Source organism: Streptomyces sp. NPDC051987, assembly GCF_040680735.1.
Classification (GTDB): domain Bacteria; phylum Actinomycetota; class Actinomycetes; order Streptomycetales; family Streptomycetaceae; genus Streptomyces.
Map to the genome: position 1 here is coordinate 1 of NZ_JBFAXI010000021.1, position 55,959 is coordinate 55,959.

Sequence of the window (55,959 nt, forward strand, 5' to 3'; positions counted from 1 at the left end):
CCGGCGCCCTCCCGCTGGCCCGGCCGCCGCCCCTGCGGGTCCCGCGAGGGTGGTCCGCACGGTCAGGCGCTGGACCGCACCACCAGATGAGACGGCAGCAGCAGGGGAGTGGGGTCTGCGCCCTCGATGACACCGACCAGCATGCGGGCCATCTCCCGTCCCAGGGCACGGATCGGCTGGTGCACGGTGGTCAGCGGCGGGTGTGCGATCTGCGCCACGGGGAGATCGTCGAAGCCCACGACGGCGACGTCGTGCGGAACCGAGCGGCCGCCTGCGCGCAGCGCACGCAGGGCCCCCGCCGCCATGTTGTCGTTCGCTGCGAACACTCCGTCCACGGTGGGATGTCTCTCGAGCAGCCTGGCCATGGCCGCGGCCCCGCTGGGCTCGTTGAAGTCCCCGGTCTCGGGGGCGTGCGGCCTTCTCCCGGCGAGCAGCATCGCTTCCCGGTACCCCTGGTAGCGTGCACGGCCCACCTCCGTGTCCAGCGGCCCGCAGATGGTGGCGATGTCGGTGCGTCCGCCGGCGAGCAGATGCTCGGTGGCGCGCCGTGCGCCGGCGACGTTGTCTATGTCCACGTACCAGCGCGGGTCGGCGCCTCCGGGGCGTCCGCCGTAGACGACCGGCAGCTCCGTCTCCGCTGCCAGGTGTGCCAGGGGGTCGTCGGCCTGCAGCGCCATCATCATCACGCCGTCCACGCCTCTGGACCGCAGCAGGTCCCCGACCCGCTTGCGGCCCCGGTCGGAGGCGGCCAGGCAGAGCATGAGATGCAGGTCGGCCTCTTCGAGGACACTGGAGACTCCGGCGATGACCTGTCCGAAGAAGGGGTCCGCGAGCACTGAGGGATCGTGCTGCGAGATGACGAGAGCCGCTGCTCCCGCCTGGCGCGTGGCCAGCGCCCGGGCCTTGGGGTTCGGCACGTATCCAAGTTCCCGTACGGCCCGCTCCACCGCCTCGCGTTTGGCACGGCTGACATGCGGAGCGTTGTTGAGTGCCCTTGACGCGACGGAGCGGGAGACCTCGGCGAGCGCGGCCACCTCGTCGAGCGTCGGCCGTCCCGACCGCGAGACCTCATTCATCACGTGCCCCTTCATGTCACCGCGTACGTGGAAGCCCTTCCATTCTTGTCTGCTCCGTCCTCCGACGCTTCTCCGCCACTCCCGACTTCCAGGGCCGGTGATCCTGTGGGAGGAGTGGCCTGTCGCTGCGCGGGAGGCCAACGAACCGCCAAGCCGCCCCGCAGCCCGCCTGGTTCAGCCCTGGAGGGTGGCGAGCCAGTCGGTGAGCAGGCGGTTGACCTCGTCCGGGCGCTCCTGCTGGATCCAGTGGCCGCAGGCGTCCAGGAGGTGGGAGGCCGACAGACCGGGGAGGGTGGTGGGGTAGGCGTCGATGGCGTCGGACATCCAGGTGGTGGAGGCGTCCAGGGTGCCGCCGAAGAACAGGGACGGCTGCTCGATCGGGGCTCCGCGGTGCGGGGCGAGGTCTTCCCAGTCGCGGTCCATGGTGCGGTAGCGGTTGAGGGCGCCGGTCAGGCCGGTGCGCTCGAACTCCCCGGCGTAGATGTCGAGGTCGTCCTCGCTCAACCATGCCGGCGGGCCTGTCGAGTACCCGATCATGTTCGGGCCCCAGGGCGAGCGCCTACGGCTGCGCACCTCTCCGTCAGCCGGCCGCGGGAACCGCCGACCGAGCTGACGTGTGGCTGCTGCTGGTGGGTCGGTCACAGGCGCTTCGCTGTGCGGTCGCGCAGCAGCAGCCACTGGCTCGCGTCTTCGGCGCCGCGTGAGTGCGCGGCCGGTCCGTGCAGCAGCACGGCGTAGGCCGCCCTCTCGGCCTTGTCCGGGGCGGCATGCCGGCCGGGCGCCTGAGGGGTCGGGAACGACCTCGTCATGCCTTTCCAGGCCTTGTCCGCGTTCGGAGTGCTGAGCATCGGCCCTCCCGGGCTCAATAGGGTCATGAAGGGGTTCACCGTCCATTCGGACGGCATCCGGGAGGCGCCCGGCACCCGGTCGACGATCGGGCGGGTCCGCTCCTCATGGAAGGTGATCCAGTTCCGCGCCCGGCCGTCTTCGCCCTCCTCGGTGAGGTTCTGCCCGCGCATGACGCCTCCTCGGTAGCACTGCCCACAGAATAGAACATCTGTTCCCATGATCGTGCGAACGATCCGTGGAGACCGCGCGGACACCGTTTCGGATCGCGTTTCCGATCGCTTGCGGCACCCCGATTTGAGGGGCCGGGCGCCGGGGTGGTTGGCTTGGTGCAACCCCGAGAACTCAGGTGCTGGAGGAAAGCGATGGCGCAGGTCGAGGCCACTACGGAGCGGGTCGTCGGCGCGGATGCGGAGACGGTGTTCGACGCGATCGCCGACTACAGCGGCACGCGTGCGAAGCTGCTCCCCGAACACTTCAGCGAGTACGAGGTGCGCGAGGGCGGCGACGGCGAGGGCACCCTCGTCCACTGGAAGCTGCAGGCCACCAGCAAGCGGGTCCGCGACTGCCTCCTGGAGGTCAGCGAGCCCACCGACGGCGAGCTGGTCGAGAAGGACCGCAACTCCTCCATGGTCACCACCTGGCGGGTCACCCCGGCCGGCGAGGGGAAGTCCAAGGTCGTCGTCCACACCACCTGGCAGGGCGCCGGCGGCATCGGCGGCTTCTTCGAGAAGACCTTCGCGCCCAAGGGCCTCGGCCGGATCTACGACCTGGTGCTCGACCGGCTCGCCGCCGAGGTCGAGAAGTAACCTCCCCGGAGACCGAGCCTGTTGACCGGGCCCCGCTGACCGGACCTGTCAAACGGACCCGTTCATCGGACTCGTTGACCGGACTCGTTGACCGGGCCTGCCGGCCAGGCCTGTTGGCCTCTCACCGGTTCGAGTGGATCTCCGTTCCGGTCGGACTCGTGCCGTAACTCGTCGCGCTTGCTCGCAGTTGTCGCCCTACGGGAAACAGGGCGGCGCTGGCGCGCAGGTGCGACGAGTGGAGCGGTACGTGGGCGGAACGACGCTGGTGCAGTACGAGGAACCGGCCGTGGCGTCGTCGGACGCCCCCGCGCCGGAACCCGCCCCGGCGCCCGGACTCGGTCCGCGCCGCACCTGGTTGGTGTTCTGCGGGCTGATGCTCGCCCTGCTCCTCGCCGCGCTGGACCAGATGATCGTGGCCACCGCGCTGCCGAGGATCGTCGGCGAGCTGCACGGCCTGGACCGGATGTCCTGGGCGATCACCGCCTATCTGCTCACCGCCACCGTCGGCCTCCCCGTCTACGGGAAACTGGGCGACCTCATCGGCCGCAAGGGCGTCTTCCAGTTCGCGATCCTCGTCTTCGCCGTCGGCTCCGCACTGGCCGGACGCGCGCAGAGCATGGACCAGTTGATCGCCTTCCGCGCCGTCCAGGGCGTCGGCGCGGGCGGGCTGATGATCGGCGTGCAGGCGATCATCGCCGACATCGTGCCGCCCCGGCAGCGCGGCCGCTTCATGGGCCTGATCGGCGCCGCCTTCGGCCTCGCCTCGGTCGCCGGACCACTGCTCGGCGGCTACTTCACCGACCACCTCTCCTGGCGCTGGTGCTTCTACGTCAACGTCCCCTTCGGGTTGGTCACCCTGGCCGTCGTCACCGTCGTGCTGAAGCTGCCGAAGCCCCGGCCCCGGGGACGGTTCGACGTGCTGGGCGCCCTGCTGCTCGCCGCCGCCTCCACCTGCGTGGTGCTGCTGACCAGTTGGGGCGGGACGGAGTACGCGTGGGGCTCACGGGTCATCATCGGGCTCGGCGCGGGAGCGGTGGCCGCCACCGGGCTGTTCCTCGTCGTCGAGCACCATGCCGTCGAACCCCTCATCCCGCCGCGGCTGTTCCGGGACTCCGTCTTCAACGTCACCGGCCTGGTCGGAGTGATCACCGGGGTGGCCCTGTTCGGCGCCGCCAGCTACCTGCCGACCTTCCTGCAGATGGTCGACGGCGCCTCGGCGACCGGGTCCGGGCTGCTCATGCTGCCCATGATGGGCGGGATCGTCGGCGCCTCGATCGTCGCGGGGCAGCTCATCAGCCACACCGGGCGCTACCGGATCCACCCGGTGCTCGGCGGCGGGCTGTCCGTGGTCGGCATGTGGCTGCTCTCCCGGCTCGACGCCGGCACCCCGCGCTGGCAGTACAGCATCTGGATGGCGGTCCTCGGCGCCGGGATCGGGATGGTGATGCCGGTGCTGGTCCTCGCCGTGCAGAACTCCGTACGGCCCGCCGACCTCGGCACCGCGACCAGCGCCAACAACTACTTCCGGCAGATCGGCGGCAGCGTCGGCGCGGCCGTCTTCGGCACCCTCTTCGCCGGCCGGCTCACCGACGCCCTGCACCGGCGCCTGCCCGCCCACGCCGGCGCCCGCCTTCCCGACCCGCAGTCCCTCACCCCGCAGCTCGTCCACGCGCTGCCCCCGGTCCTGCGTGACGCCTACGTCCGCGCCTACGCCGACGCCATGCCGCGGATCTTCCTCTACCTGGTCCCGGTGCTCGTCCTCGGCCTGCTTCTCGCCTGCTTCCTCAAGGAGAAACCGCTGGTGTCCCATCCCACCGCCGAAACGGGGTCCGAAACCGTGAACGCCCCGATCCCGCAGGCCCGGTCGCCGCACACCGGCTCCGGGATCCCCGTCTGCGGCACCGTCCAGCACCCCGACGGGACCGCGGTGCCACGGGCCGCGCTCACCCTCATCGACGCCGTCGGCCGGCAGGTCGGCCGGGGCGCCAGCGGCGAGGACGGCCGGTACGCCCTGGCCACGCCGGGCTCCGGGGCGTACGTCCTGATCGCCGCCGCCGGCGGCCACCAGCCGCAGGCCGTCACCGTGACGGTCGGCGAGCGGCCCGTCGAGCTGGACGTCGTCCTCGGCGGCGCCGGGCGCCTCGCGGGCAGCGTGCTCACCGCCGACGGCACACCGGTCCGGGACGCCACCGTCACCCTCACCAACGTGCACGGCGAGGTCGTCGCGGGCGTCCGCAGCGGCCGCGAGGGCGGCTATGTGATCACCGAGCTGGTGGCCGGCGAGTACACCCTCGCGGCCAGTGCCCCCGCATTCCGCCCGGCCGCCCTCCCGGTCACCGTCCAGGCCTCCCGGGAGACCCGGCAGGACGTCGAACTCGCGGGCGGGGCCGTGCTGAAGGGCACCGTCCGGGCCGGCGGCGGCCGCCCCGTGGAGGACGCCCGGGTGACGCTGCTCGACGCCGCCGGGAACGTCGTGGACACCCTCACCACCGGCGCCGACGGGGCGTTCCGGTTCGTGGACCTGTCCTCCGGCGAGTACACCGTCATCGCCGCCGGCTATCCGCCGGTCGCCACCGTCCTGCAGGTCGCGGGCGGCGGCCGCACCGAACGCGATCTCCAGCTCGGCCACGAGGACTGACGAGGCGCCGGACCGGGAACGGGCGCGCGCCGCACCGGGGCGCGGACCTGCGCGCCGGCGTGGCAAGGTGGAACCAATTCCAGCATTGCCACACATCGCGACCGGCGGCCACCGTACGGTAGTGGCGGGCGGCACAGATCTTTTGCGGAGCCGTGGGGAGAGAGGGCCTGGGCCATGGACCATGGCAGCGAGCGGGACACACATCCCGGCCTCGATGCTGGGGACGGCACGGCGGGCCGCGTCCCGCTGGCCGTGGTCGTGGTCGACCGCGAGGGGCAGGTCTCGCACTGGAGCAGCGGCGCCCGGCGGCTGTTCGGCGCCGCCAAGGAGGACGCGATCGGCCGCTCCGTCCTCGACCTGCTGCCCGTCTCCGGCGCACTCCCCGACGAGGACGAGATCACCCCGTACGGCGCCTACGCGGCGTACGACGGCCTCGGCCCCGACCTGGGGTCCTCGCTCGGCGGGCGGCTGAGCTACCCGGCCGCCGGCCGTGCCCGGCTCACCGTGCCGGACCGCGACCGCGCCGACGTGCTCTGGTGGGCCTACCCGCTGGTCGGGCCGGGGAACGAGCGGCTGCTGGTGCTCGCCGCCGACACCGAGCGGCTGCGCCGGGCCGAGCAGGACGAGGGCGTCGCCTTCGAGCGCATCGCGCCCGGCTTCGCCCTGCACACGGACTTCCCCGGCGCGGAGGAACTCGCCCGCCGGCTGCCCGAGATCCTGCCCAGCATGAGCGTGGACGAGAGCGCCCGGATCGTCGCCCAGGTCCTCGAACTCGGCTACCCCATCCTGGAGTTCAGCCAGAACGACCGGGTGCCCGTTACCCCCGACTGGGGTGTCGCCCGGCGCACCGAGCGGCTGGCCCGCCGGGAGCGCGCCGCCCAGGCGGCCGCCCAGGGCCTGCCGGTGCCCGCCGAACTCGCCGAGGACGAGGGCGAGGACCTGGAGTACGCGGCAGTCCGCGACCGCCTGGAGTTCCTCAACGAGGTCAGCGGGAAGATCGGCACCTCGCTCGACCTGTCCCGCACCATCATCGAGGTCAGCAGGGCCGTCGTGCCCCGCTTCACCGATGTCGCCGGCACCTACCTGCGCGAACAGGTCGTCGCCGGCGAGGGGTTCCCGGACGGTGTCCCGGACACCACCACCATGTGGCACCGGGTCGCCGTCGAGCACACCGACGAACCCGGCCGCTGGGACGACGTCGTGCCGGTCGGCGAGGCCATGCCGTTCCCGGCGCACACCCCGTTCTTCCAGTGCATGACCAGCGGTGAGCCGGTCCTGGTGCCCCGGATCAGCGAGGAGATGGGCCACGCCATCGCCTCCCAGTTCGAGAAGCGGGACATCCGGCCGCTGATCACCGGCCGTTCGATGCTGGTCGTCCCGCTCAAGGCACGCAATGTCGTGCTCGGCTTCATGATCCTGCTGCGTCACCCCGAGCGCGAGATGTTCAACGACATGGACCGGGTCACCGGCGCCGAACTCGCCGCTCGCGCGGGCCTCGTGCTCGACAACGCGCGCATGTACACCTACCAGGAGAGCGTCGCCGAGACCCTCCAGGACAGCATGCTGCCGCACATCCCGCCGCGCATGGCGGGCTGCGACATCGCCACCCGGTACCTGCCGGGCACCCTGCTCGGCCGCGTCGGCGGCGACTGGTTCGACTCGGTGAAACTCCCCGGGGCCCGCACCGCCCTGGTCGTCGGCGACGTGATGGGGCATGGCCTCAACTCGGCCGCGATGATGGGCCAGTTGCGGACCGCCGTGCAGACCATGGCGGCCATGGACCTGCCGCCCGCCCAACTCCTGCGCAATCTCGACGACCTGGCGCAGCGCCTCGGCGACAGCTATCTCGCCACCTGCCTCTACGCCGTCTACGACCCGATCGAGGGCGAACTGCACCTCGCCAACGCCGGCCACATCCCGCCGGTGCTGGTACGGGCGGTCGACGGGCGCAGCGAACTCCTCGACCTGCCCACCGGGGCGCCCATAGGGGTCGGCGGGGTCGCCTTCCAGTCGCTGCGGGTGCGCGTCGATCCCGGCGACCGGCTGGTCATGTGCACCGACGGGCTGGTCGAGATGCGCGGCGAGGACATCGGTGTCGGCCTCGCCACCCTCTGCGAGTCCGCCGCCCACCCGGCCGCCTCCATGGACGACGCCTGCGACACCATCATCCGCGCCCTCAACACCCGCGGCGGCCGCAAGGACGACGTCGCCCTGCTGATGGCCCGCCTCAACGGCATCGCGCCGGAGGACGTCGCCGAATGGCGGCTCGCCCTGGACCCGGCCGAGGTCCGCCGCGCCCGCGCCGTGGTCCGCGAGCAGCTGCACGACTGGGGCCTGGCCCGGCTCGCCGACCCGGCCGAACTGATGGTCAGCGAACTCGTCACCAACGCCCTGCGGCACTCCCACAGCCGACCGGTGCAGCTCCGGCTGATCCGTGGCGAGACGCTGCTCTGCGAGGTCGATGACGACGACCACACGCTGCCGACCCTGCTCAGCGCCGAACCCGGCGACGAGACGGGCCGCGGGCTGCGGGTGGTCTCCACCCTCGCCCGGGAGTGGGGCACCAGCCGTACGGCCGCCGGGAAGACCGTCTGGTTCGAGCTCACCGCACGGCGCCGCTGACCCGGGCCCCGCGGACCCGGAGGGCGCACGTCTGCCGAACAGGGCGTGAAGGAACGCGCCAGGCGCTTGTGGCCGAAACCCGCGCAGGATAAACCGTACTGGCCCGTCATTTACGGCGGGTCAAACGCGGCTGCTTCCTGGGGAGTTGGGCATGAGCGTGACGAGTCGGTACCGGAGTGCCTGGGAGGGCTTCTGGCGTGAGGCACCCGACGAGCCGGGGGAGGTGTTCTGGGACGCCGACCCGGCGGTGACCGCCGCCGTCCACGTCCCCCTCTTCGCCCCCCACCTCACCGACCCCGGCCTGCCCCTGGTCGACCTCGGCTGCGGCAACGGCACCCAGACCCGCTACCTCGCCGGACGCTTCCCACGGGTCCTCGGCACCGACATAGCCGAGGCCGCCCTGGACCACGCCCGGCACGCCGACCCCGCCGGACAGGCCGAGTACCGGCTCCTCGACGCGGCCGACAAGAGCGCGGCCGAGGCGCTGCACGCCGAGCTGGGCGACGCCAACGTGTACATGCGGGGCGTCCTGCACCAGTGCGAGCCCGACGACCGCCAGCCGCTGATCGACGCGATCGCCACGCTCGTCGGCAGCCGCGGCCGGGTCTTCCTCGTCGAGCTCTCCGAGGCCGCCCGTCCCGTCCTCGGCGGCCTCGCCCAGAGCCCGTCCGGACCGCCGCCCAAGCTCGCCCCGGTCTTCCGGCACGGCATCGCCCCCGGCGAGGTCGCCGACGCCGCGGTCCCGGAGTACCTGCGCAGCGCGGGCCTCGGTGTGCTCGCGAGCGGCGCGCTCCCCCTGACGACGACCGAGTCCACCCCGGACGGCGAACGGATCGTGCTGCCGTCGACGTGGGTCCTGGCGGGCCGCGAGGTCTGAGGGACCAGGGCGCCCGGCGGCCGACCCGCCGGGCGCGCTCCGTGGCACCTGCCGCCTCTGGTGCGGCGCCACGCGGGAGACCCGGGATCAACGAGGTGCGCAGTTGCCAAATTTCGCAATTGATTAGATGCTCTTTTTACCGCGCTCGCAACTGCCGTGGGCGCGGGCCTTCGCTTCTGCGCGGAGGAGGGTCCCACGGGAAGCCGGGTGATCGTGTCCCTTGTCAGACGGGCGTGCGCCCGATTCGTGCCGCTGCTGCCCGGTCGCGCCGACCTCGTCGCGATCAGGCGGAACCCGCGCCAGGACCTGCTGGCCGGCCTCACCGTGGCGATCGTCGCGCTGCCGCTCGCGCTCGGCTTCGGCGTCTCCTCGGGGCTCGGCGCCGAGGCGGGCCTGGCGACCGCCGTCGTCGCGGGCGCGCTCGCCGCGGTCTTCGGCGGGTCCGACCTCCAGGTCTCCGGTCCGACCGGCGCGATGACGGTCGTCCTGGTGCCGATCGTGGGCCGGTACGGGCCCGGCGGGGTGCTCACCGTCGGACTGATGGCGGGCGTCATGCTCGTCGGCCTGGCGGTGCTGCGGGCCGGGAAGTACATGCGGTACGTGCCCGCGCCGGTCGTCGAGGGCTTCACCCTCGGCATCGCCTGCGTCATCGGCCTGCAGCAGATCCCGAACGCGCTCGGCGTGCCCAAGCCGGAGGGCGACCGGGTGCTGGTGGTGACCTGGCGGGCGGTCGAGGAGTTCACCGCCCGCCCGAACTGGATCTCGGCCGGTCTCGCGGTCGCGGTGGCCGTGTTCATGATGATCGGCGCCCGGTGGTGGCCGGCCGTGCCGTTCTCGATCTTCGCTGTGATCGCGGCGACGGTCGTGGCCCAGCTGGCCGGCCTGGACGCGGCGCGGCCGATCGGCACCCTGCCGGCCGGGCTGCCCGTGCCGTCGCTGTCCTTCGTCGACCTCGGCTCGCTGGGAACCCTGCTCGCCCCTGCCGTGGCGGTCGCGGCGCTCGCCGCGCTGGAGTCCCTGCTGTCGGCCTCGGTCGCCGACGGCATGACCGTGGGCCGGCGACACGACCCGGACCGGGAGCTGTTCGGCCAAGGGATCGCGAACATCGCCGCTCCCTTGTTCGGCGGGGTGCCGGCGACCGGTGCGATCGCGCGCACCGCCGTCAACGTCCGTACCGGGGCCGGTTCCCGACTCGCCGCCCTCACCCATGCCGCCGTGCTCGCCGTCATCGTCTTCGCGGCGGCGCCCCTCGTCTCGAAGATCCCGCTGGCCGCTCTGGCCGGCGTCCTGCTGGCCACCGCAATCCGCATGGTCGAGGTCGGTTCGCTGAAGGCCATGGTGCGGGCCACCCGCTCCGACGCCCTCATCCTCGTCCTGACCGCCGCGGCGACCCTGGCCCTCGACCTCGTGTACGCGGTGATCATCGGCCTCGCCGTCGCGGGCGCCCTCGCCCTGCGCGCCGTCGCCCAGCAGGCCCGTTTCGACCAGGTGCCGCTCGACATGGGCGACCACAGCGCGGAGGAGCACGCGCTGCTGGCCGAGCACATCGTCGCCTACCGCATCGACGGCCCGCTGTTCTTCGCCGCCGCCCACCGCTTCCTGCTGGAGCTGACCGAGGTGGCCGACGTACGGGTCGTGATTCTCCGGCTGTCGCGGGTGTCGACCATGGACGCGACCGGCGCCCTCGTCCTCAAGGACGCGGTGGAGCGGCTGCGCCGCCGCGGCATCACCGTCCTCGCCTCCGGGATACGCCCCGGTCAGCGTCAGGTCCTGGAGTCCGTCGGCGCGCTCGGCCTGCTGTGCGACGAGGGCCGGGAGTACGCCACCACCCCCGAGGCCATCCGGGCCGCCCGCGACCACCTGGAGACGGCCGGAGTCCTGTCGGCCCTTCCCGCCGCCCCGAAGCCTCGGGACCCCGGCGAGCAGGCCCGCCGGTGAACATGCCGGTGCGGATTCGGCCTGGCGGGAGCCGCGCGCGAGGATGGGCCGCATGTTCTTGACGAGTGGGTGGATGCGTTGCGCCGAGGCCCGGCCGGAGGGGCCGTGCCGTGGTACCGCGGACGGGAGAGCCAGGTGAGTACGCCGCTGTACCAGCTGAAGGCCGAGTTCTTCAAGACCCTCGGGCATCCGGCCCGCATCCGCGTCCTGGAACTGCTGAGCGAGCGCGAGCACGCGGTGGCGGAGATGCTGCCCGAGGTGGGCATCGAGGCGGCGCATCTCTCGCAGCAGCTGGCGGTGCTGCGGCGGGCGAACCTGGTGCGGACCCGCAAGGAGGGGTCGAGCGTGTACTACTCGCTGGCCAGCCCGGAGCTGGCGGAACTGCTGCGGGTGGCGCGCTCGATCCTGTCGGGCGTGCTGGCGGAACAGGCGGAGCTCCTCGCCGACCTGCGGGCCGCCCGCTCTCAGGCGAAGCCGCCGACATAGCGACGGCTGCCGCGGCCTGCCGCCCTCCGGCCTCGTGGGAAGTTCGCCCGCCGACGCGTAACGTAAAGCCCCATGAAGATCCTCATCAGCGCCGACATGGAGGGCGCCACCGGTGTGACCTGGCCCGGTGACGTGCTGCCGGGCACCCCGCAGTGGGAGCGGTGCCGGCCGATGTTCACCTCCGACGTCAACGCCGCCGTCCTCGGCTTCTACGACGGCGGCGCCGACGAGGTCCTCATCAACGAGGCCCACTGGAGCATGCGCAACCTGCTCCTGGAGCGGCTCGACGAACGCGCCGAGATGCTCACCGGCCGCCACAAGTCGCTCTCCATGGTCGAGGGCGTCCAGCACGGCGACGTCGACGGCGTCGCCTTCGTCGGCTACCACACGGGCGCCGGCATGGAGGGCGTCCTGGCCCACACCTACCTCGCCAACTCCATCACCGGCGTCTGGCTGAACGACGTCCGCGCCAGCGAGGGCCTGCTCAACGCGCACGTCGTCGCGGAGTACGGCGTCCCCGTCGTCCTCGTCACCGGCGACGACCTGGCCTGCGAGGACGCCCTCGGCTACGCGCCCGAGGCGCTCAAGGTCGCCGTCAAGGACCACGTGTCCCGGTACGCGGCCGTCTGCCGGACGCCCGCCAGGACCGCCGGCGACATCCGCGCCGCCGCCAAGGAAGCGGCCCGGCTCGCGGTGCGGCACGAGCCCGTGACCGGCGGCCCGTTCACCATCGCCCTGGAGTTCGACGCCGAGCACCTCGCCCAGGCCGCCACCGTCGTCCCCGGGGTGGAGCGGGTGGGCGAGCGGAAGGTGGCGTACACGGAGGGCACCATGTACGACGGCATCCGTACCTTCAAGGCGGTCACCACGATCGTCTCGGCCGCAGTGGAGGAGCAGTATGGCTGACCAGCGGGCACTGGACGAGGTCGTCCGGTTCACCTCCGAGCTGATCCGGATCGACACCAGCAACTTCGGCGGCGGCGACTGCCGGGAGCGGCCCGCCGCCGAGTACGCGGCCGAGCAGCTCGCGGGAGCGGGGCTGGAGCCGGTCCTCCTGGAGCGGACCGCGGGGCGCACCAACGTCGTCGCCCGGATCGAGGGCACCGACCCCTCCGCCGCCGCGCTGCTCGTGCACGGCCACCTCGACGTCGTGCCCGCCCAGGCCGCCGACTGGAGCGTCGACCCGTTCTCCGGGGAGGTCCGCGACGGGGTCGTGTGGGGGCGGGGCGCCGTGGACATGAAGAACATGGACGCGATGATCCTGGCGGCGGTGCGGGGCTGGGCCCGGGAAGGGGTGCGGCCGCGCCGGGACATCGTCGTCGCCTTCACCGCCGACGAGGAGGCCAGCGCCGAGGACGGCTCCGGGTTCCTCGCCGACCACCACCCCGAGCTGTTCGAGGGCTGCACGGAGGGGGTCAGCGAGTCGGGCGCGTTCACCTTCCACGACGGCAGCGGGCGGCACCTCTACCCGATCGCCGCCGGGGAACGCGGCACGGCCTGGCTCAAGCTCACCGCGCGCGGCCGGGCCGGACACGGCTCCAAGGTCAACAAGGAGAACGCGGTGACCCGCCTCGCGGCCGCCGTCACCCGCATCGGCGAGCACCAGTGGCCGCTCCGCCTCACCCCCACGGTCAGCGCCGCCCTCACCGAGCTCGCCGCCCTCCACGGCATCGAGCCGGACCTCACCGACGTCGACGTGCTCCTCGACAAGCTCGGCCCGGCCGCCCGGCTGGTCGAGGCCACCGTCCGCAACAGCGCCAACCCGACCATGCTGGACGCCGGCTACAAAATCAACGTCGTGCCCGGCGAGGCCGTCGCCTTCGTCGACGGACGCTACCTGTACGGCACCGAGGACGAGTTCCGCGCCACCCTCGACCGGCTCACCGGCCCCGACGTCGACTGGGAGTTCCACCACCGCGAGGTCGCCCTCCAGGCACCGCTGGGCTCCCCGACGTACGCCCGGATGCGCGCCGCGGTCGAGGAGTTCGCCCCCGAGGGACACGTGGTGCCGTACTGCATGTCCGGCGGCACCGACGCCAAGCAGTTCTCCCGGCTCGGCATCACCGGCTACGGCTTCGCCCCGCTCAAGCTCCCCGAGGACCTGGACTACCAGGCCCTGTTCCACGGCGTGGACGAACGCGTCCCGGTGGAGGCCCTGCACTTCGGCGTCCAGGTCCTGGACCGCTTCCTGCGCACCGCATAGGAGGAGAGCACGTGGAGACCAAGGCGTACGGCTCGTGGCCGTCACCCGTCGACGCGGCCCTGGCCGCGGCGCACGACGGCTTCGCCGACTGGGTGGGCTTCGTCGGCGACGAGCCCTGGTGGACCGAACCCCGGCCCGCGGAGGGCGGCCGCAGGACCCTGGTGCGCGGCTCCACCGGCGAGTCCGTGCTGCCCGCGCCGTGGAACGTGCGCAGCCGGGTCATCGAGTACGGCGGACTGCCGTGGGCCGGCGCCGTCCCCGCGGACGGCGGCGGGCCGCTGCTGGTCTTCGTCCACTTCGACGACCAGCGGCTGTACCGGTACCGGCCCGGTGAGGCACCCCGGCCGCTGACCCCGCCCGGACCCCGCTGGGCCGACCCGCGGCTGCTGCTCGACCGCGGCGAGGTCTGGTGCGTCCTGGAGGAGTTCACCGGGGACGCGCCCACCGACGTACGGCGGGTGCTCGCCGCCGTACCGCTGGACGGGTCGGCCGCCGAGGACCGGGCCGCCGTTCGCGAACTCACCGACGCCCGGCACCGGTTCGTCACCGGACCCCGTCTCTCGCCCGACGGTCGGCAGGCCGCCTGGCTCGCCTGGGACCATCCGCGGATGCCGTGGGACGGCACCGAACTGCTGGTCGGCGAGGTCGGCGCGGACGGCGTCCTGCACGCGGTCCGCACCGTGGCCGGCGGCCCCACGGAGGCCGTCGCCCAGGTCGAGTGGTCCGCGGACGGCCGCCTGCTGTACACCAGCGACCGCGGCGGCTGGTGGAACCTGTACCGCGACGGCGCCCCCCTGTGCCCCCGCGAGGAGGAGTTCGCGGGGCCGCTCTGGCGGCTCGGCCAGAGCTGGTTCGCGCCGCTGACCGACGGGCTGGTCGCGGTCCTGCACGGGCGCGGGGCCATGACCCTCGGGATACTCGACCCGGAAACGGGCGAGATCGCCGACGCCGCCGGACCCTGGACCGAGTTCTCCGCCACCCTCGCCGCGCACGGCACCCGCGTCATCGCGGTCGGCGCCGGACCGCGCACCTCCCACGAGGTCGTCGAACTCGACACCGCCTCCGGCCGCACCCGGGTCGTCGGCACCCCGCACCAGGACCCGGTCGATCCCGCCTACTACCCCGAGCCGCAGGTCCGCACCTTCACCGGGCCGGGCGGCCGCGAGGTGCACGCCCACATCCACCCGCCCCGGCACCCCGGCCACACCGCCCCCGAGGGCGAGCTGCCGCCGTACGTCGTCTGGGCGCACGGCGGCCCCACCAGCAGGACACCGCTCGTCCTCGACCTCTCGATCGCCTACTTCACCTCCCGGGGGATCGGCGTCGCCGAGGTCAACTACGGCGGCTCCACCGGCTACGGGCGCGCCTACCGGGAGCGGCTGCGTGAGCAGTGGGGCGTGGTCGACGTCGAGGACTGCGCGGCCGTCGCGCTCGCCCTCGCCGAGGAGGGCACCGCCGACCGCGCCCGGCTGGCGATCCGCGGCGGCAGCGCGGGCGGCTGGACCGCCGCCGCCTCCCTGACCGGCACCGACGTCTACGCCTGCGGCACCATCTCCTACCCCGTCCTCGATCTCACCAGCTGGGGCTCGGGGGAGACCCACGACTTCGAGTCCCGGTACCTGGAGTCCCTGATCGGTCCGCAGGCCGAGGTGCCCGAGCGGTACGTCGAGCGGTCGCCCAGCGAGCACGCCGACCAGCTGACCGCGCCCTTCCTGCTGCTCCAGGGGCTGGACGACGTGATCTGCCCGCCCGCGCAGTGCGAGCGGTTCCTCGCCCGGCTCGACGGCCGCCCGGTACCGCACGCGTACCTCACCTTCGCGGGCGAGGGCCACGGCTTCCGGCGCGCCGACACCATGGTCCGAGCTCTGGAGGCCGAGCTTTCGCTCTACGCCCAGGTGTTCGGGCTGGACGTGCCCGGGATTCCCGAACTGGAGCTGGTGAAGTGAGCGGGGCGACCGGAACGACGGCGGCGACCGGAACGACGGCGGCGACCGGAACGACGGCGGCGACCGGAACCACGGACGGCACCGGAAGCACGGCGGCGACCCGAACGACCGCAGCGGCCGGAGCGGCCCCGGTGGCCGGACTCACGAGGCCGCCGAGGCTCACCGCGGGGGCGCGGGTCGCGGTCGTTGCGCCGAGCGGGCCGGTGGCGGAGGAGCGGCTCCAGGCCGGCCTCGACATCCTGCGCGGCTGGGACCTCGACCCGGTGGTGGCACCCCACACGCTCGCCCGGGACACCGAGCTGGGCTACCTCGCGGGCTCCGACGCGGACCGCGCGGCCGACCTCGAGCGGGCCTGGTGCGACCCGTCCGTGGCCGCGGTGCTCTGCGCCCGCGGCGGCTACGGTGCCCAGCGCCTGGTCGACCTGCTGGACTGGGAGGCGATGCGGGCGGCCGGTCCGAAGGCGTTCGTCGGCTTCAGCGACGCGACCGTGCTGCACGAGGCGTTCGCGACCCGGCTCGGGCTCGCCACCCTGTACGGCCCGGTCGCCGCCGGCGCCGACTTCGTCAAGAGCGCCGAGGCACAGGACCATCTGCGGGCCACCCTCTTCGCCCCGGAGACGGTCCGCACCATCGCCTCCCGGGGTCCGGCGCTGGTGGGCGGCCGGGCCGGGGGCGTCACCGTGGGCGGCTGCCTGCGGCTGCTCGCGGCCGGCCTCGGCACCGCGCACACGCACCCCGGCGTCCGCGGCGGACTGCTGGTCCTGGAGGACGTCGGCGAACGCCCGTACAGCCTCGACCGGAGCCTCACCCAACTGCTCCGGTCCGGCTGGCTGGACGGCGTCGCCGGGATCCTGCTCGGCTCCTGGGACCGGTGCGGGCCCTACGCGGAGGTACGGCCGATGCTCCTCGACCGCCTCGGCGGCCTGGGTGTGCCGGTGCTGGAGGAGGTGGGCTTCGGGCACTGCGAGGCGGCCCTGACCATCCCGCTCGGGGTGGCCGCGGAACTGGACGCGGACGCGGGCACGCTGACCCTGCTGGAGCCGGCGCTGTGCTGAACGCCGAGGCGCCGGACACCGGTACCCGGCACCGGAGCCCCCGCGTAGGGTGACGGGATGCCGCACACCGCTTCCCGCTATCTCGCCGAGGGCCCCCGCGTGGGCATCCGCCACTTCACCTACGAGGACGGCGCCGAGTTCGTCGCACGGGCCCGGGAGAGCAAGGACCTCCACCAGCCCTGGCTGTTCCCGCCCACCACGGACGCGGCCTACGCCGGCTACGCGGGACGGTTGATCGAGGACCGCAGCAAGGCCGGTTTCCTGGTCTGCGAGAAGGACGCCGGGGAGCAGGGCGGGGCGATCGCCGGGTTCATCAACATCAACAACATCGTCGAGGGCGGCTTCCAGTGCGGTGCGCTCGGCTACGGCGTCTTCGCGCACGCGGCCGGGCGGGGCCTGATGCGGGAGGCGATGGGCCTCGTGGTGGACTACGCCTTCGGGCCGATGCGGCTGCACCGCCTGGAGATCAACGTGCAGCCCGGCAACGCCGCGTCCATCGCGCTCGCCCGCGGCGCCGGGTTCCGGCTGGAGGGGTTCTCACCCGACATGATCTACATCGACGGGGCCTGGCGGGACCACGAACGTTGGGCGATCACGGTGGAGATGCGCACAGCCGGCTGACTTCGCGGGCTCCGGGCAGCGGCTCCGCACCGACGAGCCGCTGCCCGCGCCGTACGACGTCCGGATCTGTCCGCGGGCTCCGCGATCAGTCGTGGTTCTGGTCGACGTACTCGAAGATCGAGCCGTCCGGGTGCATCGCGAGCAGGTTGTGGCCGACGGGGGTGGGCACCGGACCCGCGAGGATGCGGGCGCCGAGGCCGTCGAGCAGCCGGTGGGCCTCGTCGACGTCCTTCACCGCGATCGTCGCGGACACCTTGCGCAGCACCTCCAGCTCCGACTCCGGGCCGCTCATCAGGAGGAAGGAGCCGATCGCGGCGACCTGGACGCCACCGCGTTCGAACCGGAGGGCTCTGCCGCCGGAGAGACGTTCGTAGAACGGGATCGCGGTGTCGAGGTCGTCGACGCAGATGCGCAGGGAGGCGCCCAGAATCTCCATGCGCAGGAGCCTAGTTGGCGCGGGCCGGGAAGGTGCCGCCTCCGGTGGTCTCCTGTTACGGCATTTCCGGGCCGGGTACCCGCAGGCCATGGAACACCTGGATCATCTCGAACATCTGGACAAGGATCTCGTCGACGAGCTGGCACAGGTCGCGCGTGAAACCGTACGGGACGAACTGCGCGAGCAGGGCCGGAAGCGGCGGCGGGCCGCCCTGCTGTACGGCGCGTCCGGGGCGGTCGCCCTGTACGCGGGGGCCGCGGTGGCGCTGGCCGTGGGGCTGGCATGGGCGATCCTGCTGCCGGCCTGGGCCGCGGCGCTGGTCACCGCGGTGATCCTGGGGGCGGTCGCCTACGGGCTGCGGGAGGCGGGGCGGCCGACGCGGCCGCATGCCCATGCTCCGCAGCGGGTGGCCGGGGAGACGGCGCCCGGCGGGCCGCCCAGCGGGCTGGGCCTGCCGTATCCGCCCATGCCGACGGCTCCGCCGCCGGCGCCGCGTACGGATCCGGAGTCGCCGCATCACCGGAGCTGACCCGGACGGCGCCGTACGCGCTCCGCGCTGTCGCGGGCGGTGTTTCGACGCGCGGGGTTTCGAGGTCCTGCCTACGGTTACGTGGGAGGCCCTGAACCTCGTCGTACTGCCGGAGGCGCACCGTGAGTCGTCGACCGCGGGTGGTGATCGTCGGCGCCGGGTTCGCCGGGTACCGCGCGGCCCGCACGCTTGCCCGGCTGGCCCGGGGACGCGCCGAGATCACCCTGCTCAACCCCACCGACTACTTCCTGTACCTGCCCCTGCTGCCCCAGGTCGCCGCCGGGATCCTCGATCCCCGGCGGATCGCCCTCCCGCTGCCCGGCGCCCTGCGCGGCGTGCGGACGGTGCTCGGCGAGGCGGACCGCGTCGATCTCGACGGGCAGCGGGTGTACTACACCGACCCCGAGGGCGTCGGCGGCAGCCTCGGCTACGAGCGGCTGGTGCTGACCGTCGGCAGCGTCAACAAGCTGCTGCCCGTCCCGGGCGTCGCCGAGCACGCGCACGGGTTCCGCGGGCTGCCCGAGGCGCTCTACCTGCGGGACCACGTGATCCGCCAGATCGAGCTGGCCGCCGTGGCCGGCGATGCCGCCCTGGCCGCGGCCCGCTGCACCTTCGTCGTCGTCGGCGCCGGGTACACCGGGACCGAGGTCGCCGCCCACATGCGGATGCTCACCGCCGAACTGGCCCGGCGCAACCGGCTGCCGGAGGGGGTGCGGCCGCGCTGGCTGCTGCTGGACGTGGCGCCCCGGGTGCTCCCCGGGATGAACGAGAGGCTGTCGCGTACCGCCGACCGGGTGCTGCGCCGGCGGGGTGTCGAGGTGCGGATGGGAACCTCCGTGAAGGAGGCCACCCCCGACGGCGTGCTGCTCTCCGACGGGGAGTTCGTCGCGTCCCGGACCCTCGTGTGGTGCGTGGGCGTGCGACCCGACCCGCTCGTGGAGGGCACCGGACAGCCGCTGGAGAAGGGCCGCCTGATCGTCGACCCGTACCTCCGGGTGCCCGGCTGCGCCGACGTGTTCGCCTGCGGGGACGCGGCCGCGGTGCCCGACCTCGTCAATCCCGGCGCGTTCACGCCGATGACCGCGCAGCACGCCTGGCGGCAGGGCCGGGTGGCCGGCGAGAACGTGGCCGCCTCGCTCGGCGTCGGCCGGCGGCGGCGCCCCTACCGCCACCGCGACCTCGGCTTCGTCGTCGACCTCGGCGGCGTGCAGGCCGCCGCCGACCCGCTCGGGGTGCCGCTGGCAGGGCCGCCCGCCGGGCTGGTCACCCGCGGCTACCACCTCGCGGCGATGCCCGCCGGCCGGGTCCGGGTCGCCGCCGACTGGCTGCTGGACGCCGTACTGCCGCGCCAGGGTGTCCAGCTGGGCCTCGTCCGGTCCTGGTCGGTGCCGCTGGACACGGCCTCGCCCGAGCTGCCGAAGGCACCCTCGTCCGTCTCGCACCATCCCCCGGAAGGAGACACATGAACACCGCTGAACTCGTCGAGCTCGCCCAGCAGTTGCGCGTGGACAGCGTGCGGGCGGCGGCCGCCGCAGGCTCCGGGCATCCGACCTCGTCGATGTCCGCCGCCGACCTGATGGCCGTGCTGCTCGCCCGCCACCTGCGCTACGACTTCGAGCGGCCCGACCACCCCGGCAACGACCGCTTCGTCCTCTCCAAGGGCCACGCCTCACCGCTGCTGTACGCCGCCTACAAGGCGGCCGGTGCCCTCGACGACGCCGAGCTGCTCACCTTCCGCAAGCTCGGCAGCCACCTGGAGGGACATCCGACCCCGCGCCGGCTGCCGTGGGTGGAGACCGCCACCGGCTCCCTCGGCCAGGGACTGCCGGTCGGGGTCGGCATCGCGCTGTCCGGGAAGCGGCTGGAGCACGGCCGCTACCGGGTCTGGGTGCTGTGCGGGGACAGCGAGCTGGCGGAGGGCTCCGTGTGGGAGGCCGCCGAACACGCCGGGTACGAGCACCTCGACAACCTCACCGCGATCGTGGACGTCAACCGGCTCGGCCAGCGCGGCCCCACCCGGCACGGCCACGACCTGGACGCCTACGCCCGCCGCTTCCAGGCCTTCGGCTGGCACACCGTGGAGATCGACGGCCACGACGTGGACGCCGTCGACCGGGCGTACGGCGAGGCCGCGTCCACCACCGGGCAGCCCACCGTGATCCTCGCCCGCACCCGCAAGGGGCGGGGCGTCGCCGCCGTCGAGGACCGCGAGGGCATGCACGGCAAGCCGCTGCCGGACGCCGAGGAGTCCGTCGCCGAACTCGGCGGGACACGCGACCTGCGCGTCCACGTGCAGGAGCCGCCGGCCGCCCGCGCGCTGCACTCCGTGCCCACCGGCGCCCTCGAACTCCCGCGCTACGACAAGGGAGAAGAGGTCCCCACCCGGGACGCCTTCGGCAAGGCGCTCGTCGCGCTCGGCCACGCCCGTGCCGACGTGGTCGCGCTGGACGGCGAGGTCGGCGACTCCACCCGCACCGAGCTGTTCGGGAAGGAACACCCCGACCGCTACTTCGAGTTCTACATCGCCGAGCAGCAACTCGTCGCCGGGGCCGTCGGCCTGGCCGCGCGCGGCTGGGTGCCGTACGCCTCGACCTTCGCCGCCTTCTTCAGCCGGGCCTACGACTTCGTGCGCATGGCCTCGATCAGCGGCAGCGGGATCAACCTGGTCGGCTCGCACGCGGGTGTCGCCATCGGGCAGGACGGGCCGTCCCAGATGGGCCTGGAGGACCTGGCGATGTTCCGCGCGGTGTACGGCTCGACCGTGCTCTACCCGTGCGACGCCAACCAGACCGCCAAGCTCGTCGCCACCATGGCCGGCCTCGACGGCATCCGCTACCTGCGCACCTCGCGCGGGGCGAGCCCGGTGATCTACGGCCCGGACGAGGAGTTCCCGGTCGGCGGCAGCAAGGTGCTGCGCTCCTCCGAGGAGGACCGGCTCACCGTGGTCGCCGCCGGGGTCACCCTGCACGAGGCGCTGAAGGCCGCCGACGCGCTCGCCGAGGACGGCATCCGGATCCGGGTCGTCGACCTCTACTCCGTCAAGCCCGTGGACCGGCAGACGCTGCGCACCGCCGCCGAGGAGACCGGCTGTCTGCTCACCGTCGAGGACCACCACGAGGAGGGCGGCCTCGGCGACGCGGTCGCGGAGGCGTTCGCCGACGGCAGGCCCGTGCCGCGGCTGGTCCGGCTCGCCGTGCGGACGATGCCGGGGTCGGCCGCTCCCGACCAGCAGCTGCACGCCGCCGGGATCGACGCGGACGCGATCGCGACGGCCGGGCGGCTGCTGGTCGAGGAGGCGGTCGTGCGATGAGCCCGGACGAGGTCCGGCCGGTGCGGGCGGGCCGCCGGACGGTGGAGATCCACCGGCCCGACAAGGTGCTCTTCCCAGGCGGACCCGGCGACGGGGGCGGCGCCGCGAAGGAGTACACCAAGGCCGACCTCGTCGAGTACTACCGGGCCGTCGCGCCGTACCTGCTGCCGCACCTGCGCGGGCGTCCGCTGATGCTGGAGCGGTACCCGGACGGCCTGGCCGGACCCCGGTTCATGCAGAAGAACGCCCCAGACCACTACCCGGACTGGATCGAGCGGGCCGAGGTCGCCAAGGAGGGCGGGACCGTCACCCATGTGGTCTGCGGCGACACCGCCACCCTGGTGTACCTCGCCGACCAGGCCAGTCTCACCCTGCACCGCTGGCTCTCCCGCACCACCGCCCCCGACCGTCCCGACCGGTTCGTCCTCGACCTGGACCCACCCGGTGACGACTTCGCCCCGGTGCGGGAGGCCGCCGGCTGGGCCGGTGAGCTGCTCGACCGGCTCGGACTGCCGTCGGCGCCGATGACCACCGGATCCCGGGGAGTGCACCTCGTCGTGCCGCTGAACGGCCGCAGCGACGTCGAGGAGGTCCGCGCCTTCGCCCGGGACCTGGCCGGACTGCTCGCCGCCGAGCACCCCGACCGGCTCACCACGGCCGTCCGCAAGGCCGACCGCGGCGACCGGCTCTTCCTGGACACCGGGCGCAACGCCTACGCCCAGACCGCGGTGGCCCCCTACACCGTGCGGGCCAGGCCCGGCGCCCCCGTCGCCGTACCGATCACCTGGGACCAGCTCGCCGATCCGGCGCTGGACGCCCGCCGCTGGACCATCGCCGACGCCGTGGACCAGGCCCGTACCGATCCCTGGGCAGGCGTCCCCGCCCGCGGCCGGGCGCTCGGGCCGGCCCGGCGGCGGCTCGACGCGTTGCTCGGCGCACCCGGCTGACCGCGCGGCGTCACGGGCCGGTTGTGAAGGTTTGACGCCGGAACCTCCGGCCACTCGAACCAAGAGGTGGCCATGACGAACACAAACGACACGTCCCACACGCGGGATTCACGCAAAGAACGCACACGTGACGACGGACCCGACCCGGCACCGGACCGGCCGAGCCTCATGGAGGTGCTGCGCCAGGCCCGCGCCCAGCTCGCGGAGCTCACCGGGATGGCCGCCGAGTCCGTGTCGTCCTTCGAACAGACCGAGGACGGCTGGGCGTTGGAGGTCGAAGTGCTGGAACTGCCCAGGGTGCCCGACACCATGAGTCTGATGGCGAGCTACCAGGTCGAACTCGACCCGCAGGGGCAGCTCACCGGCTACCGGCGCGTGAGCCGCTACGAACGCGGACGCGCCGACGCACGCAGGCAGGGCGGCCGCTAGGCCGGCCGCCCGCACCCGGGGACAGGTCCCACGACAAGGAGGAGGTTGGACAGGTATGACCGTAGTACCGGCACAGCAGACCGGCGGGGGAGGCGGCAGCAGCGGTCTCTACGACGTGCTCGAACTCGTCCTCGACCGGGGGCTCGTCATCGACGCGTTCGTGCGGGTCTCCCTGGTCGGCATCGAGATTCTGAAGATCGACATACGGGTCGTCGTCGCCAGCGTCGACACCTATCTGCGCTTCGCGGAGGCCTGCAACCGGCTCGACCTGGAAGCGGGTCCGCGCAAGAGCCCCGGCCTGCCCGAGATCGTCGGCGAGGTCACCGAGTCCGGTGCCCGCGGCAAGTCGAAGGGCGCGCTCTCCGGCGCCGCCGAGACGATCTCCGACGCCTTCAAGCAGGCCCGCGAGGAGCGCTCGGGCTCGGCCGAGACAGAGTCCCGGCCACGCGCCCGTAAGACCGCTCCGGCCCGTCGCAAGGAGAGGGAGGAAGACGAGTGAGTACGTACGTCTACGGCATCACGTCCGCCGAGCACCCGACTCTGCCCGACGGCATGGACGGGGTGGGGGACCCGCCGTGCCGGGTGCGCGTGCTCACGGAAGGCGAACTGGCGGCCATCGTCAGTGACGCCCCCGAGGGGCTCCGGCCCAAGCGCCGCGACCTGCTCGCCCACCAGAACGTGCTGGCGGAGGCGGGAGGCGGCGGCTGCGTGCTGCCCATGCGGTTCGGCAGCGTCGCCCCGGACGACGACACCGTCACCGGGGTCCTGGCCGAACGCGCCGAGCACTACCTGGAGCGGCTGCGCACCCTCGACGGCAAGGTCGAGTACAACGTCAAGGCCAGTCATGTCGAAGAGGCCGTGCTGCACCGGGTGATGTCGGAGAACACCGAACTGCGCGCCCTGGCCGAGGCCAACCGCAAGGCAGGCGGCGGGAGCTACGAGAGCAAGCTGCGGCTCGGCGAGATGGTGGCCGGCGCCGTCAAGGCCCGGGAGGCCGAGGACGCGGCCGAGGTGCGGCAGGCGCTGGAACCGGAGTCGGCCGCCGTCAGCGTGGGGCCCGACTCCACCGGCTGGCTGGTCAACCTCTCCTTCCTCCTGGACCGGCACTCCGTCGAGACCTTCCTGGCCGGCGTCGAGCGGCTGCGCAAGAGCCACCCGCACCTCGACCTGAGCGTCAACGGACCGCTCCCGCCGTACAGCTTCGTCGAACCGGGCCCCGCCGAACCCGCGGGCAGCACGGCCGGCGTGGCCGAGCGGTAGGACCGCGGCCGAGCAGCAGGACACAGAAGGAGCAGACACCCATGGGACTGATCAAGGAGCTGCTGCTACTGCCCTTCGCGCCCGTGCGCGGCAGCGCCTGGGTCGTCGAGCAGGTGCTGCAGGAGGCGGAGCGGATCTACTACGACCCCGCCACGGTGCGGGCCGAGCTGGCCCGGCTGGAAGAGCGGCTGGAAGCCGGCGAGATCGACGAGGAGGAGTTCGACCGGGCCGAGGACGAGCTTCTCGACCGGCTGGAGACCGCCCTGCGCAGAGGCGTGGGGCCCGGCAATGGGACGCATACATGAACCGCATGGGACTGGGCCTCGCGATCGGGGCCGGATACCTGCTGGGCCGGACCAGGAAACTGAAGATGGCCGTCGCGGTCGGGTCGCTGGTGGCCGGAAAACGGCTGAACCTGACCCCGAAGGCGGTGCTCGACCTGGCCAACCAGCAACTGCGCGACAACCCGCAGTTCAAGGAGATCGGGGAGCAGCTCCGCCACGACCTGCGCGGGGTCGGCAAGGCCGCCTCCGGCGCCATGGTCGAACGGCAGCTCGGCGCGCTCGCCGACCGGCTGCACGGCCGCACCGCCGAGGTGCGCGACCAGCTGGCGGGTGTGGTGCCCGACACCGGCGGCCTCGGTCGCGGTGGCGGCCGGGACGACGAGGAGGAACCGGAGGAGGACGAGGAGCCGCAGAAGAAGGCCGGCCGCGGCCGGGAGGCGAGCGGCGAGGCCGAGGACGAGAGCGCCGAGGACGAGAGCGCCGAGGACGAGAGCGCCGAGGACGAGAGCGCTGAGAACGAGAGCGCCGAGGACGACGGCTCAGAGGACGACGGCTCAGACGACGGCGAGGAGCGGTCCGACCGGAAGGCACCGGCCCGCAAGGCTCCCGCGAAGAAGGCCGCCGACAAGCCGCCGGCGAAGAAGGCGTCCGCCAAGCCGCCCGCCAAGAAGACGGCGGCGAAGAAGGCCGCCCAGGGCCGGGCGGTCGCCAAGAAGACGGCCGGCCGGGCCCGGCCGAAGGGAGGCGGTGACCGATGAACAGCGGACCGCTCACGGACGCGGCCCACTCCGAGGCCGCCGACCGTCTGAAGGCGGAGGTGCAGGAGTACCTCGCCGCCCAGGCCGAGCGCCTGCTCGCGGGCGCCGGACGCAAGCTCGGTGAGGCCACCGGCAAGCTCAACGACATCGCCGAGGGCAACAGCCCCGGGTTCGGCAAACTCGCCCTCGACGCCGGCCGCAAGGTCGCCGAGGGGAAGGGCCCGGTGCGCTCCGCCCTGGAGCTGGGCCTGTCCCACGCCAAGGACACCGTCATGGACAAGGTGAAGAACCTGGGGGGCGGCAAGGGGAAGGGCAAGGGCAAGGGCAGCGGTCAGAAACCGACCGTCATCATCGAGTCGGTCGACGTCGGCGTGCCGGTGCGCACCGCCTACGACCAGTGGACCCGCTTCCAGGACTTCAGCACCTTCGCCAAGGGCGTGAAGAGCGCCAGCCGGGCCGACGACACGTCGTCCGACTGGCAGGGCAAGATCTGGTGGTCCAGCCGGAGCTGGAAGGGCAAGACCATCGAGCAGGTCCCGGACTACCGCATCCAGTGGTCGTCGCAGGGCGCCAAGGGCAGCCACAAGGGCGTCGTCACCTTCCACCGGCTCGACGACAACCTCACCCGCGTGCTGCTGGTGATCGAGTACTACCCCAGCGGGTTCTTCGAGAAGACCGCCAACATCTGGCGCGCCTCGGGCCGCCGGACCCGTCTGGACCTCAAGCACTACGCCCGCCACATCAGCCTCAAGGGAGAGGTGGACGACGGCTGGCGCGGCGAGATTCAGGACGGCGAGGTCGTCCGCAGCCACGAGGACGCGGTGGCCGAGGAAGAAGAGGAGAACGAGGCCGAGGACCAGAACGACCAGGAAGGGGCCGAGAACGCGGCGCCGGACGAGGAGTCGGACGAGGAGTCGGACGAGGGCGAGGAGGAGCCCGAGGACGAGGGCCAGGAGCCCTACGACGAGGCGGAGGACGCCGAGCAGGGGGAGGATGAGGAGTACGAGGCCGAGGGCGAGGAGGAGCCCGAGGACGAGTACGAGGACGCGGAGGACGCCGACACCGAGGAGACCGAGGACGAGGAAGAGCCGGAGGACGAGGAGGAGCCGGAGGACGAGGAAGAGTACGCCGGTACCCGGAGCCGTCGATGACGATGGCCGGCCGGCTGCCCGAGCCCTACGGACGGGACGGCGGGGGTGCCAACCTCGCCGACATCCTGGAGCGCGTCCTGGACAAGGGCATCGTCATCGCTGGTGACATCAGGATCAACCTGCTCGACATCGAACTGCTCACCATCAAGCTCCGCCTGGTCGTCGCCTCCGTCGACCGGGCGAAGGAGATGGGCATCGACTGGTGGGAGCACGACCCCGAACTGTCCACCCGCGCCCGGAGCGACCAGCTCACCCGGGAGAACCACGAGCTGCGGGAGCGGCTGGCCGCCCTGGAGGCCCTGGAGGCCGGCCGGGAACCGCGTCATGAGCGCCAGGAGGAGGACAGATGACCGCACAGGGCGGACTCCGGTACGTGTACGCCGTCTGCCGTCCGTTCGAGGCGGCCCTGCAGGCCCAGCTCACCGGCGTGGCCGGGGCCCCACCGGGGCTGCTCAGGCACCACGGCCTGGTCGCCGTCGTCAGTACGGTCCCGGAGGGCGACTTCGCCGAGGAGCCGCTGCGGGACCACCTGGAGGACCTGGACTGGCTGGCCGCGACCGCCCGTGCCCACCAGGGGGTGATCGACGCGCTCACCACGGTCACCACGCCGCTGCCGCTCCGGCTGGCCACGGTCTTCCGGGACGACAGCGGCGTGCGGACCATGATGGAGGCCCGCGAGGCCGACTTCCTGCGCACCCTCGACCGGCTGGACGGGCGGGTCGAATGGGGCGTGAAGCTCTACGCCGACCCGCCCGAGCAGGCGCCCGCGCCGGCCGGCCGGCCCGCCAGCGGACGGGACTACCTGCGGCAGCGGCGGATGCGCACGCGGGCGCACGAGGAGAAATGGCGGGCCGCCGAGGAATTCGCCCACCTTCTGCACGAGCGGCTTTCCGCGCGCGCCGAGGACTCACGGCTGCACCCTCCGCAGAACGCGGCGCTGTCCGGGGTGTCCGGGCAGAACCTGCTCAACGCCGCGTATCTGGTGCCGCGCGCGGATTCCGAGGAATTCGTGGAACTGGTCGACCGCACGAAGGACGAGGCCCCGGACCTGCGGGTGGAACTCACCGGGCCCTGGGCGGCGTACTCCTTCACCGAGTCGGCCGGTGAACCGGCGGAAGCGGGGGAGCAGCGGTGACCGTCGTCGAACGCCGTGAGGTCGCCCTGGTCGACCTGCTGGACCGGCTGCTGGCCGGTGGGGTCGTCATCACCGGCGACATCACGCTGCGGATCGCGGACGTCGACCTCGTCCGCATCGACCTGAACGCGCTGATCAGCTCGGTCAACGCACAAGTGCCCGCGCCCTGGGGGGAGTCGACGTGAGCGAACACCGCAACCGGCTGGACCTCGAACCGGACACGGTGGAGCGCGACCTGGTGAAACTCGTGCTGACCGTCGTGGAGCTGCTGCGCCAGCTGATGGAGCGGCAGGCGCTGCGTCGCTTCGACACCGGGGACCTGACCGAACAGCAGGAGGAGCGCATCGGGCTCACCCTGATGCTGCTGGAGGACCGCATGGCGGAGCTGCGGGACCGCTACGGACTGCGGCCCGAGGACCTCAATCTGGACCTCGGGCCGCTGGGACCGCTGCTGCCGCGCGAGTGATTCCGCCACCGGGGCGGTGGCGGGTCTCACCGGCCGGACGTCACCACCTGTACCAGCGGCCCCTTCCGCCGCCGGCGGTGGTGCCGCGGGCCAGGAATCCGACGAGCCAGAGCACCAGGACGGCGAGCGCGATCCACCAGAGAATCTTCACCGCGAATCCGGCACCGAAGAGAATCAGCACCAGGAGCAGGACCAGCAGGATGGGAACCATAGTGTGAACCTCCTGCGAAGCGGGTTTCCCGGAATCCGCGGATCAGGCTCACTTGCGGCACAGAATCTCTCCGTGCAGGACGGCGAACCAGCCGTCCTCGCGCTCCGCCCACTCCCGCCAGGCCGCCGCGATCCCCGCCAGCTGCTCCGCCGTCGCGTGACCGCCCTCCGTGGCCAGCCGGGCGTAGGACGAGGCGACCGTACGGTCCCCCCACAGCCCGCCCCACCAGGCCCGCTCCTCGGCCGTACTGTACGTCCAGGTGCTGGACGTGGCCGTGATGTCGGTGAGCCCCGCCGCCAGCGCCCAGGACTTCAGCCGCCGCCCGGCGTCCGGCTCGCCCCCGTTGGCGCGGGCCACCCGCCGGTACAGGTCGAGCCAGTCGTCCAGTCCCGGCGTCGCCGGGTACCAGGTCATCGCCGCGTAGTCCCCGTCGCGTACGGCGATGAAGCCGCCCGGCCTGGTGACCCGGCGCATCTCGCGCAGCGCCCGCACCGGGTCGCCCACGTGCTGGAGCACCTGGTGGGCGTGGACCACGCAGAACGTGTCGTCCGGGTAGTCGAGGGCGTGCACGTCGGCGACCGCGAAGTCCACGTTCCGCAGCCCGCGCCCGGCGGCGGTCGCGTGGGCCTGCTCCAGGATGCCCGGCGCGTGGTCGACGCCGGTGACATGGCCGTCGGGGACCAGCGTCGCCAGGTCCGCGGTGATCGTCCCCGGGCCGCAGCCGATGTCCAGGATCCGCATGTGCGGTTTGAGCGAACCCAGCAGATAGGCGGCCGAGTTGGCGGCGGTGCGCCAGGTGTGGGAACGCAGCACCGACTCGTGGTGCCCGTGCGTGTAGACAGCGCTCTCCCGCGGCTTCGACATGGCTCAACCCCTTCGCGTCACACCGGCGGACGGGGCCGGACGACCCCGTCCCGCGGTGCTCGCAACGCTACGCCCGGCAACCGCATGATGAGACCAGCGTTTCACCATGTGGTCTGACGTCCTGTCAGAAATGTCGTGGCGGGCGGAGTGGGTCAGGGCAGCGGCCGGTACACGGTCAGCGCCTCCGGCAGTTTCTCCACCGTCACCTCACCCGCCACCTCGGTGACCTCGCCGTCGTACGCGATCGGAGTGCCGGCCGAGACGCCGGTCAGGCGCAGCCGCCGCACCCGGGCCTCGGCGTGGGCGGGGGAACGGGTCAGCGGGCCCGCGAGGGCGGCGGACAACAGCCGCAGCGCCGGGTGCCGGCCCCCGTGCACCACGCGCACGTCGAGCAGCCCGTCCGCCAGGTCGGTGCGCCGCCCGGGGGCGAGCCCCATCCGGTGGTAGACGCAGTTGCCGACGAACAGCAGCCACAACGGGTGTGTCTCGCCGCCCAGTTCGACCTGCAGCGGATGCCGGTCCGTGCGCAGCACGCGCAGCGCGGCCAGCACCTCGGCCGGCCAGCCGCCGATGCGGGGCTCCCAGCGCTCCCGGTCCCGGACCAGCTCCGGATAGACGCCCAGGCTCAGCGTGTTGAGGAAGATGCCGGTGCGGTCACCGGACACGAAGCGGCCGAGGTCCACCCGGACCGCCACGCCCTCACGCACCGCCCGGCCGAGGCCCCGGCCGTCCTCGACGCTCAGGTCGTAGGCGAAGTGGTTGAGGGTGCCGCCGGGCAGCACCGCGAGCGGCAGCCCGTGGCGCAGGGCGATGTCGGCCGCCGCGTTCACGGTGCCGTCGCCGCCGCACACCCCGAGGGCCTGCGCCCGCTGCGCCGCCTTCTCCAACTCGGTCCGCACCTCGTCCGGTTCGCACTCCACCAGCTCCGCCTCGGGCAACTCGTGGTGCAGCACCCGCATCCGGTCGGCACTGCCGGAGGCCCGGTTGGCCACCACGATCAGGCCCTCGCCGCCGGGCAGCGCCGGGGCCTCGGCGCGGGGCCGCGGCGGCGGGCCGGTCTGCGTCCGGGTCGGCACCAGCCGCCGTACGGCGAACGCGGCGCCCGCGCCCAGCGCCGCGCCCGCCAGCACGTCGCTCGGGAAGTGCACGCCCGTGTAGACCCGGGACATGGCCACGGAGAACGCCAGCGGCGCCACCGCCGCGCCCCACGCCGGGGACTCCAGGGCGACCCCGGTCGCGAACGCGGCCGCCGACGCGGCGTGCCCGGAGGGGAAGGAGGTGGTGATCGGCTGCCGCTTCAGGTGCCGTACCGCGGGCACCGGGTCCAGGCGCGGCCGGTGGCGCCGCACCGAGCGCTTGCCGACGGTGTTGATGGTCAGGGAGGCCAGGGCGAGCGAGGCAAGGCCGCGGGCGGCCGCCCGGCGGGCCCGGGGCGTGCGGGTCGCGGCCACCGCGGCCGCGGTCGCGCCCCACAGCACCCCGTGGTTGGCGCTCCGGCTCAGCCGGGGCAGCACCGGTTCGGCGAACGGCCAGTTCCGCTCGGCGGCGAACTCGAACAGCCGGCTGTCGAGCGCGAGGAGCCGGTCGCGCAGCGCGTGCCGGCCGGGCTTCGGGAGGGTCAGGTCGACGTCTGGGCTCATGCCGGTGCGGTTACCCTGAAGTGGCGCTTTCCTGCCGGCACACGGTGCGGTCGAGTGAGAGGAACCCTGGATGCGCCTGCTCCTCATACGTCACGGGCAGACCCCGACCAATGTCGACTACCTCCTCGACACCGCCGTGCCGGGTCCCGGTCTGACCGCCCTCGGCGAGCGGCAGGCGGCGGCCCTGCCCGAGGCCCTGGCCGACGAGGACATCGAGGCGCTCTACGTCTCCACCCTCACCCGGACCCAGCTCACCGCCGCCCCGCTGGCCGCCGCCCGTGGCCTCGACCCGGTCGTCCGCGACGGCATCCGGGAGGTGTCCGCCGGCGACCTGGAGCTGCTGCCGGGCCACTCCGCGCACGGCGAGGAGTACATGCGGACCGTGTTCGCCTGGGCGGCCGGGGACACCGCGCTGCGCATGCCGGGCGGGGAGACCGGCGAGGAGGCGCTGGGCCGCTACGACGCGGTCGTCGAGGAGGCCGCCGCGAGTGGCGCCGGCACCGTCGCCATGGTCAGCCACGGCGCCGCGATCCGCCTCTGGACGGCGGCCCGCGCCGACAACGTCGACGTTCCCTACGCCGCCTCCCGCCCCCTCGCCAACACCGGCGTGGTGATCCTGGAGGGCTCCCCGGCCGACGGCTGGAAGGCGCTGTCCTGGCAGGGGGCGGTGGTCGAGCCGACGGGGCCGAGCGGGCCGACGGGGGAGCCGGTGGAGTAGGGGGGCGCCGGAGGATTTCGGGTGCGGCCCGGTGGGGGCTGGTCGCGCAGTTCCCCGCGCCCCTGACGGGGCGCTGCAGCGAGGGGCGCCACTGACGCGCCCCAAAGGGGCGCGGGGAACTGCGCGAGCAACCACGACGCACCCGCACCCGGCATCCCTGACCGGCCCCCCGATAACGGTTTGCCCACGGCCACGGCCGCCCCGCAGAATCCCTGACCATGGGACATCTGGAAGCCGCGCACCTCGAGTACTACCTCCCCGACGGGAGGGCGCTGCTCGGCGACGTCTCCTTCCGGGTCGGTGAGGGCGCCGCCGTCGCCCTCGTCGGACCCAACGGCGCCGGCAAGACCACGCTCCTGCGGCTGATCTCCGGCGAGCTGAAGCCGCACGGCGGCACCGTGGCCGTGAGCGGCGGTCTCGGCGTGATGCGCCAGTTCGTGGGTTCCGTACGGGACGAGACGACCGTCCGCGACCTGCTGGTGTCCGTCGCCCCGCCCCGGATCCAGGCGGCCGCGCGGGCCGTCGACAAGGCCGAGCACGCCATCATGACCGTCGACGACGAGGCGGCCCAGCTGCGGTACGCGCAGGCCCTCGCCGACTGGGCCGAGGTGCGCGGCTACGAGCACGAGACCCTCTGGGACATGTGCACCACGGCCGCGCTCGGCGTGCCGTACGAGAAGGCCCAGTGGCGGCAGGTGCGCACCCTCTCCGGCGGCGAGCAGAAGCGGCTGGTGCTGGAGGCGCTGTTCCGCGGCACCGACGAGGTGCTGCTGCTCGACGAGCCGGACAACTACCTCGACGTGCCCGGCAAACGCTGGCTGGAGCAGCAGCTGAAGGAGACCCGCAAGACCGTCCTGTTCGTCTCCCACGACCGTGAACTCCTCGCCCGCGCCGCCGAGAAGATCGTCTCCGTGGAGCCCTCGCCGACCGGCGCCGACGCCTGGGTGCACGGCGGCGGCTTCGCCACCTACCACGAGGCCCGGCGCGAACGCTTCGCCCGCTTCGAGGAGTTGCGCCGCCGCTGGGACGAGAAACACGCCCAGCTGAAGAAGCTGGTGGTCAACCTGCGCCAGGCCGCGTCCGTCTCGCACGAGATGGCCTCCCGGTACGCGGCCGCCCAGACCCGGCTGCGCAAGTTCGAGGAGGCAGGCCCGCCGCCCGAGCCGCCCCGCGAGCAGGACATCAGGATGCGCATCAAGGGCGGCCGTACCGGCGTACGGGCCGTCACCTGCGCCCAGCTCGAACTCACCGGCCTGATGAAACCCTTCGACCTGGAGGTCTTCTACGGCGAACGGGTCGCCGTCCTCGGCTCCAACGGCTCCGGCAAGTCCCACTTCCTGCGGCTGCTGGCAGGCGAGGACGTGGCGCACACGGGGCAGTGGAAGCTGGGCGCGCGCGTGGTCCCCGGACACTTCGCGCAGACCCACGCCCACCCCGAACTGGAGGGCCACACCCTGCTGGACATCCTGTGGACCGAGCACTCCCAGGACCGGGGTGCGGCGATGTCCCGGCTGCGCCGCTACGAACTCACCCAGCAGTCGGAACAGAACTTCGACCGGCTGTCCGGCGGCCAGCAGGCCAGGTTCCAGATCCTGCTGCTGGAGCTGCAGGGGGTGACGGCACTCCTCCTGGACGAGCCGACCGACAACCTCGACCTGGAGTCCGCCGAGGCACTGCAGGAGGGCCTGGAGGCCTTCGACGGCACCGTCCTCGCCGTCACGCACGACCGCTGGTTCGCCCGCTCCTTCGACCGCTATCTGGTCTTCGGCAGCGACGGCCGGGTCCGGGAGACCGCGGAGCCGGTCTGGGACGAGCGCCGGGTGGAGCGGGTGCGGTAGGCCGGCGCCCCAGACAGGCCCGCGCGCCCGGAAGTTCGTACAGTGGAGGCAGGAATCCGGACCGCCGGGACCCACACGACGAGCGGGGTAGCACCATGACCGGAGTCGACCCCAGCCGGCTGGACGACCAGCAGCTCATGAAGGAGCTGGAGACCATCCACCGGACGCGCCACGACACCCTGCTGTACGGCTCGAACGACGCGCTGCGGGCGCACAACGAACGCATGGCCCAGCTGGAGGGCGAGTACCTGCGGCGCAATCCGCGCCGTCTCGTCGCCGCCGGCCGCACCCGGGAGGGCGCCCGGGAGCGGAACTGCGCCGAGACGGCGGCACCGGGCGCCTGAGCGAGCCGGGGCCCCGGCTGCCCCTCCCGGCCGGCCCGGCCCGCCGCCGCGCGCTGCTCCTACTCGGCGAACGCGTCGAGGAACGCCTCGCAGAACGCCTTGAGGTCGTCCGGCTTACGGCTGGTGACCAGCTTGTTCGGGCCGCCGTCGCAGACCTTGACCTGCTCGTCGACCCAGGTGCCGCCGGCGTTGCGGATGTCGGTGCGCAGACTCGGCCAGGACGTCAGCGTCCGGCCGCGCAGGACGTCGGCCTCCACCAGCGTCCAGGGCGCGTGGCAGATCGCCGCGACCGGCCGCCCGCCGTCGAAGAAGGCCTTCACGAACGCGACGGCCTGCTCGTCCGTCCGCAGGAAGTCCGGATTGGCCACCCCGCCCGGCAGCACGAGCGCCCCGAACGACTCCGCCGACGTCTCGCCGACCACCTCGTCCACCGGGAACGTGTCCGCCTTGTCCAGGTGCTCGAACGCCTGGATCTTCCCCGGCTTCGTCGACACCAGCACCGGCTCGTGCCCGGCGTCGGAGGCCGCCTTCCAGGGCTCGGTCAGCTCCACCTGCTCGACGCCCTCGGGCGCGGCCAGAAACGCGATACGCATGTGTTCACTCCTTTTCCGAGGCGTGCCGACGGGCCCGGCGGCCCATCGGCGCGCGGTTTCCTGTGCCTGCGCCCCGGCTCACTCCCGTCCGGTCGCCGCCTCGGCCAGCGCCAGCAGGTTGCCGTAGCGCGCCGAGCGCGGCAGCCGGGAGACCCGCTCGACCAGGTCGTCGTGGGCGTTGCGGCGGCGCAGCGCTTCGGCCAGCTCCCGCGCCGTCGCCGGAAAGTCGTGCCGGGTCAGGGACCGGGCCAGCGCCAGCCGTACGCTCTCCGGCGACGGCCGCTCACCGGTCCCCGGCACACTCGGACCGCGGAACACCGCCGGATCGTCCTCGGCCGGCGGCTCGGGGTCGTGCCAGTCCTCGGTCCGTGTCGGATGCCCGGACCTGAGCAGGCCCTGGAGCTCGTGCTTCATCTCGTCGTCCCGGTGCACGTTCAGCCGGGCACTGCCTCGCTGCATGTTCTCCCTCCAGGTACTTCGGGGGTGCCGACCGCGTACCCGGGGACGGGGGGCCGACACGGGGTTCCTGGCGGCCTTTCCCGCCCCGCCGGAACCAGGCCGTGACGTCACCCGAAAGAGGGCGCGAGTCCCGCGAATGGGGTCCGGCCGCGCGCGGCGGGGCGTGCGGCGGGCTGTGATGGCTGCGGGGGTACGGGCCCCGTGCCTCCGAGTCGTCCGTGCGAGGAGCCTCACCATGCGCCGCCCCCTTCGCGCCCTGTCCGCCGCCGTCCTGGCGGGTGCCGCGTGCGGCACCACCGGCACGGCCGTCGCGGCCGCCGGCCCCGCCGCCGAGGTCAGCCCCGGCAGCGCCCGGCCGGGCGCCACCGTCATCGTCTCCGTGACCTGCGAGAAGGCCGCCGGACCGGCCGGGCCGGGCGGTGGCCGGGCACCCGCGGCCATCGACGCCACGTCGTCGGCATTCGCCGGGCACACCGTGCGGCTGGCCAGGGTCGACCAGAGCGGGGGGCTCACCTATCGGGGCACCGCGCGGGTCGTCTCCGGGGACACACCGGTGACGTACAGGGAGGGGACCGCGGCGGGTGCCACGGCGGACGGCACCCGGACCGTCGACGGGACGTGCCCGGCGGCGGACGGACGGCAAGGCCGGCCCTGGAGCGCGCGCCTGGCCCTGGCGGCAGACGACGGCACCGGCAGCGCGGCCCCAGGAGAGACCGCCACGGTGCCCCAGAGCGGCGGCGCGCTTCCGCAGGTCGGTGGCGGGACGCTGCCGGAGACGGGGGGCGGCGCGCTTCCGCAGGTCGGTGCCGGGGCGCTGCCGGTGACCGGTGGTGGTGCCCTGCCGGAGATCGGTGGCGGGGCCCTGCCGAAGGCCGGTGGCGGGGTGCTTCCGCAGACCGGCAGTGGGGCGCCCCACCCGGCGGACGGCGGCGGCGTACCGCACCCGGCGGACGGCGGCGCCGTGTTGCCCCCGGGTGACGGCGTCGGCGCGCTGCCCCCGGGAGACGGCGGCGGCACGCTGCCCCCGGGAGGCGGGGAGGGGTTCCCGCACGGCGACGACGGGCCGGCGGTTGTCGGCGGGGACGACGGAACAGGCCTGGGCGGCGACACCGGCTCTCACGGCGACACCGGCCTTCGCGGAGACACCGGCCCTGGCGGCGACACCGGTTCTCGCGGCGACACCGGCCCTGGCGGCGATACCGGCCCTGGCGGCGGGAGCGGCGCGTTCGGCCACGGCGACAACGGCACGGCTGCGCACGGTCAGGGCACCGCGCCCCGCGGGGACGAAGGCACCGCCGGTCGTGGTGACGGCGGAACGGTCCCGCCCGGCGGTGACGGCGCGGCCTCACGCGGGCCTCGCGGCGACGGGGACGCCGTGGGTCCCCGGGGCGGGGACGGTGACGTTCCCCGGGGCGACGGCGAGCGGCCCTGCGCCGGGGCCTCACAGCCGTGTGCGGCCGCCGACGGGCGCGAGTGCCAAGGGGCGCACGCCGGTGACGGCGCCTCCTGCGCCGCCGAGGGTCTGCAGCACGGGGTGGCGGCCGGGGACGGCGGCGCCTACAGCCCGTCGGTACCGGCGCTGGTCGCGGGCGGGATGCTGATCGCGGCCGCCTGCTGCGGCGCCGCGTACCGGGTGTGGGGCCGGCGGCCGTGGGGCGGGAGGACCGCCGCGGACGGGTGACCGGGCCGCCACCGGGTACTCCGGAGCGACCGCTCCGGCGGGAGCGCACGACCCGGACCGGACAGCACACGGCATCACCCACTGCGCGGAGGCGGACATGCGGCGGACGGATCCCGAGGCCCACGGACCGGCGAGCGGCGACTCCGCGCGGCCGAGCGCGCCGACACCGCCCGAGGGCCACGGTCCCGTCCGCTACGGCCCGGCCCTGCCCGACGACGGGCTGCCCGTCCTGCCCGAGCTCGCCGCCGTGCTGGCCGCCGCCGCGCACCGGGGCGGGGAGCAGCCCGTCGGCGGCAGCCCGGCCCTGCTGGACGCGGCCCGCGGCTACTGGGACCGGCGCGGACTGCCCACCCCGGCCGGCCGGGTGGTCGCCGGACCCGGCGCCCCCGCTCTGCTGCTCGCGCTCACCGCCGCGCTCGGCGGCGACGTCCTGGTGCCGCGCCCCTGCGCCGCCTGGTGGGCGCCCTACGCCAGAATCCTCGGCCGACCGGCCTTCCACGTGCCCACCCCGGCCGAGTCCGGCGGCGCACCGGACCCCTACGCGCTGCTGGAGACGGTGCGCCGGGTCCGGGACGAGGGCGGGGACCCCCGGCTGCTGGTGCTCTCCGTCGCCGACGACCCCACCGCCACCGTCGCCCCGCCCGAACTGCTGCACGAGACCGTGGAGGCCGCCACCGGCGCGGGCCTGCACCTGGTCAGCGACGAGACCTGGCGCGACACCCTGCACGCCCCGGACGCCACGGTGCTGCTCAGCCCCGCCGAGATGCTCCCGGACCGGGTCACCGTGGTCACCGACCTGGCCGGTGCCCTGCTGCCGGCCGGCTGGCCCGCCGCCGTCGCCCGGTTCCCGGCGGGCGCCACCGGCACGGCGCTGCACGCACGCGTGCTCGACATCCTCACGGCGCTGGGCGCCCGCCTCGCCGGACCCGTGGCGGTCGCCGCGGCCCACGCGCTCGACGAGCCCGAGCTCGTCACCGCCCGCCGGGAGGCCGTCGTACGGCTGCACGCGCGCGTGGCCGCCGCGGCGCACACCGCCGTCGTCGCCGCGGGCGCCCTGGCCCGGCCGCCGCAGGCCGGCCGTCACCTGTACGCCGACCTGGAGCCGCTGCGTGCCGCTCTCGCCGCCCACGGGGTCGGCGACGCACAGGAGTTGGAGGACTTCCTCACCACCCGGCTGGGCATGCCGGCGCCGGGCGGCCACCGGTTCGGCGACGACCTGGGCGCGCTCCGCGTCCGGCTCGCCACCGGCCCGCTGCTGGGCGGGACCGACGCGGAGCGCCAGGAATGCCTCACCTCACCCGCGCCGTTGGAACTGCCACACGTGCAACGCGCGTTGATGTCCTTGAGGTCGGTACTCGGCGATCTCCGCGACGACGCTCAGCGATGGGAGCCTCCTCGATGACGCAGCAGACGCATGAGTCAGGGTCCACGACGACTGCCCCCACCACCCCTGCCCCCACGCCGCCTGCCCCTACGAAGCCCGCCTCCACGAAGCCCGCCGCCACGACGACCGCCTCCACGAAGCCTGAAGCCCCGATGGCCGGTTCCATGACGCCCGCCGTCACGGCCACGGAAACCGGTCCCTGCGCGCCTCCGTCCCTGCCGCTCGCCGAACCGCGTCCGCTGGGCGAACTCCGGTTCTGGCCGCGGACGTTCCACGACCGCCTGACCGCCCCGCTGCCCGGCCTCAAGGCGATGGCCCGCTTCGCCCGCGAGGGCTCGGTCCGCCCCGGCCGGGAGGGTCTCGCCGACATCCCCCGGCTGCCCTTCGAACCGGGCCCGCTGCCCCGTGTGGACGGCGACACCGTCTCCGTCACCTGGGCGGGACACGCCAGTTGGATCGTCCGGATCGGCGGCCTGACCGTCCTCACCGACCCGGTCTGGTCCCGCCGCATCATCGGCACCCCCGCCCGGGTCACCCCGGTCGGCGTCCCCTGGGAGTCCCTGCCGCACGTCGACGCGGTCGTCATCAGCCACAACCACTACGACCACCTGGACGCCCCCACCCTGCGCCGCCTCCCGCGCGAGACCCCGGTGTTCGCGCCGGCCGGACTCGGCGGCTGGTTCAGGCGCCGCCGTTTCACCACCGTCACCGAGCTGGACTGGTGGGAGGCGGCCGAACTGCGCGGCACCCGCTTCGACTTCGTGCCCGCCCACCACTGGTCCAAGCGCACCCTCACCGACACCTGCCGCAGCCTCTGGGGCGGCTGGGTCCTCACGGCGCCGGACGGCGGCCGGGTCTACTTCGCCGGCGACACGGGCTACGGCCACTGGTTCTCCCGCATAGGCCGCCGCTACCCCGGCATCGACCTCGCCCTGATGCCCATCGGCGCCTACGACCCCCGCTGGTGGCTGAGCGACGTCCACCTGGATCCGGAGGAGGCGGTCCGGGCGACGCAGGACCTCGGGGCGAGACGGATGGCCCCCATGCACTGGGGCACCTTCATCCTCTCGGCAGAGCCCGTGCTGGAACCGCTGACGCGGGTACGGGCGGCTTGGGAGCGGGCGGAGCTGGCCCGGGAGGACCTGTGGGATCTGCCGGTGGGGGGATCGAGGGTTCTGGAGCGGACGTCAAGGGGCAGCGCCGTGGGGTAGAGCGCCCCGACACCCGGCAGGGGGGCGCGGGGGACCGTCGGCCGAATGCCCGGCGGAGGAACCGCGCGAGCAACCACGCCGCACCCGCGCCCCGCCGTCACCCGGCGGACCGAACCCGCCGCCACACACTCGGCGCCACACTGATGACGACCGTCAGCCCCACCGCGGCCACCACGCCCTCCCACGGCTCCGGAAACAACGATCCCCCCAGGATGCCGATCACCTGGTACGTCACCGCCCACGCCAGGCACGCCGCCACGTTCCCGCGCGCGAACCGCCGCAGCGGCCACTCCGCCAGCAGGCACGCGAGCATCACCGGAATCCGTCCGGCCGGCACCAGCCGCGACAGCACCAGCACGGCGACGTCGTGCTCGGCCAGCTTCGCCTGCGCCTGCGCCAACCGTTCCTCCGGCGCCCGCGCCCGTATCGCCGCCAGCCACCGCGACCCGTTCTTCGACCGCAGCCCGCGCCGCCCCAGCCAGTACAGCGCCGCGTCCCCCAGGAAGGCCGCCAGCGACGCCGTCACGAACACCAGCGCCAGCGCGAACGGCGCCGTCTGGTGAAACGCCACCACCGCCGCCGAACTCACCAGTGCCCCCGTCGGCACCACCGGCACCAGCGCCCCGATCAGCACCAGCAGGAAGAGCGTCGGATACCCGATCGCCTGCTGCGCGGACTCGGCCGAAGACGACGAGGACGACGCGGCGGCACCGGCGGCCGCCGTGACGACAACCAGCAGTCTCACCGTGCGACCTCCAGCCGCACACCCTCCCCGTGGCCGAGCCTGTGCACCGCCACCCCCGGCGCGTACTCGGCCGCGAGGCGCACGAACTCGTCACCGGGTGCGTGGAACTCGTGCGGGCGCACCGCGTCCATGCCGATCGGCCAGTACGTCCCGTAGTGCACCGGCACCGCGCTGCGCGGTGCAAGCCGGGCCAGCGCCCGCGCCGCCCGCCCGGCGTCCAGGTGGCCCTCCCCGAGGTGCGGTCCCCAGCCGCCGACCGGCAGCAGGGCCACGTCCACCGGTCCGACCGCCTCGGCCATCTCGTCGAACAGCCCGGTGTCCCCGGCGAAGTACGTCCGCGCCGCGCCCTCGACGACGTATCCCAGGGCGGGGGAGCGGTGCGGTCCCACCGGCAGCCGGCGGCCGTCGTGCGCGGCCGGCACCGCCCGTACGACGACGGGGCCGACGGATATCTCGTCCCCCACGTCGACCTCGGTGACGCGCAGCTGACGGAGGCGGCGGAGCGCGGGCACCGCGCGTCGTGCGCCCCGGGGCACGAGCAGGCGCGTGCCCGGGGCGAGCCCGGCGAGCGAGGGCACGTGCAGATGGTCCGCGTGCAGGTGGGAGACGAGCGCGAGGTCCGCGCGGCGGGCCTCGGGCGGCGGCGGGGCGCCCCGGCGGCGGCGCAGGTGCGCGAGCCGGCGCGCGAACAGAGGATCGGTGAGCAGGCGTATGCCCGAATCCTCGATCGTGCAGGTGGCGTGACCCCACCAGGTGATCTCCACCGGCACCTCTTTGCCTCCTTCGCGCGACTCCCCGAAGCCTACGTGCAGGAGTAGGGTCGGCGGCGAAACCCGGAGGTGAGGGGGACGCCATGGGACAGGTGCGGGGTGCCTCCGGTGGCCTGATGCCGGTGCGGGTGACCGCCATCGCGAGTCTGACGCCGCTGGAGGAACTGGAGATCGACCCCTTCCTGGTCGACTCCCGCAGCCAGCACGCGATGTGCGCGCGCTGGGCCGTGGAACACGGATACGTCATCGCCCGCGAACTGCTGGTCCGCGGGCTGCGCCCCGACCACAGCGCTTTGTGGACGGGCGTTCGGCCGGGCCTCGACCTCTTCGTCGCCCCGAGCAGGCGGGTTCTGGAGAGCGCGCTGTCCTCGGTCGAGGACTTCAAGGCGGAGTGCGCGCGACGTGGGGTCCGGGTGGAGACGGTGGGCCGGGCCGAGCCGTGCTACGACGCCCAGATGAAGGCCCGGGTCCACCGCAGGCTCTCCATGCCGACAGCAGGCTACGACGGCCGCTAGCCGCTGCGCTGCGCCGCGCCGTGGCGGTCTGCGGCGCCGTCGCGGCGGCAGCCGTAGGCCGTGATGCCTTGTGGTGTGCCGCAGGCGTTGTGCTCGGCCGCAAGTGCCGCGTTCCAGCGCGAGCGTCGGGATGCGCCGTGGCTGGTCTGCGGCACCGTCGCGGCCGGTCACGCACACGCGGCAACACGCGGCGGCGGCAGCCGCAGGTCGGCACTGCCCCGCGGCACGCGCCGCAGGTCGGCACTGCCCCGCGGCACGCGCCGCAGGTCGGCACTGCCCCGCGGTGGCGGCAGCCGCAGGTCGGCACTGATCCGCGGCAGCCGCCGCAAGTCGGCGCCGCCCCGCGCCCCTTGGGCGGTGCCCCGTTCTCATCGGCCCCGGGCCGTGAGCCGGTGGTGGCCGATGTGACACTGTGGGCGGCGGCAGACCCGCGGTCGGCGGGGTCGTGGACATGAGGTCGGTGGGGCGTGCGGTGGCGGCGGGTCGTCAGTCAGGTCGGGCGGAGCATCACGGTGTGGGTGGTCTCCACTGTCACCATGCTGGTCCTCGCCGGCCTCCTGCCCGACTTCCAGCTCCAGTCCCCCGACGGTGACAGCGCCACCCGCATCGCGGTCACCGCGGCCCTGGGCGCCGGCGCCTTCGGTGTGCTCTCGGCCGTCGTCTGGCCCCTCCTCGTACGGCTCCTGCTGCTCGTGCCCGCCCTCGTCCTCGGCCTGCTGGTCTTCTTCCTCAACGGCTCCCTCCTCCTCGTCGCGCTGCGCGTCAACCCCTCCGGGCAGAGCGAGGCCGCGCCGGAGACCGCCGTGATCGTGGCCGCCGTGATGTCCGCCGTCGCCTCCGCCACCGGCGGCGCGCTCGCCGTCCGCGACGACGACGCCTACCGCCACCGCCTCTCCCGCCTCGCCACCCGCCGCCGCACCGCGCAGCCGCCCTGCCCGGACACCCCCGGCACCGTCTTCCTCCAGCTCGACGGCGTCGGCCACGACGTCCTCACCGCCGCGGTCGCCAAGGGCCTGATGCCGACCGTGGCCGGCTGGCTCGCCGGCAGCCACCGGCTCACCCCCTGGCGCACCGACTGGTCCAGCCAGACCGGCGCCAGCCAGCTCGGCATCCTGCACGGCTCCAACGCCGACGTCCCGGCCTTCCGCTGGTACGAGAAGGACAGCCGCGAGGTGATGGTCTGCAACCGGCCGACCAGCGCCGCCGAACTGCAGCGCAGGGCCGTCGAGCGCACCGCCGACGGGGGACTGCTCACCGTGGACGGCGCCAGCCGCGGCAACCTCTTCAGCGGCGGCGCCGACGAACAGGCCCTCGTCCTGTCGATAGCCACCCGCCGCCGCGGCCGGGAGAACCGCTCCCGCGCCGGGTACTTCGCGTACTTCGCCGACCCCGCCAACGCCGTCCGCACCGCGCTCTCCTTCTGCGCCGAGGTCGCCCGCGAGATCGGCCAGTCCACCGCGGCCCGGCTGCGCAGGCAGCGCCCGCGGGTCGGACGCGGCGGCCTCTACCCCCTCGTCCGCGCCTTCGCGACCGTCGTCGAACGGGACGTCGTCGTCGCCGCGGTCATGGGCGACCTGCTCGTGGGCCGCACCGCCGTCTACGCCGACCTGGTCGCCTACGACGAGGTCGCCCACCACTCCGGCCCGCGCAGCCGGGACACCGAGAAGGTGCTGCAACGCCTGGACCGTGCCCTGGCCCTGATCGAGAAGGCCGCCGAACACGCCCCCCGGCAGTACCGGATCGTCGTCCTGTCCGACCACGGCCAGAGCCCCGGCGAGACCTTCCGTTCCCGCTACGGGCTCACCCTCGGCGACCTGGTGCGGGCCGGCTGCGGGCTGCCCGTGCCGCGCCGCGCCGAGCGAACCCACAGCGGCACCGAGGCGCGGGCCGCCGTCCGCGCGGCGCTGCGCAGACCGGTCGAGGAGGGCGGCGAGAAGCACCGGCCGGCCCGGCACTCGGAGCCGATCGTGCTCGCCTCGGGCAACCTCGGGCTGGTCTCCTTCCCCGACGTGCCGCACCGGATGACCAAGGAGGAGATCGACGCGCGCCATCCCGCGCTGCTGACGACGCTCGCCAACCATCCCGGCGTCGGGTTCCTGCTGGTGCGCAGCGCGGAGCACGGTGGGGTGGTGCTGGGCGCCCACGGCGCGGAGATACCGCTCGACCGGCTGGACGGCGCCCCCGGGCCGCTCGGCGTCTTCGGGCCGGGGGCCGCGGATGCCGTACGGCGCACGCACTCCTTTCCGCACACCGCCGACATCATGGTCAACTCGTGGTACGACCCGGAGAGCGGGGAAGTGCTGGCGTTCGAGGAGCAGATCGGGTCGCACGGAGGCCTGGGGGGCGCGCAGGGGCGGCCGTTCCTGCTGTCGCCGGTCTGTGTGTCCGACCCGGTGGGGGACGGGGAGGAGCTCGTGGGGGCGGAGGCGGTGCACTCGGTGTTGCGGCGGTGGATCGGGGAGGCGGACGGGCCGCAGGTTCCTCTGCCGGAGGAGGAGCAGGCTGCGTAGTCCGCTCGCCGCGGACCGGTGCGGGCTGGTCGCGCCCACGCGGCGGAGCCGCATGTCGGACACAGCCTTGCGCCCCTCACGGGCGGCGCTAAATCAGCTGCGTTCTCTTCGCACCCGCCTCACACTGTTCGGGACGCACGTCTCTCGAACACCCCAAGGAGCAGCCTCTTGCAGGCAGCCGTCACCGTCACGCCCTCCCGCATTCCCGAACTCCTCCTCGGCCTCGCCACCGTCCGGCCCGTCTTCATCTGGGGCGCCCCCGGCATCGGGAAGTCCTCCCTGGTGCGGGAGTTCGCCGAATCGCTCGGGCTGGAGTGCGTGAGCCTGCTGGGTACGCAGCTGGCGCCCGAGGACCTGATCGGGGTTCCGCAGATCCGGGACGGGCGGTCCGTCTTCTGCCCGCCGGAGGCGATCGCGCGGGACGAGCCGTACTGCCTCTTCCTCGACGAGCTGAACGCGGCCACCCCCGATGTGCAGAAGGCGTTCTACTCGCTCATCCTCGACCGGCGCATCGGGAACTACGAGCTGCCCAAGGGATCGATCGTCATCGGCGCCGGCAACCGGGCCACCGACAACGCGCTCGCCCGGCCCATCGCCTCCGCGCTCGTCAACCGGCTGGCCCACGTCCACCTGGAGGCCTCCGCGCACGACTGGCTCGCCTGGGCCGCGGCGAGCGGCATCCATCCGTGGATCCTGGACCACCTCACCGACCGGCCCGACCATCTGTGGTCCAAGCCGCCGAAGACCGAGGAGCCGTTCTCCACCCCGCGCTCCTGGCACATGCTCTCCGACGCCCTGCACTCCTTCGGACCGGGGCTCGACGAGGAGACGCTGAAGGTCCTGGCGCACGGCACGCTGACGCCCGCGCACGCCACCGCCTTCTGCGGATACGTCAAGATCGTGCGCAGCCGGTTCGGGATCGAGGCGATCCTGAAGGGGGACGCGGGGTGGCCGCCCCGCGTCGAGGACCGCGACCTGCTGTACTACCTCGCGGAGTCGTTCCGGGGGCGGCTGGTCAAGGAACTGCCCGCCGACAAGGAGCACATGTCGGCGAGCGGCCGGCAGACCGCCTACCGCGCCAAGTCGCTGCTGGTGCAGCTGGCCGAGATCTCCGTCGAGGTCGCCCAGACCGTCATCGCCTCCGACGCCGACGGCAACCCGGTGCTGCCCGCCTGGTTCCTGATCGAGGCGGCCCGGGACATGCCCCGGCTGGTGGAGGCCCGGCGATGAGCAGAGCCGCGGCCGCCCGCAGGAAGCAGGACCCGGCCGCCGAGAACTTCGCGGCCGGCGTCGAACTGCTGCGCGCCAACACCGCGCTGCGGGCCGTGGAGTTCACCATCTGCCGGCACGAGAAGTGCGAACTCGGGCCACGGGACGGGCTGGTGCGCGCCGACTCCGACGGCGTGCTGCACGCGCACCCCACCCGGCGGGCCGAACCCGCCGAGTGGGCCTGGGCATTGGCGCACTGCACCATCCATCTCGGCTTCGGCCACCTCCCGGCCGCCACCGGCCCGCGCACCCAGCCGGACCGCTACGACCTCGCCGCCCGCTGCACCGTCGTCAACCGCTTCCTGGAGACCTTCCCGATCGGTGCGGCCCCCGGCCACCTGCCCGCCTCCTACCCGGAGGGCGACGAGGAGCGACTGGCCGCCGGCTGGCGCCGCACCGGCTCCGTCCCGGCCGCGTACGAGCGCGGCGGGACGAACGGCGGTGAGCCCGACCAGCTCCTCCTCTCCTGGAGCACGTGGGCCGGTCAGGTCCCCGACTGGCAGGTGGGGTTCGCGCACGCGCTGACCCGCACCATGTCCCGGGCGATGGACCTGGCCGGCGGCCGCCGCACCTCCATGTCCGGGCCGCCGACCCCGCTGCGCCCCTGGGAACAGGCGCTGAGCTGGTTCGTCTCCTCCTACCCGCTGCTCGGCGGCATCGCGGCCGGCATCAAGCTGGTCGCCGACGCCGAACTGGCCCGCGCCCACGACATCGCCGTCGCCGCGGTCAACCCCGAGGCCGGCGAGATCTACGTCAACCCGCTGCGGACGATGGACGACGAGGAGTGGCGGTTCGTCCTCGCCCACGAGATGCTGCACGCCGCCCTGCGCCACGGCGACCGCCTCGGCAGCCGCGACCCGTACCTCTTCAACATCGCCTGCGACTACGTCATCAACGGCTGGCTGGTCGAGATGCGCGTCGGCACCATGCCCGAAGGACTGCTGTACGACGCCGGGCTGCGGGGGCTCTCGGCCGAGGAGGTGTACGACCGGATCGCCGTCGACCTGCGGAGGATGCGGCGGCTCGCCACGCTGCGCGGCAAGGGACGCGGTGACGTGCTGGGCGCGCCGCTCGGGCCGCCCGGTGCCTACGTCGACCTCGACGAGTTCTACCGCCGGGGCCTGTGCCAGGGGCTCGACCTGCACCAGACGCAGGACCGGGGCCTGCTGCCGGGCGGCCTGGTCGAGGAGATCCGCGCGCTCAGCCACCCACCGCTGCCCTGGGACGCCCGACTGGCCCGCTGGTTCGACGAGTTCGTGCCCCGCCCGGAGGCCGTACGCACCTACGCCCGCCCCTCGCGGCGGCAGGCGTCCACCCCGGACATCCCGCGCGCGGGCCGGTACTTCCCGCCCGAGGAGGTCGCCCGCTGCACCTTCGGCGTGGTCCTCGACACCTCCGGATCCATGGACCGCACCCTGCTCGGCAAGGCCCTCGGCGCCATCGCCTCCTACGCCGAGGCCCGCGACGTCCCGGCCGCGCGCGTCGTCTTCTGCGACGCGGCTCCGCACGACGCCGGCTACCTCCCGACCACCGAGATCGCCGACCGGGTCCGGGTGCACGGCCGCGGCGGCACGGTCCTGCAGCCCGGCATCGACCTGCTCCAGCGCGCCGACGACTTCCCGCCCGGCGCGCCGGTCCTGGTGATCACCGACGGCTGGTGCGACGTCCTGCGGGTCCGCCGCGAGCACGCGTACCTGATCCCGGACGGCCGTCGCCTGCCGTTCACTCCCCGTGGGCCGGTCTTCCGGGTGCGCTGAGCCCGGATGTGATCGGATGGGGGCGAGCGAACCGGTTCATTCGCCTTCATCGCCGAAAGGAACAACCGTGGCTACCACGCGCACCGCACACACCGTCTGGGAAGGCAGCCTGACCGAGGGCAACGGCGTCATCACCTTCGACTCCTCCGGTATCGGCGAGCAGCCCGTCACGTGGGCCTCGCGCTCCCAGGAGGCGAACGGCAGGACGAGCCCCGAGGAGCTGATCGCGGCCGCCCACTCCAGCTGCTTCTCCATGGCGCTGTCGCACGCCCTGACCGGTGCCGGCACCCCGCCCACCAAGCTGGTCACCAACGCCGACGTCACCTTCCAGCCCGGCACCGGCATCACCGGCATCCACCTGACCGTCGAGGGCACCGTCCCCGGCCTGGACGCGGAGGGCTTCGCCGCCGCCGCCGAGGACGCCAAGAAGAACTGCCCGGTCAGCCAGGCCCTGGCCGGCACCACCATCACCCTGGACGCGAAGCTCGCCTGAGCCCCTATCCCGCGATGCCGCGCCACCCCGTCCTTCCGAGGGGGCGCGGCATCGTCGTTCCCGGGGTACCCGGCATTGACAACGGCGCGCTCAAGTTTTGTGCTGGAGTCGAGGCGGCGCCCTGGGCGGAAGGGGACGGACATGGCACGTGCGGTCGGTATCGACCTCGGTACGACGAACTCGGTGGTGGCCCTGCTGGAGGGCGGTGAGCCCACCGTCGTCGCCAATGCCGAGGGGGCCCGCACCACCCCGTCGGTCGTGGCCTTCGCGAAGAACGGCGATGTGCTGGTCGGCGAGGTCGCCAAGCGGCAGGCGGTGACCAACGTGGAGCGCACCGCGCGCTCGGTGAAGCGGCACATGGGCGACGCGGCCTGGCGGTTCCCGGAGAGCGGGAGCGTCGACGGCACCCGGTTCCGGGCCCAGGAGCTGTCGGCGCGGGTGCTGCAGAAGCTGAAGCGGGACGCCGAGGCCTACCTCGGCGAGGACGTCACCGACGCGGTGATCACCGTGCCCGCGTACTTCGACGACTCCCAGCGGCAGGCAACCAAGGAGGCCGGGGAGATCGCCGGCCTGAAGGTGCTGCGGATCATCAACGAGCCGACCGCCGCGGCGCTCGCCTACGGCCTGGACCGGGGCGAGGAGCAGACCGTCCTGGTCTTCGACCTCGGCGGCGGCACCTTCGACGTGTCGCTCCTCGAGATCGGCGACGGGGTGATCGAGGTCAAGGCCACCAACGGCGACACCCACCTGGGCGGCGACGACTGGGACCAGCGGATCGTCGAGCACCTCGTGCAGCGGTTCAAGGGGCAGTACGGCATCGACCTCGGCAACGACAAGATGGCCGTGCAGCGGCTGCGCGAGGCCGCCGAGAAGGCGAAGATCGAACTGTCGTCGTCCACCGAGACGTCGATCAACCTGCCCTACATCACCGCCTCCGCCGACGGGCCGCTGCACCTGGAGGAGAAGCTGACACGGGCTCAGTTCCAGGAGCTCACCGCGGACTTGCTGGACCGCTGCAAGAAGCCGTTCCACCAGGCCGTCAAGGACGCGGGCGTGAAACTGGCGGCGATCGACCACGTCATCCTGGTCGGCGGCTCGACCCGGATGCCCGCGGTCACCGACCTGGTCCGGGAACTCACCGGCAAGGACCCGCACAAGGGCGTCAACCCGGACGAGGTGGTCGCGGTGGGCGCCGCCCTCCAGGCGGGCGTCATCCGCGGTGACGTGAAGGACGTCCTGCTGCTCGACGTCACCCCGCTGTCCCTGGGGATCGAGACCAAGGGCGGCATCATGACCAAGCTCATCGAGCGCAACACCACGATCCCCACCCGGCGTTCTGAGATCTTCACGACCGCCGCCGACAACCAGCCCTCGGTGGGGATCCAGGTCTACCAGGGTGAGCGGGAGATCGCCGCGTACAACAAGAAGCTGGGCGTCTTCGACCTCACCGGTCTGCCGCCCGCACCGCGCGGGGTGCCCCAGATCGAGGTGGCCTTCGACATCGACGCGAACGGGATCATGCACGTCTCGGCCAAGGACCTGGCGACCGGCCGTGAGCAGAAGATGACCGTGACCGGCGGCTCCGCCCTGCCCAAGGACGACATCGACCGCATGATGCGCGAGGCCGAGCAGTACGCCGAGGAGGACCGCAAACGCCGGGAGGCCGCGGAGACCCGCAACCAGGCCGAACAACTCGTCTACCAGACCGAGAAGTTCCTCCGGGAGAACGAGGAGCGGGTGCCGAGCGGCACGAAGACCGACGTGGAGGCGGCGGTCGCCGAGCTCAAGGCGCTGCTGGAGCGGAACGCCGACACCGGCGAGCTCCGCCGGGGCGTGGACAGGCTGGCGAGCGTGAGCCAGCAGATGGGGCAGGCCATGTACGCGAACGCCTCCGCCGCCGGCGGTTCGGCCGAGGAACAGCGGGGGCCCGAAGCCGAGGAGGAAGGGGTGGTGGACGCCGAGATCGTGGACGACGAGAGGGGTGCGGCCGGGTGAGGCGCCGCCGGGTCCCGCCGTCGTGGCTGAGCGCCGTCGCGGCGGAGGGAAACCCCGGCCGCGCTCAGCGCGACGGCCGCGCTCCGGTGGGCGTCGTCGGCAGGGCCGCGCAGACCGCGTCCAGGACGGACGCGTACGGGGTGCCGAAGTCGGCCAGCCTGCACCGGAGCCGTGCCAGACAGTCGCGGTGCTCGGTGAGCAGGCCGGTGTCGCCGGTGCGGGCCGTGAACTCCAGCACGGCCGGGAGGAAGTCCGGCAGCTCCTCGCCGGTGAACTCCATGCCGTACGCCTTGTAGCTGTCCTGGAACCGGACCAGGGACGTGTCCCGGCGGTGCGGGTCGCCGTCCCGCCACCAGCTGAGGTGGAGGCTGTGCGGGTTCCTGGGGTCGAAGACCCGCACGTAGTGCGCGGCCAGCTCCTGCGGTGGGGTCACCGTCGCGTGGTCGGTGAACTCGCGCAGTTGCGGGGCGGCTTCGCGCAGCAGCGGCAGCCGGGCGACGAAGTCGTCGTCCGGGTAGGTGAGACAGAGCGCCGCCGCCTGGTAGAACACCGCGTCCGAGGGCATCAGTCCTCCTTCGCCTCGTCGGGGCCGCACCGTGCGGACCGGGCGCGGGCGTGCCCGGCCGGGCGAACCGGGCGGCGCCCGGCAGCGCCGCACCCCGTTCCCTCGGGGGTGTCCGCGTGTCCGTCACGTCGGCTCCCTCGCTCACCCGTCGCTTCGACGCTAGAGGCGGCCACGGGAACGCACCTGTTCAGAGCGCCCGGACGGGTCAGACCTTGCGGGCCACCCCGCCGTACACCGGCACGATGCCCTCCGCCTGGACGGCCACGTCCACCGGCTCCGGACGCCACCCGGAGACCGGGATCACGCCGGGGCCGAGCAGCTCCAGGCCGTCGAAGAAGCGGGAGAACTCGGGCAGCGTCCGCGGGTGGAAGGGCGTCCCGCTGCGCCGGAAGTTCGCCGCCGCCTGCTCGATCGCCTCCGGGCTGAGGTCCGGGGTGACCTGCGAGAGGATCAGATGGCTGCCCGGGGCGAGCGCCTCGACGTAACGGCGCAGCAGGCCGTACACGTCGTCGCCGTCCGGGTCGTCGTCCAGGTAGTGGGTCAGCGCCACCAGCGACAGCGCGACGGGCTGTGTGAAGTCCAGGGTCTCGGCGGCGCGGGCCAGCAGGGTGCCGACGTCACGGACGTCGGCGTGCACGTACTCGGTGCTGCCCTCCTCCGTGCCCCGCAGCAGCGCCTCCGCGTGGCGCAGCACGATCGGGTCGTTGTCCGCGTACACCACCTTCGACTCCGCCGCCACGCCCTGCGCCACCTGGTGCAGGTTCGGCTCGGTCGGGATGCCGGTGCCGATGTCCAGGAACTGCCGGGTGCCGGACTCGGCGACGGTGCGCACCGCCCGCTGCATGAACCGGCGGTTGGCGCGCGCCCCGCGCAGCACGGTGCCGTCCACGGCGAGGATCCGCCGGGCCAGCTCCTCGTCCACCGGGTAGTTGTCCTTGCCGCCCAGCCACCAGTCGTACACCCGCGCCGGGTGCGGCCGGCTCGTGTCGATCGTGGTCGGGGCGGGCTCGGGTGCGGTCACAGTGCGTGCTCCTCACAGCAGATCGTGTCGCGGTACTCCCGCAGCAGCTCCTCGGTCCGCTGGGCCGAGGCCGCTCGGGCCGTCATGTGGTCCAGGACCTCCAGGTGCGCCCCGACCTCGTCCCGGGAGTCCAGGTACAGGGCGCCGGTCAGGTACTCGGTGAAGACCATGTCGGGCAGCTCCGGCTCGGCGAACCGGAACAGCGTGAACGGCGCGTACGTCCCCGGGTGCGGGCCGCTCGCGAACTCGGCGATCTGCAGGGTGATCCGGTCCCGCTGGATGTAGGCGAGGAGCTTGTCGACCTGGTCGCGCATCACCTCGCAGCGGCCGCTCACCGGGCGCCGCAGCACCGTCTCGTCCATGATCACCCACAGGTGGGGCGGATCGTCCTGCTCCAGCAGCCGCTGCCGGGTCATGCGCAGCGCCACATGCCGTTCGACGGCCGTGGGATCGCCGTGCCCGATCGTGCCGGCCTCCATGACGGCCCGCGCGTACGCCTCCGTCTGCAGCAGGCCGGGAACGAAGTGCGGTTCGTAGGAGCGGACCACCCGGGCGGCACCCTCCAGGCTCACGTACAGGCTGAACCAGTCCGGCAGCACGTCGTGGAACCGCTGCCACCAGCCCGGCTGGTTGGCCTCCTCGGCCAGCCGCACGAACGCCGCCTGCTCCTCCTCGGGGACCCCGTACGTCTCCAGCAGCACCTGGATGTACGGGATCTTCAACGCGACCTCGGCCATCTCCATCCGCCGTACGGTCGCCTGCGCCACCCGCAGCACCCGGGCCGCCTCGTCCCGACCCAGGCCGGCCGCCTCGCGCAGCTCCTGCAGCCGCTTGCCGAGCACGACCTGCCCCACTGTGGGCGCAGCACGCCGCTCACTCACGCCACGCCTCCCCTACGTGCACAAGTACGGGGAGCAGTGTGTCACGCGATGCCGCGTCGCACACCTGGCCGAGGCAACTGCTCTCGTCAACTTACCAACGAGTTCAGGTATTTGGCGGTGGCCGGGTCGGCCGGCAGGAACGTCTCGATGGCCAGCTCGGCGACCGTCACGTCCATCGGCGTGTTGAACGTCGAGATCGACGACACGAACGACAGCACCCGCCCGGCGTGCTCGATCCGCAGCGGCAACGCGAAGTACGCGACCGGTTCCGCCGGGCCGCTGTCACCGGCGCCGGCCGGCGCCGGATAGCCGGCCACCTCCTCGTACAGCTCCCGCAGCGCGGCGGAGCGGTGCAGGGCGATCTGACGCTCCATCTGCTCCAGCAGATGCCCGCGCCACTCGCGCAGGTTGCGGATGCGCGGCGCCAGCCCCTCCGGGTGCAGGGTCAGCCGCATCGCGTTCGGGGCGGGCGCGAGCAGCGACGGGGGGACACCCTCCAGGAGCATCGCGATGCCCCGGTTGGCGGCGACCACCGTGTACGTGGCGTCCACCACCAGCGCCGGATACGGCTCGTAGCCCTGGATCAGCCGCTCCATGCCCTCGCGCAGTGACTCCAGCGCCGGGTCGTCCAGCGGGGTCTCCGGATAGCGCGGGGCGTAACCGGCCGCCAGGAGCAGCGCGTTGCGCTCCCGCACCGGTACGTCCAGGTGCTCGGCCAGCCGCAGCACCATCTCCTCGCTCGGCCGCGACCGGCCCGTCTCGACGAAGCTGATGTGCCGGGCCGAGGAGTCGGCACGCAGTGCCAGCTCCAGCTGGCTCACCCGCCGCCGCTCCCGCCAGGCGCGCAGCAGCGGGCCGACGCCCTTGCCGTCGGGGGCGGTCGGGGTGGCGGCGGGACCGGACGCGACGATGGTCATGGGTACGACCGTAGCCGAGGCCCCGGACACGCGGGCGTCCTCGCCGGCCGCAGGGCCAGGCCATGGCAGGCTGAACGCACGTACGCCCCTCGCCGGTCCCCGGGAAGGAAGCCGCACCATGGCCGTCGCACCGCTGTCGCAGCAGGAGATCGAGGACCGGCTGGCCGAGCTGCCCGGCTGGTCGCAGGACGGCGACCGGCTCGCCCGCGCCTACCGCCTCGACTCGCACTTCGCCGCCGTCGCCCTGGTCGTGCACATCGCCCGTATCCAGGACGAACTCGACCACCACTCCGATCTCACCCTCGGCTACCACACCGTGACCCTCACCGTGCACACCCACAGCGCGGGCGGTGCCGTCACCGGCAAGGACTTCGAACTCGCCCACAGGGTGGAGGACATCGCCCCAGGCCACGGCGCACACTGAGCCATGTGCTCGACTACGACAAGGAAGCCGGGACCTATGACGCGAGCCGCGGCGGTGAGGCCCGCGCCGACGGGTTGGCCGCCCGGCTCGCCGCCCTGCCCGGCCAGGACCGCCGCCGGCCCGATCCGCGCTTCGGCGTACGGGCGTTCCGCAGGACGGCGGACCGCTGAAGCCCGCCGTCCGGGTGGTCGTCCGGCTCGCCCCTCCGTCCGCCGAGGACGCCGGCGAACCGTCAGCGCCTCACGCGGTAGCGGAGGCCGATGACGCGCGAGGGGAAGGTGCGGCTCTCGACGAGGTCGAGATCCACCCGGCGCTCACCCCGGGGAAAGAACGGCAGGCCACCGCCGACGAGCACCGGGTGGACGCGGACCCGGTACTCGTCGATCAGACCGGCCTCGGCCGCCTGGACGGCGAGTGTCGGGCCGCCGATCGCGATGTCGCCGTCCCCCGGCTCGGCCCGCAGCCGCTCGATCTCCTCCACCAGGCCGCCGGCGGCCAGCCGGGCATTGCCCCGGACCCTCGCCAGGGTGGTGGAGAACACCACCTTCGGGAGCGCTCTCCAGAGCGCGGCCCACTCGGTCGTGGAGAAGCCGAGCGCCGGATTCCGGTCGGCGGTCTCCCAGTACAGCATCGTCTCGTACAGCCGCCGTCCCAGCAGGTGGACGCCGGCCTGGCGGATCTCCTCGGTGACGAAGCGGAACAACTCCTCGTCGGGCGCCGTCCAGCCGAATTCGCCGTCCGGGCCGACGACGTAGCCGTCGAGTGAGATCCCCATCGAACAGGTCACGCTGCGCATCTGCGGATCGTACGCCCGTCAGCCGACCGCGCAGGTCCGGTCGCCCAGGGTGAAGGCGGCCGGTGCGGCGTTGGTGCCGCTCCAGGTGCCCGTGAAGCCGAAGGACACCGAGGCGCCGGGCGCCACCGTGCCGTTCCAGCTGACGTTGCCGGCCGTCACGGCCGCGCCGGACTGGGCCCAGTCGGCGTTCCACAGCCCGCCGACGGTCTGGCCGTTCGGGAAGGACCAGCCGAGGGACCAACCGCTCCACGCCGCCGCACCGGTGTTGGTGAGCCGGACGTCCGCCTGGAAGCCACCCGTCCACTGGTTGGTGACGGTGTACGCGACCGAGCAGGCACCGGACGGCGTGGGATCCGTACCGCCGCCGTCCCCTCCGCCGCCTCCGCCGGTGTCGGACGTGTCGCCGTAGATCACGCCCCGGCCGTTCGTCGAGACGTACACCCGGCCGTACACGCGGGGGTCGCCCGTGATGGCCGCGCCGGTCCAGCCCCACTGGTGAGCGTCGTCGTTGATACGGGTCCAGGTGGAACCCCGGTCCGTGGAGCGGAAGATGCCCCGCACCCCGCCGATCTCCGCGCTGGTGTACAGCGTCTGGTACGAGGCTCCCGGCGCCGCCTTGCCGAAGCCGATCGTGTCGGCCTGGTCGACGCCGGCGAGCTTCGCGAAGGTCGCGCCGCCGTCGGTGGAGTGCCACAGCCCGTACGCGCCGCCCGCCGCGCCGCCGGCCAGCCACACGTCGCCCTTCGTCCCGGGCAGGGCCTTGAACCGCACGCTGTCACCGCTCGGCAGACCGGTCGCGGCGGACGCCTTGAAGGTCGCCCCGCCGTCCGAACTCACGTAGAACTTACCGGACTTGAAGCCGTAGAAGGTCTTGGGGTCGACACGGTCCGACTCGACGAGGGCGCCCGCCGGGATCCCGCTCGACGCCGACCAGGACGAGCCGAAACCCGTCGTGTACCGCACTCCGGTACCGGCCGGACCCCACACGAACCGGCTGCCGTCGGAGGCGGCCGCGACGGTACCGCCGCCGCTCACCCCGGACGGCTCCGTCCCGGCGAACCAGTCGGCGCCGTTGTCCGTCGAGAACGCGATGTGCGGGCCCGAGTCCAGGTCGCCCACCCGGACCACCGTGTCCGGGTTCGACTCGGCGAAGTCCAGGCTCGTGGTGGTCGTGAACGTCGGGGACGTGTACATCATCGCCGGGACCTTGGTGAGGTCCGTGTGCCGGAAGCCGCCGACGTCGCCGAGCGCACTGAAGAGCCGCGCGCCGCCCGACGGGGGCGCGGCCAGGTCGTCGACCGAGGTCTCCTCCAGGCCCTGCACCATGGGCCGCACGGTGAACCGGCCGCCGCTGTCCCACTTCGTCAGGTCCTCCGTGCCGTACAGCGTCGCCCCCGTCCCGTACATCATCCGGTCCGAGTCGAACGGGTCGATCTCCAGCGACTCCGTCATCCACCCCAGTTTCGGGCTCTGTTCGGGCAGTGACGGGTTCGCGCCGAAGGTGAGCCAGGGGGAGGAGGAGACGTCGATCGTGTAGCGGTTCGAGCGGTTCGGGTACGCCGTGTAGTCCCACGCCTTCGTCCAGGTCGCCCCGCTGTCCGTGGAGCGGAAGATCTGCGTGTCCGGCCACCACGAGCTGTACGCCGTCGCCATCACCGTGCCGGGGTGCTGCCGGTCGACTGTCAGCCCGGAGAAGCCGTAGGACGTGTCGGCCTCCGCGACCGGGCTGATGTCGGTCCAGGTGCCGGTCGCCGTCGCGTACCGCCACAGCCGGCCCTTGCCGCCGTCGTAGGGACCGCCCGTGTCGCTGTAGGCGAGATAGAGGTAGCCGTTCCTCGCGTCCAGCACACCCTTGTGGGCGAGGTAACCGGTCGGCTGGCCGGCGAGTCTCGTCCAGGTCGCGCCCGCGTCCGTCGAGCGGTACACCGCGTTGTCCTTGTCGGCGACCCCGACGTAGATCGTCCGCGTCGCCGAACCGGCGGTCCCCGTCGACTCGTCGAAGGTGACCCACACGACGCCCTGGTTGTCGGAGGCGTAGCCGGTGGTGTCGGTCGGGTCCTGCGCGTAGTTCCCGACGTTCGGGAAACCGGTCACCTGCGACCAGGTCACGCCCGAGTCGGTCGACCGCCACAGCCCCTTGCCGCTGGGCGCGCCCAGGTACAGGACGCTGTCCTTGTTCGGGTCGATCGCCAGCCGCTCGCCCATGCCCCGTCCGGGCATGTTCCCGCCCAGTTTGAACGGCAGGTCGGTCTTCTGCCAGCTGGCGCCCCGGTCGGCGGAGCGCAGCACGGCCCCGTCGGTCGGGTCCCAGCTGTTGGTGTACGTCCCGACGGCCGCGTACACCCTGTCCGGGTCGACCGGGTCGGAGGCCAGGCTCACGACTCCGGTGTGCCCCCACTCGTCCCACCCGACCGAGTCCAGCAACGGCGTCCACGTCTTCGTCGACTCCGACCAGCGGTAGGCACCGCCGATGTCGGTCCGGGCGTAGACGAGGTTCTTCTCGGAACGGTTGAAGACGATCCCGGGGACGAAACCG

At 73.4% G+C, this 55,959-nt stretch carries 53 protein-coding genes and 4 pseudogenes (1 of these 57 only partly in view); 40 read left to right on the top strand and 17 right to left on the bottom strand.

Annotated elements, in window-relative coordinates; translation table 11 throughout:
* Positions 1-62 precede the first annotated feature (62 nt).
* Entirely contained in the window at positions 63-1,076 is a 1,014-nt protein-coding gene (locus AB0M11_RS14050; RefSeq protein WP_365704899.1) for a LacI family DNA-binding transcriptional regulator, read from the bottom strand.
* Positions 1,077-1,250: 174 nt separating this feature from the next.
* Positions 1,251-1,589, bottom strand: a pseudogene (locus tag AB0M11_RS14055) (alpha/beta hydrolase); the annotation flags it as partial.
* Between AB0M11_RS14055 and AB0M11_RS14060 the strand changes: the two are divergent.
* A pseudogene (locus AB0M11_RS14060) lies at positions 1,588-1,689 on the top strand (transcriptional regulator); the annotation flags it as partial. The pseudogenes AB0M11_RS14055 and AB0M11_RS14060 sit on opposite strands and share 2 nt — an antisense overlap.
* Positions 1,690-1,951: 262 nt before the next feature.
* On the opposite strand, the pseudogene AB0M11_RS14065 reads toward AB0M11_RS14060, so the two are convergent.
* A pseudogene (locus AB0M11_RS14065) lies at positions 1,952-2,095 on the bottom strand (radical SAM protein); the annotation flags it as partial.
* Positions 2,096-2,287: 192 nt separating this feature from the next.
* On the opposite strand from AB0M11_RS14065, the gene AB0M11_RS14070 reads away from it, so the two are divergent.
* The 11 genes from AB0M11_RS14070 to AB0M11_RS14120 all read left to right on the top strand — a co-directional run bounded on the left by AB0M11_RS14070 (position 2,288) and on the right by AB0M11_RS14120 (position 17,117).
* Entirely contained in the window at positions 2,288-2,731 is a 444-nt protein-coding gene (locus AB0M11_RS14070; protein ID WP_365704902.1) for an SRPBCC family protein, read from the top strand.
* A gap of 247 nt (positions 2,732-2,978) precedes the next feature.
* A complete protein-coding gene (locus AB0M11_RS14075; RefSeq protein ID WP_365704904.1) occupies positions 2,979-5,369 on the top strand; it encodes an MFS transporter in 2,391 nt (796 codons plus the stop codon).
* Positions 5,370-5,543: 174 nt separating this feature from the next.
* Positions 5,544-7,991: a SpoIIE family protein phosphatase gene (locus AB0M11_RS14080; protein WP_365704906.1), complete on the top strand. Its 2,448-nt coding sequence runs from the start codon at positions 5,544-5,546 to the stop codon at positions 7,989-7,991.
* A gap of 151 nt (positions 7,992-8,142) precedes the next feature.
* On the top strand, positions 8,143-8,868 hold the full coding sequence (locus AB0M11_RS14085) for a class I SAM-dependent methyltransferase (RefSeq protein ID WP_365704908.1): 726 nt from the start codon (positions 8,143-8,145) through the stop codon (positions 8,866-8,868).
* Positions 8,869-9,078: 210 nt separating this feature from the next.
* On the top strand, positions 9,079-10,806 hold the full coding sequence (locus tag AB0M11_RS14090; RefSeq protein ID WP_365705083.1) for a SulP family inorganic anion transporter: 1,728 nt from the start codon (positions 9,079-9,081) through the stop codon (positions 10,804-10,806).
* 135 nt (positions 10,807-10,941) lie between these two features.
* Positions 10,942-11,292, top strand: a complete 351-nt coding sequence (locus AB0M11_RS14095) for a metalloregulator ArsR/SmtB family transcription factor (RefSeq protein ID WP_365704910.1) — start codon at positions 10,942-10,944, stop codon at positions 11,290-11,292.
* Positions 11,293-11,364: 72 nt separating this feature from the next.
* Complete coding sequence (locus tag AB0M11_RS14100; protein WP_365704911.1) at positions 11,365-12,198, top strand: M55 family metallopeptidase; 834 nt, start codon at positions 11,365-11,367, stop codon at positions 12,196-12,198.
* Positions 12,191-13,495 (top strand): M20/M25/M40 family metallo-hydrolase, encoded by a 1,305-nt coding sequence (locus tag AB0M11_RS14105; RefSeq protein ID WP_365704913.1) that lies wholly within the window; start codon positions 12,191-12,193, stop codon positions 13,493-13,495. The genes AB0M11_RS14100 and AB0M11_RS14105 overlap by 8 nt, the downstream gene beginning before the upstream one ends.
* An 11-nt stretch (positions 13,496-13,506) precedes the next feature.
* Complete coding sequence (locus tag AB0M11_RS14110) at positions 13,507-15,441, top strand: prolyl oligopeptidase family serine peptidase (protein ID WP_365704915.1); 1,935 nt, start codon at positions 13,507-13,509, stop codon at positions 15,439-15,441.
* Between the two features lie 131 nt (positions 15,442-15,572).
* Positions 15,573-16,496, top strand: coding sequence for an LD-carboxypeptidase (locus tag AB0M11_RS14115; protein ID WP_365704917.1), 924 nt, complete (start codon positions 15,573-15,575; stop codon positions 16,494-16,496).
* Positions 16,497-16,553: 57 nt separating this feature from the next.
* Positions 16,554-17,117 carry a GNAT family protein gene (locus AB0M11_RS14120; protein ID WP_365704919.1) on the top strand — a complete coding sequence of 188 codons (564 nt, stop codon included), beginning with the start codon at positions 16,554-16,556 and terminating at the stop codon, positions 17,115-17,117.
* Between the two features lie 85 nt (positions 17,118-17,202).
* Here the strand turns inward: AB0M11_RS14120 and AB0M11_RS14125 are convergent, their stop codons facing one another.
* A complete protein-coding gene (locus AB0M11_RS14125) occupies positions 17,203-17,553 on the bottom strand; it encodes a VOC family protein (RefSeq protein WP_365704921.1) in 351 nt (116 codons plus the stop codon).
* Between the two features lie 88 nt (positions 17,554-17,641).
* On the opposite strand from AB0M11_RS14125, the gene AB0M11_RS14130 reads away from it, so the two are divergent.
* The 14 genes from AB0M11_RS14130 (at position 17,642) to AB0M11_RS14195 (ending at position 27,822) form a co-directional block, all read left to right on the top strand.
* Complete coding sequence (locus AB0M11_RS14130; protein ID WP_365704923.1) at positions 17,642-18,082, top strand: phage holin family protein; 441 nt, start codon at positions 17,642-17,644, stop codon at positions 18,080-18,082.
* Positions 18,083-18,204: 122 nt separating this feature from the next.
* Positions 18,205-19,548 carry an NAD(P)/FAD-dependent oxidoreductase gene (locus AB0M11_RS14135; RefSeq protein ID WP_365704926.1) on the top strand — a complete coding sequence of 448 codons (1,344 nt, stop codon included), beginning with the start codon at positions 18,205-18,207 and terminating at the stop codon, positions 19,546-19,548.
* On the top strand, positions 19,545-21,392 hold the full coding sequence (locus tag AB0M11_RS14140) for a transketolase (RefSeq protein WP_365704928.1): 1,848 nt from the start codon (positions 19,545-19,547) through the stop codon (positions 21,390-21,392). Before AB0M11_RS14135 ends, AB0M11_RS14140 begins: the two co-directional genes overlap by 4 nt.
* The gene (ligD, locus tag AB0M11_RS14145; RefSeq protein WP_365704930.1) at positions 21,389-22,339 is read left to right on the top strand and encodes a non-homologous end-joining DNA ligase; all 951 of its coding nucleotides are present in this window, start codon (positions 21,389-21,391) and stop codon (positions 22,337-22,339) included. Before AB0M11_RS14140 ends, ligD begins: the two co-directional genes overlap by 4 nt.
* A gap of 72 nt (positions 22,340-22,411) precedes the next feature.
* Entirely contained in the window at positions 22,412-22,768 is a 357-nt protein-coding gene (locus tag AB0M11_RS14150) for a gas vesicle protein (protein ID WP_365704932.1), read from the top strand.
* 55 nt (positions 22,769-22,823) lie between these two features.
* A complete protein-coding gene (locus AB0M11_RS14155; RefSeq protein ID WP_365704934.1) occupies positions 22,824-23,267 on the top strand; it encodes a gas vesicle structural protein GvpA in 444 nt (147 codons plus the stop codon).
* Entirely contained in the window at positions 23,264-24,028 is a 765-nt protein-coding gene (locus AB0M11_RS14160) for a GvpL/GvpF family gas vesicle protein (protein ID WP_365704936.1), read from the top strand. Before AB0M11_RS14155 ends, AB0M11_RS14160 begins: the two co-directional genes overlap by 4 nt.
* A 41-nt stretch (positions 24,029-24,069) precedes the next feature.
* Positions 24,070-24,333: a gas vesicle protein GvpG gene (locus AB0M11_RS14165; protein WP_365704938.1), complete on the top strand. Its 264-nt coding sequence runs from the start codon at positions 24,070-24,072 to the stop codon at positions 24,331-24,333.
* Positions 24,330-25,070, top strand: a complete 741-nt coding sequence (locus tag AB0M11_RS14170; RefSeq protein ID WP_365704940.1) for a hypothetical protein — start codon at positions 24,330-24,332, stop codon at positions 25,068-25,070. The genes AB0M11_RS14165 and AB0M11_RS14170 overlap by 4 nt, the downstream gene beginning before the upstream one ends.
* Positions 25,067-26,221 (top strand): SRPBCC family protein, encoded by a 1,155-nt coding sequence (locus AB0M11_RS14175; protein ID WP_365704942.1) that lies wholly within the window; start codon positions 25,067-25,069, stop codon positions 26,219-26,221. The genes AB0M11_RS14170 and AB0M11_RS14175 overlap by 4 nt, the downstream gene beginning before the upstream one ends.
* Positions 26,218-26,571: a gas vesicle protein gene (locus AB0M11_RS14180; protein WP_365704944.1), complete on the top strand. Its 354-nt coding sequence runs from the start codon at positions 26,218-26,220 to the stop codon at positions 26,569-26,571. The genes AB0M11_RS14175 and AB0M11_RS14180 overlap by 4 nt, the downstream gene beginning before the upstream one ends.
* On the top strand, positions 26,568-27,356 hold the full coding sequence (locus AB0M11_RS14185) for a GvpL/GvpF family gas vesicle protein (protein WP_365704946.1): 789 nt from the start codon (positions 26,568-26,570) through the stop codon (positions 27,354-27,356). Before AB0M11_RS14180 ends, AB0M11_RS14185 begins: the two co-directional genes overlap by 4 nt.
* Positions 27,353-27,541, top strand: coding sequence for a gas vesicle protein (locus AB0M11_RS14190; RefSeq protein ID WP_365704948.1), 189 nt, complete (start codon positions 27,353-27,355; stop codon positions 27,539-27,541). Before AB0M11_RS14185 ends, AB0M11_RS14190 begins: the two co-directional genes overlap by 4 nt.
* Positions 27,538-27,822 carry a gas vesicle protein K gene (locus tag AB0M11_RS14195; RefSeq protein WP_181806592.1) on the top strand — a complete coding sequence of 95 codons (285 nt, stop codon included), beginning with the start codon at positions 27,538-27,540 and terminating at the stop codon, positions 27,820-27,822. The genes AB0M11_RS14190 and AB0M11_RS14195 overlap by 4 nt, the downstream gene beginning before the upstream one ends.
* 40 nt (positions 27,823-27,862) lie before the next feature.
* On the opposite strand, the gene AB0M11_RS14200 is transcribed toward AB0M11_RS14195, so the two are convergent.
* The 3 genes from AB0M11_RS14200 to AB0M11_RS14210 form a co-directional block, all read right to left on the bottom strand.
* On the bottom strand, positions 27,863-28,033 hold the full coding sequence (locus AB0M11_RS14200; protein WP_365704951.1) for a hydrophobic protein: 171 nt from the start codon (positions 28,031-28,033) through the stop codon (positions 27,863-27,865).
* Between the two features lie 48 nt (positions 28,034-28,081).
* On the bottom strand, positions 28,082-28,897 hold the full coding sequence (locus AB0M11_RS14205) for a class I SAM-dependent methyltransferase (RefSeq protein ID WP_365704953.1): 816 nt from the start codon (positions 28,895-28,897) through the stop codon (positions 28,082-28,084).
* A 152-nt stretch (positions 28,898-29,049) separates the two neighbouring features.
* Positions 29,050-30,537, bottom strand: coding sequence for a phosphatase PAP2 family protein (locus tag AB0M11_RS14210; protein WP_365704955.1), 1,488 nt, complete (start codon positions 30,535-30,537; stop codon positions 29,050-29,052).
* Between the two features lie 70 nt (positions 30,538-30,607).
* On the opposite strand from AB0M11_RS14210, the gene AB0M11_RS14215 reads away from it, so the two are divergent.
* From AB0M11_RS14215 to AB0M11_RS14225, 3 genes are all read left to right on the top strand, one after another.
* On the top strand, positions 30,608-31,255 hold the full coding sequence (locus tag AB0M11_RS14215) for a histidine phosphatase family protein (protein WP_365704958.1): 648 nt from the start codon (positions 30,608-30,610) through the stop codon (positions 31,253-31,255).
* Positions 31,256-31,473: 218 nt separating this feature from the next.
* Positions 31,474-33,093 (top strand): ATP-binding cassette domain-containing protein, encoded by a 1,620-nt coding sequence (locus tag AB0M11_RS14220; protein ID WP_365704960.1) that lies wholly within the window; start codon positions 31,474-31,476, stop codon positions 33,091-33,093.
* 95 nt (positions 33,094-33,188) lie between these two features.
* A complete protein-coding gene (locus AB0M11_RS14225) occupies positions 33,189-33,437 on the top strand; it encodes a DUF6158 family protein (RefSeq protein WP_365704962.1) in 249 nt (82 codons plus the stop codon).
* A gap of 59 nt (positions 33,438-33,496) precedes the next feature.
* On the opposite strand, the gene AB0M11_RS14230 is transcribed toward AB0M11_RS14225, so the two are convergent.
* Positions 33,497-34,030 (bottom strand): type 1 glutamine amidotransferase domain-containing protein, encoded by a 534-nt coding sequence (locus AB0M11_RS14230; protein ID WP_365704964.1) that lies wholly within the window; start codon positions 34,028-34,030, stop codon positions 33,497-33,499.
* A 78-nt stretch (positions 34,031-34,108) separates the two neighbouring features.
* Positions 34,109-34,489 (bottom strand): DUF2795 domain-containing protein, encoded by a 381-nt coding sequence (locus AB0M11_RS14235; protein WP_365704966.1) that lies wholly within the window; start codon positions 34,487-34,489, stop codon positions 34,109-34,111.
* A 235-nt stretch (positions 34,490-34,724) separates the two neighbouring features.
* Here AB0M11_RS14235 and AB0M11_RS14240 point away from each other — a divergent pair, with 235 nt between their 5' ends.
* From AB0M11_RS14240 to AB0M11_RS14250, 3 genes are all read left to right on the top strand, one after another.
* A complete protein-coding gene (locus AB0M11_RS14240; RefSeq protein ID WP_365704968.1) occupies positions 34,725-36,170 on the top strand; it encodes a hypothetical protein in 1,446 nt (481 codons plus the stop codon).
* Between the two features lie 97 nt (positions 36,171-36,267).
* Complete coding sequence (locus AB0M11_RS14245; protein ID WP_365704970.1) at positions 36,268-37,572, top strand: aminotransferase class I/II-fold pyridoxal phosphate-dependent enzyme; 1,305 nt, start codon at positions 36,268-36,270, stop codon at positions 37,570-37,572.
* Between the two features lie 134 nt (positions 37,573-37,706).
* A complete protein-coding gene (locus AB0M11_RS14250) occupies positions 37,707-38,765 on the top strand; it encodes an MBL fold metallo-hydrolase (RefSeq protein ID WP_365704972.1) in 1,059 nt (352 codons plus the stop codon).
* A gap of 97 nt (positions 38,766-38,862) precedes the next feature.
* Here AB0M11_RS14250 and AB0M11_RS14255 read toward each other — a convergent pair whose 3' ends face one another.
* Together AB0M11_RS14255 and AB0M11_RS14260 are read right to left on the bottom strand one after the other, a co-directional pair.
* Positions 38,863-39,504 (bottom strand): VTT domain-containing protein, encoded by a 642-nt coding sequence (locus AB0M11_RS14255; RefSeq protein WP_365705085.1) that lies wholly within the window; start codon positions 39,502-39,504, stop codon positions 38,863-38,865.
* Between the two features lie 2 nt (positions 39,505-39,506).
* A complete protein-coding gene (locus AB0M11_RS14260) occupies positions 39,507-40,280 on the bottom strand; it encodes an MBL fold metallo-hydrolase (RefSeq protein WP_365704974.1) in 774 nt (257 codons plus the stop codon).
* Positions 40,281-40,363: 83 nt separating this feature from the next.
* Between AB0M11_RS14260 and AB0M11_RS14265 the strand changes: the two genes are divergently transcribed.
* From AB0M11_RS14265 to dnaK, 6 genes are all read left to right on the top strand, one after another.
* The gene (locus tag AB0M11_RS14265) at positions 40,364-40,795 is read left to right on the top strand and encodes a hypothetical protein (protein ID WP_365704976.1); all 432 of its coding nucleotides are present in this window, start codon (positions 40,364-40,366) and stop codon (positions 40,793-40,795) included.
* 512 nt (positions 40,796-41,307) lie between these two features.
* The gene (locus tag AB0M11_RS14270) at positions 41,308-43,305 is read left to right on the top strand and encodes an alkaline phosphatase family protein (RefSeq protein ID WP_365705087.1); all 1,998 of its coding nucleotides are present in this window, start codon (positions 41,308-41,310) and stop codon (positions 43,303-43,305) included.
* 168 nt (positions 43,306-43,473) lie between these two features.
* Positions 43,474-44,535, top strand: a complete 1,062-nt coding sequence (locus AB0M11_RS14275; RefSeq protein WP_365704978.1) for a MoxR family ATPase — start codon at positions 43,474-43,476, stop codon at positions 44,533-44,535.
* Complete coding sequence (locus AB0M11_RS14280; RefSeq protein ID WP_365704980.1) at positions 44,532-46,331, top strand: hypothetical protein; 1,800 nt, start codon at positions 44,532-44,534, stop codon at positions 46,329-46,331. Before AB0M11_RS14275 ends, AB0M11_RS14280 begins: the two co-directional genes overlap by 4 nt.
* 67 nt (positions 46,332-46,398) lie before the next feature.
* Positions 46,399-46,824 (top strand): OsmC family protein, encoded by a 426-nt coding sequence (locus AB0M11_RS14285; protein ID WP_234537613.1) that lies wholly within the window; start codon positions 46,399-46,401, stop codon positions 46,822-46,824.
* A gap of 141 nt (positions 46,825-46,965) precedes the next feature.
* The gene (dnaK, locus tag AB0M11_RS14290) at positions 46,966-48,819 is read left to right on the top strand and encodes a molecular chaperone DnaK (protein WP_365704983.1); all 1,854 of its coding nucleotides are present in this window, start codon (positions 46,966-46,968) and stop codon (positions 48,817-48,819) included.
* A gap of 64 nt (positions 48,820-48,883) precedes the next feature.
* Here dnaK and narJ read toward each other — a convergent pair whose 3' ends face one another.
* The 4 genes from narJ to AB0M11_RS14310 form a co-directional block, all read right to left on the bottom strand.
* Complete coding sequence (gene narJ, locus AB0M11_RS14295; RefSeq protein ID WP_365704985.1) at positions 48,884-49,384, bottom strand: nitrate reductase molybdenum cofactor assembly chaperone; 501 nt, start codon at positions 49,382-49,384, stop codon at positions 48,884-48,886.
* A 205-nt stretch (positions 49,385-49,589) separates the two neighbouring features.
* Positions 49,590-50,405: an SAM-dependent methyltransferase gene (locus AB0M11_RS14300; RefSeq protein ID WP_365704987.1), complete on the bottom strand. Its 816-nt coding sequence runs from the start codon at positions 50,403-50,405 to the stop codon at positions 49,590-49,592.
* Positions 50,402-51,286: a helix-turn-helix transcriptional regulator gene (locus tag AB0M11_RS14305; RefSeq protein ID WP_365704989.1), complete on the bottom strand. Its 885-nt coding sequence runs from the start codon at positions 51,284-51,286 to the stop codon at positions 50,402-50,404. The genes AB0M11_RS14300 and AB0M11_RS14305 overlap by 4 nt, the downstream gene beginning before the upstream one ends.
* A gap of 86 nt (positions 51,287-51,372) precedes the next feature.
* Complete coding sequence (locus AB0M11_RS14310) at positions 51,373-52,203, bottom strand: helix-turn-helix transcriptional regulator (protein ID WP_365704991.1); 831 nt, start codon at positions 52,201-52,203, stop codon at positions 51,373-51,375.
* A 118-nt stretch (positions 52,204-52,321) separates the two neighbouring features.
* Between AB0M11_RS14310 and AB0M11_RS14315 the strand changes: the two genes are divergently transcribed.
* Positions 52,322-52,627 carry a 4a-hydroxytetrahydrobiopterin dehydratase gene (locus tag AB0M11_RS14315; RefSeq protein ID WP_365704993.1) on the top strand — a complete coding sequence of 102 codons (306 nt, stop codon included), beginning with the start codon at positions 52,322-52,324 and terminating at the stop codon, positions 52,625-52,627.
* A gap of 53 nt (positions 52,628-52,680) precedes the next feature.
* A pseudogene (locus tag AB0M11_RS14320) lies at positions 52,681-52,797 on the top strand (SAM-dependent methyltransferase); the annotation flags it as partial.
* Between the two features lie 62 nt (positions 52,798-52,859).
* On the opposite strand, the gene AB0M11_RS14325 reads toward AB0M11_RS14320, so the two are convergent.
* Both AB0M11_RS14325 and AB0M11_RS14330 read right to left on the bottom strand, forming a co-directional pair.
* A complete protein-coding gene (locus AB0M11_RS14325; RefSeq protein ID WP_365704995.1) occupies positions 52,860-53,423 on the bottom strand; it encodes a dihydrofolate reductase family protein in 564 nt (187 codons plus the stop codon).
* A gap of 18 nt (positions 53,424-53,441) precedes the next feature.
* Positions 53,442-55,959, bottom strand: the 3' portion of a protein-coding gene (locus AB0M11_RS14330; RefSeq protein ID WP_365704997.1) for a cellulose binding domain-containing protein. 149 nt of this gene lie beyond the right edge of the window; 2,518 of the gene's 2,667 nt are visible here — the last part of the coding sequence; its start codon lies off the right edge, out of view; the stop codon is at positions 53,442-53,444.

Bases quoted from the DNA above. Each gene is read 5' to 3' on its own strand.
- AB0M11_RS14230 (WP_365704964.1), bottom strand. From the start codon at position 34,030: ATGCGTATCGCGTTTCTGGCCGCGCCCGAGGGCGTCGAGCAGGTGGAG.
- AB0M11_RS14315 (WP_365704993.1), top strand. From the start codon at position 52,322: ATGGCCGTCGCACCGCTGTCGCAGCAGGAGATCGAGGACCGGCTGGCC.
- AB0M11_RS14205 (WP_365704953.1), bottom strand. From the start codon at position 28,897: ATGTCGAAGCCGCGGGAGAGCGCTGTCTACACGCACGGGCACCACGAG.
- dnaK (WP_365704983.1), top strand. From the start codon at position 46,966: ATGGCACGTGCGGTCGGTATCGACCTCGGTACGACGAACTCGGTGGTG.
- AB0M11_RS14225 (WP_365704962.1), top strand. From the start codon at position 33,189: ATGACCGGAGTCGACCCCAGCCGGCTGGACGACCAGCAGCTCATGAAG.
- AB0M11_RS14180 (WP_365704944.1), top strand. From the start codon at position 26,218: ATGACGATGGCCGGCCGGCTGCCCGAGCCCTACGGACGGGACGGCGGG.
- AB0M11_RS14240 (WP_365704968.1), top strand. From the start codon at position 34,725: ATGCGCCGCCCCCTTCGCGCCCTGTCCGCCGCCGTCCTGGCGGGTGCC.
- AB0M11_RS14105 (WP_365704913.1), top strand. From the start codon at position 12,191: ATGGCTGACCAGCGGGCACTGGACGAGGTCGTCCGGTTCACCTCCGAG.
- AB0M11_RS14250 (WP_365704972.1), top strand. From the start codon at position 37,707: ATGGCCGGTTCCATGACGCCCGCCGTCACGGCCACGGAAACCGGTCCC.
- ligD (WP_365704930.1), top strand. From the start codon at position 21,389: ATGAGCCCGGACGAGGTCCGGCCGGTGCGGGCGGGCCGCCGGACGGTG.
- AB0M11_RS14130 (WP_365704923.1), top strand. From the start codon at position 17,642: ATGGAACACCTGGATCATCTCGAACATCTGGACAAGGATCTCGTCGAC.
- AB0M11_RS14140 (WP_365704928.1), top strand. From the start codon at position 19,545: ATGAACACCGCTGAACTCGTCGAGCTCGCCCAGCAGTTGCGCGTGGAC.
- AB0M11_RS14185 (WP_365704946.1), top strand. From the start codon at position 26,568: ATGACCGCACAGGGCGGACTCCGGTACGTGTACGCCGTCTGCCGTCCG.
- AB0M11_RS14050 (WP_365704899.1), bottom strand. From the start codon at position 1,076: ATGAATGAGGTCTCGCGGTCGGGACGGCCGACGCTCGACGAGGTGGCC.
- narJ (WP_365704985.1), bottom strand. From the start codon at position 49,384: ATGCCCTCGGACGCGGTGTTCTACCAGGCGGCGGCGCTCTGTCTCACC.
- AB0M11_RS14310 (WP_365704991.1), bottom strand. From the start codon at position 52,203: ATGACCATCGTCGCGTCCGGTCCCGCCGCCACCCCGACCGCCCCCGAC.
- AB0M11_RS14200 (WP_365704951.1), bottom strand. From the start codon at position 28,033: ATGGTTCCCATCCTGCTGGTCCTGCTCCTGGTGCTGATTCTCTTCGGT.
- AB0M11_RS14245 (WP_365704970.1), top strand. From the start codon at position 36,268: ATGCGGCGGACGGATCCCGAGGCCCACGGACCGGCGAGCGGCGACTCC.
- AB0M11_RS14235 (WP_365704966.1), bottom strand. From the start codon at position 34,489: ATGCAGCGAGGCAGTGCCCGGCTGAACGTGCACCGGGACGACGAGATG.
- AB0M11_RS14165 (WP_365704938.1), top strand. From the start codon at position 24,070: ATGGGACTGATCAAGGAGCTGCTGCTACTGCCCTTCGCGCCCGTGCGC.
- AB0M11_RS14120 (WP_365704919.1), top strand. From the start codon at position 16,554: ATGCCGCACACCGCTTCCCGCTATCTCGCCGAGGGCCCCCGCGTGGGC.
- AB0M11_RS14125 (WP_365704921.1), bottom strand. From the start codon at position 17,553: ATGGAGATTCTGGGCGCCTCCCTGCGCATCTGCGTCGACGACCTCGAC.
- AB0M11_RS14085 (WP_365704908.1), top strand. From the start codon at position 8,143: ATGAGCGTGACGAGTCGGTACCGGAGTGCCTGGGAGGGCTTCTGGCGT.
- AB0M11_RS14220 (WP_365704960.1), top strand. From the start codon at position 31,474: ATGGGACATCTGGAAGCCGCGCACCTCGAGTACTACCTCCCCGACGGG.
- AB0M11_RS14175 (WP_365704942.1), top strand. From the start codon at position 25,067: ATGAACAGCGGACCGCTCACGGACGCGGCCCACTCCGAGGCCGCCGAC.
- AB0M11_RS14265 (WP_365704976.1), top strand. From the start codon at position 40,364: ATGGGACAGGTGCGGGGTGCCTCCGGTGGCCTGATGCCGGTGCGGGTG.
- AB0M11_RS14280 (WP_365704980.1), top strand. From the start codon at position 44,532: ATGAGCAGAGCCGCGGCCGCCCGCAGGAAGCAGGACCCGGCCGCCGAG.
- AB0M11_RS14070 (WP_365704902.1), top strand. From the start codon at position 2,288: ATGGCGCAGGTCGAGGCCACTACGGAGCGGGTCGTCGGCGCGGATGCG.
- AB0M11_RS14215 (WP_365704958.1), top strand. From the start codon at position 30,608: ATGCGCCTGCTCCTCATACGTCACGGGCAGACCCCGACCAATGTCGAC.
- AB0M11_RS14150 (WP_365704932.1), top strand. From the start codon at position 22,412: ATGACGAACACAAACGACACGTCCCACACGCGGGATTCACGCAAAGAA.
- AB0M11_RS14155 (WP_365704934.1), top strand. From the start codon at position 22,824: ATGACCGTAGTACCGGCACAGCAGACCGGCGGGGGAGGCGGCAGCAGC.
- AB0M11_RS14210 (WP_365704955.1), bottom strand. From the start codon at position 30,537: ATGAGCCCAGACGTCGACCTGACCCTCCCGAAGCCCGGCCGGCACGCG.
- AB0M11_RS14170 (WP_365704940.1), top strand. From the start codon at position 24,330: ATGAACCGCATGGGACTGGGCCTCGCGATCGGGGCCGGATACCTGCTG.
- AB0M11_RS14325 (WP_365704995.1), bottom strand. From the start codon at position 53,423: ATGCGCAGCGTGACCTGTTCGATGGGGATCTCACTCGACGGCTACGTC.
- AB0M11_RS14100 (WP_365704911.1), top strand. From the start codon at position 11,365: ATGAAGATCCTCATCAGCGCCGACATGGAGGGCGCCACCGGTGTGACC.
- AB0M11_RS14080 (WP_365704906.1), top strand. From the start codon at position 5,544: ATGGACCATGGCAGCGAGCGGGACACACATCCCGGCCTCGATGCTGGG.